A 57,671-nucleotide genomic window follows, 5' to 3' on the forward strand; every position below is an offset into this window, starting at 1 on the left:
GACCCTGCGCGGCCTGCTCCTCGGCACCGAGATCGGCAACAACGGCTGGCTCGCCGTCGCCTGGTGCCTGGGACTCGCCGCACTCGGCTACCTCTGGTCGACCTCGAAGTTCAACGACGACCCGAAGTAACCGCCATGACAAGGCGGGCCACCTCCCGCAACCCGTCCCACCGAGGGCGGCGTACACCGACACCTCGTCGGAGTGCGCCGCCCCGTTCGTACGTCAAGGTGCGCGGCCCCCTTCGTATGCGGGTCGGCTCGACAATGTCCGGACTCGTCCCATGCCCACCCTGCCCCCACACCACGCGATCCACACCCACAACCACGCGGCCTACGCCACAGACCCCACCCACCCCTCCTACAGCCGTGATCGATCCGCAACCAATTCCGGTCTTGACCGAGACCCATCAACCAGCTGCGTGATTACGCTCCCGAACATGGCCGACTCCACAGCGTCCCCGAGCACCCCTGCGGAACCGGGACGTCCGACCCCTACGGACCGCCCCGTCTACGTCATCGGCGGCGGCCCCGGCGGACTCTCCGTCGCGTACGCGCTGCGCGCCCAGGGACTGCGCGCCGTCGTGCTGGAGAAGTCGGACCGGGTCGGCGCCTCCTGGCGGCGCCACTACGACCGACTCCATCTGCACACCACCCGACGGCTGTCGGGCCTGCCCGGGCTGCCGATGCCGCGCCGCTTCGGGCGCTGGGTGTCCCGGGACGACGTCGTGCGCTACCTGGAGAAGTACGCCGAGCACCACGACCTGGAGATCGTCACCGGCGTCGAGGTCTCCCGCGTCGAGCCCTCGCCCGACGGCTCCGGCTGGCTGCTGCACGCCACCGGCGGCCGTGAACTGACCGGCGCCGCGATCGTCGTGGCCACCGGTCACAACCACACCCCGTACCTCCCGGACTGGCCCGGACGGGACACCTACGGCGGCGAGTTCCTGCATGCCGGCGAGTACCGCAACCCCGCTCCCTACGCCGGCCGCGACGTCCTGGTCGTCGGCGTCGGCAACACCGGGGCCGAGATCGCCGTGGACCTGGTGGAGGGCGGGGCGGCACGGGTGCGGCTGGCGGTGCGGACGGTTCCGCACATCGTGCGCCGCTCGACCGCCGGGTGGCCCGCCCAGTTCACGAGCATCCTCGTACGACGGCTGCCGGTCGGGCTCGTCGACCGGCTCGCGCGGCCCGTGGCCAAGGTCAGCGTGCCGGACCTGTCGGCCCAGGGGCTGCCGCGCCCCGACACCGGCCTGTACAGCCGGGTGAAGGAAGGCGCGATCCCGGTGCTCGACGTCGGCCTCGTCGACGCCGTACGCGAGGGCCGGGTCGAGATCGTGGCCGCCGTCGACGGTTTCGAGGACGGGAAGGTCATCCTCGCCGACGGCACCCGCGTCTCGCCGGACGCCGTCATCGCCGCCACCGGCTACGTCCGTGGGCTCGAAGGCCTCGTCGGCCACCTGGACGTGCTCGACGCGCGCGGCAAGCCGGTCGTCCAGGGCGCCCGCGCCCCGAAGCACGCGCAAGGCCTCTACTTCCAGGGCTTCACCAATCCGATCAGCGGCAATCTCCGGGAGATGGCGATCGACGCGGCGAAGATCGCAAAGGCCATCACCCATGACCGCAGCCGAAAGGTCTCCCGACTGCCGGCCTGACCTCCGCCCAGGCCCCCCTCCGCCCGGGCCCCTCCGCCGTAGACACCCTCAACTCTCCTACGTAGATCCGTTGTTACTTGTGGGTCAGAAGTTGCGCAAGAGCTGTACCGCGCCACCGCACGGAGCCAGAATGTGAGCCCTGTTCAACTTTCCGGCTCCACCCCCTCTCGCTACGACGGAGGACGCACGTGGCACGCGAAGGACAGCTCACCCCACTCCCCCGGATCTCCCGGCGCTCACTCCTCGGCGGCGCGGCCGCCGCAGCCGGCGCCGCGACCCTCACCGCGACCACCGCCGGCACGGCCTCGGCGGCCACCCTCCCCCACTCTCGGCTTCGCTCGAGCGGGGGGACCCCCATGGCGGACGTCGCGATCATCGGCGCCGGTCTGGCCGGCCTCACCGCGGCCCGCGACCTGGTGGCGGCCGGCAAGTCGGTCGTCGTCCTGGAGGCCCGCGACCGCGTGGGCGGCCGGGTGGTGGGCCTGAACCTCGCGGGCGGCGGGGTCACCGAGGGCGGCGGCGAGTTCATCGGCCCCACCCAGGACCGCATCAAGGCGCTCGCCGACTCCCTCGGCGTGCAGACCTTCGCCACCTACAACACCGGCAACAACCTCCTCTACAAGGACGGCAAGAAGACCCCCTACGCCACCGACGGCATCCTCGGCTCGGTCCCGCCCGTCGACGCGGCCGGACTCGCCAACGCCGCGATCGTGCAGGCCACGCTCGACGACCTGGCCAAGCAGATCCCCGTCGACGCACCCTGGACCGCCGCCAAGGCCGACGAATGGGACCGGCAGACCTTCGAGACCTGGCTGCGCGCCAACACCGTCGTCCCATCGGCCAAGTTCCTCTTCGACGTGGCCTGCACGTCGATCTTCTCGGCCGAACCCCGTGAACTCTCCTTCCTGTTCGTCCTCTTCTACATCGCCGCCGCCGGCAACGCCTCGAACCCCGGCACCCTGGAACGCCTCACCGAGACCGCGAACGGCGCCCAGGAACTGCGCTTCGTCGGCGGCTCCCAGCTGGTGCCGGTCAAACTCGCCGCCACACTCGGCGACCGGGTGGTGCTGAGCGCCCCGGTGCGCACGATCGCCAAGTCCGGCGGCAGTTACGTCGTGACGGCCGACGGCATCACCGTCACCGCCAAGAGGGTCGTCGTCGCCGCACCCCCGCCGATCGCCGCCCGCATCACCTACGACCCGGTCCTCCCGGCCTCCCGCGACCAGCTCACCCAGCGCCTGCCGATGGCCTCGGTCGGCAAGGCGATCGCGATCTACGACACCCCCTTCTGGCGCGCCGACGGCCTCAACGGCCAGGTCGTCAGCGACACCGGCGTGGTCAGCTCCACCTTCGACAACTCCCCGCCCGACACCTCCTACGGCGCACTGATGGGCTTCATCGAGGCCGACGAGGCCCGCAAGCTGGACGCCGCGAGCGAGGCGGAGGTCCGGGCAGCGGTGCTGAAGGACTACGTCACGTACTTCGGCGAGAAAGCGGCCTCCCCCACCTCCTTCGTCCTGCAACGCTGGAACAACGAGCCCTACACCCGCGGCGGCCCCGTCTCCATCGCCGCACCCGGCGTCCTGACCCAGTACGGCCCGGCCCTGCGCGCGCCCGTCGGCGGCATCCACTGGGCAGGGACGGAGACCTCCACCTACTGGATGGGCTTCATGGACGGGGCGGTGCGGTCGGGGGAGCGGGTGGCGAAGGAGGTGCTGGCGGTGCTGTGAGCGCAGCCCGCGCGGACTCAGCGTGGCCCGCGTGGAGCTTGCCAGGCATGTCGCCGCCCAACTTTGCATGCACAGCCATTCCTGACAGTGCGTCAGTTCCTTTAATCTGACACTGCGTCAGTTAATCGCTGTCACACAGGAGCGGGCGGACCGATGCTTGGATCAACCCACGGCACCCTCACCACCGACTCCCGCCGGGCCCGGGTCATCGCCTGTGGCGAGCAGCCCGGGCCTGCCGTCCACGGCCGGCCGGCCGAGGTCGACGATCTCGACGTCAGCGGCCGACCGCTGTACTCCGACGTGCCCGATCTGGACCGGTTCTTCCGGCCGGAGTCGGTCGCGGTGATCGGCGCCTCGGACGCCGAGGGCCGGCCGAACACCGGTGTCACCCGCCAGCTGATCGCCTGGTCCGAGCGGGTCGGCGCCCGGCTCCATCCGGTGCACCCGAACCGTCCGTCCGTCTTCGGCATCCCCTGCTCTCCTTCCGTCGCCGACCTGCCCGAGCAGGTCGATCTCGCCGTACTGCTGGTCGCCGACCCCCTTTTGGTGATCGAGGAACTGGCCGAGGCCAAGGTGAAGTTCGCCGTCGTCTTCGCCTCCGGGTTCGCGGAGACCGGCGAGGAGGGCGCGGCCGCGCAGGACCGGCTCACCGCCGCCGTCGAACGGTCCGGGATGCGGCTGCTGGGCCCCAACACCAACCTCAACGCCTTCGAGCGGTTCCGCGACGACCTGGACGGTCCCGCGATCGCCCTGATCACCCAGTCCGGCCACCAGGGCCGCCCCGTCTTCGCCCTCCAGGAGCTCGGCATCCGCCTGAGCCACTGGGCGCCGACCGGCAACGAGGCCGACCTGGAGACCGCCGACTTCATCTCCTACTTCGCCGAGCGGCCCGAGGTGGGCGCCATAGCCTGCTACGTCGAGGGGTTGAAGGACGGCCGCTCCTTCCTCCTCGCCGCCGACCGGGCCGCCCGCCGCAAGGTGCCGGTCGTCGCCGTCAAGGTGGGCCGGACCGAGACCGGCGCGCGCACGGCCGCCTCACACACCGGCAAGCTGACCGGCGCGGACGCGGTGGTGGACGCGGCGATGCGGCAGTACGGGGTGATCCGGGTCGACGGCCTGGACGAACTCCAGGACACCGCCACCCTGCTGGCCCGCGCGAAACCGCCGCGCGCCGACGGCGTCGTCGTCTATTCGATCTCGGGCGGCACGGGCGCGCACTTCGCCGACCTGGCGAGCGAGGCGGGACTGAGGCTGCCGGCGCTGTCGGAGGCCAGGCAGGCCGAGCTGCACCAGTGGATACCCGAGTACCTGAGTGTGGCCAACCCGGTCGACAACGGCGGCCATCCCGTCGGCGACTGGCGCGGCCGGAAGATCATCGACGCGATCCTCGACGACCCCGAGGTCGGGGTGCTGATCTGCCCGGTCACCGGCCCCTTCCCACCGCTCAGCGACCGGTTGGTCCAGGACCTGGTGGACGCGGCCGAGCGGACGGACAAGCTGGTGTGCGTGGTGTGGGGGTCGCCGGTCGGCACCGAGCCGGCGTACCGCGAGGTCCTGCTCGGCTCCTCGCGCGTGGCCACCTTCCGCACGGTGGCGAACTGCATCACCGCCGTCCGCGCCTACCTCGACCACCATCGCTTCGTCGCCGGCTACCGCTCCCCGTTCGACGAGGCCCCGCGCACCCCCTCGCCGTCCTTCCGCAAGGCGCAGGCACTGATGCGCCCGGGCCAGCAGTTGAGCGAGCACGCGGCGAAGCAGTTGCTGCGGGCGTACGGAATCCGCGTCCCGCGCGAGCAGCTGGTGACGAGCGCGGCGGCCGCCGTACGGGCCGCGGGCCTGGTGGGCTACCCCGTGGTGATGAAGGCGTCCGGCGCGCAGATCGCCCACAAGACCGAGCTGGGACTGGTCAAGATCGGGCTCACCTCTGCCAGCCAGGTACGGGACTCCTACCGGGAGCTGACGGACATCGCCCGCTACGAGGACGTCTCCCTGGACGGCGTCCTGGTCTGCCAGATGGTCGAGCGGGGCGTCGAGATGGTGGTGGGCGCCGCGCACGACGAGCTGTTTGGCCCGACCGTGACGGTCGGACTCGGCGGAGTGCTGGTGGAGGTACTCGGCGACACCGCCGTACGCGTGCCGCCCTTCGGTGAGGAGCAGGCGCGGGACATGCTCGCCGAACTGCGCGGGCGGGCCCTGCTCGACGGGGTCAGGGGGCGCCCCCCGGCGGACCTCGACGCGCTCGTGGAAGTCGTCCTGCGGGTGCAGCGCATGGCCCTGGAGCTGGAGGACGACCTCGCGGAGCTCGACATCAACCCGCTGATGGTGCTGCCCAGGGGGCAGGGCGCGGTGGCGCTGGACGCGTTGGTGGTGTGCCGCTGAGATGGCTGCCGACGATGAGATGAACATGCCCACTTCCCCCCCTGTGCCCGGAAATCCCGTCGATTCCGTTGATTCATTGGTACTGCACGCCACTGACAATCAGGTCTGCCGCATCACCCTCAACCGCCCCGAATCCCTCAACGCAATCACCCCTGACCAGCGAGAACGCATCATCCAGCTACTCGCCGACGCCTCCGCGGACCCCGGCGTACGGGCCGTCGTACTGACCGGAACGGGCCGCGGTTTCTGCGCCGGGGCCGATCTGCGGGGCGGGTCGGCGGCCGGTGAGCGGATCCCCGGCGATGTCGCCCGCACGATCCGCCTCGGCGCCCAGCGCCTGATCGCCGCCGTCCTCGACTGCGAGAAGCCGGTGATCGCGGCGGTGAACGGCACGGCGGCCGGCCTCGGCGCACACCTCGCCTTCGCCTGCGACCTCGTACTGGCCGCCGAATCCGCGAAGTTCATCGAGGTGTTCGTCCGGCGCGGCCTCGTCCCCGACGGCGGCGGCGCCTATCTCCTCCCCCGCCTGATCGGCCCCCAGCGGACGAAGGAGCTGATGTTCTTCGGCGACGCGCTCACCGCACCGGACGCCGAGCGCCTCGGTCTGGTCAACCGGGTCGTGGTCGACGGCGAGTTGGACAAGACGGCCCGCGAGTGGGCCGAACGCCTCGCCACCGGTCCGACCCGCGCCCTCGCCCTCACCAAACAGCTGGTCAACGCCTCCCTCGACACCGACCGCACCACCGCCTTCGCGGTGGAGGCGGCCGCGCAGGAGATCAACATGACGACGGTGGACGCACGGGAGGGCGTGGCGAGTTTCGTGGAGCGCAGGAGCGCCGAGTACAAGGGGCGGTGAGCCGGCCCCTGCACATCCCTTCCGATCTGACGCTCCGTCAGCTTCAATGGATGGCGTGATGGGACACGCAGGGATGGCGGCGGCCGCCGTCCGCTACCTCAGGTCGGTCAGGGCAGCTCCCGAACGGGAGCCCGTCGAAATGCTGCCGCGCCCGGAGTTGCGGTGCGTCGGCGAGGACGAGCGGGCTCCGGTCGGACAGGCGGAGTTCCGGCGCGTCCTGGGGAACTTCGCGACGGGTGTGGCCGTTGTCACGGCACCGGCCACCGCCGGTGCCCCGCAAGCCCCCGGCTCCACCGACGACCCGCAAGCCGCAGCCCCCGCCGGTTTCGCCTGCCAGTCCTTCTCCTCCCTCTCCCTCGACCCGCCCCTGGTCGCCTTCATGGTCGGCCGTACGTCGACGACATGGCCGCGCATCGCCCGTGCGGGCGTCTTCTGCGTGAACGTCCTGAGCGCCGGCCAGGCCGAGCTGTGCCGCGCCTTCGCGGTGAGCGGCGCGGACAAGTTCGCGGGCGTCAGCTACGACGCGGCTCCCGCGTCCGGCTCCCCGCGCCTCGCCGGCACGCTCGCGTGGATCGACTGCACGATCCACGCGGTGCACACAGGGGGCGACCATCTGATCGTCGTGGGCCGGGTGGAAGCCCTGGGGGCGAGCGACGGGGAGGAGGCGCCGCTGCTGTTCCACAAGGGGCGGTTCCTATGAGCGGAACTCTGTGCTCGGCGGCCTCTGCCATCGTGAGGCCATGGGTGAATTGGTTGAGCGGGTCAACGAGCAGGACGAAGTGCTGGCCGTTGTGGACAGAGGTGATGCGATTCGCCACAGATGGCTGCATCGCATAGCAACGATCGTGTGCCGTGACGCCGACGGACGGGTACTCGTGCACCGCCGTCCGGACGACGTGTCTCTCTTCCCGGGACAGTTCAACTGGATGCTCGGAGGCGCTGTGGGCGTTGCCGAGTCGTATGCAGACGCCGCCGCGCAGGAGTTGACAGAGGAACTCGGTGTCCAGGGTCGCCCACAGTTCGTGTTCAAGTTCATGTGCGCAGGGGCGATCAGTCCGTACTGGCTCGGCTTGCACGAGGTTGTTGTCACGGAACCGGTCCAGCCCGACCCCTCGGAGATCGCTTGGCATGACTGGCTGACGGAATCCGAACTGATCGACCTGGTCCGCCATCAGGCGTTCGTTTCGGATGCCCGTGAGGCATTCAACCGGTATCGCGCCCTGACCCACCAGCCGGAAATGAAGTGAGCTCGGCTTCTGGCTGGTTACGCCAGGAAACGACTCTCAGGCCGGTGCCGCCACAGGAGCCGTACGCCGCCGGATCACCAGTGACATCAGTGCCGCCGCCGCGCACAGCGCACCGGACGCGTACCAGACCATGTCGTACGTACCGAAGACGTCCCGCGCGACCCCGCCGAGGACGGCCACCAGCGCGGCGCCGACCTGGTGGGAGGCGAGGACCCAGCCGAAGACGATCGCGCTGTCGTCGCCGTACTGCTCCCGGCACAGGGCGACGGTGGGCGGGACGGTGGCGACCCAGTCGAGGCCGTAGAAGACGATGAAGAAGATCATCGGCGGGTGGACGCTCGGAGCGAGCAGCATCGGGAGGAAGAGGAGCGAGATGCCGCGCAGGGCGTAGTACACCGCGAGCAGCCGGCGCGGCTCGAAGCGGTCGGTGAGCCAGCCGGAGAACACCGTGCCAACGACGTCGAACACTCCGATGACCGCGAGCAGCGAGGCGGCGGCCGTGACGGGCATGCCGTGGTCGTGGGCGGCGGGCACGAAGTGGGTCTGGACAAGACCGTTGGTGGAGGCGCCGCAGATCGCGAAGGTGCCGGCCAGCAGCCAGAAGGGGCCGGTGCGGGCCGCGGAGAAGAGTACCTTCACCGCCCTGCGCGCGGCGCCCGGCACCGGGGCCGGCTTGGGCACGAACTCCTTCGCGCCGTACGGCTTCAGGTCCACGTCGGCCGGGTGGTCGCGCAGCAGCAGCCAGACCAGGGGGACCACCGCGAGGGCCGCGAGGGAGACCGTGACGGCTGCCGGGCGCCAGTCGTCCAGCCTGGTGATCATCAACGACAGCACGGGCAGGAAGATCAGCTGGCCGGAGGCCGAGGCGGCGGTGAGGATGCCGGTGACCAGGCCGCGCCGCTCGGTGAACCAGCGGTTGGTGACCGTCGCGGCGAAGGCCAGCGCCATCGACCCGGTGCCGAGGCCCACGAGCAGGCCCCAGCACAGCAGCAGCTGCCAGGCCGCCGTCATCCACACCGTCAGGCCCGAGCCGACCGAGATCAGGGTCAGCGCGGCCGCGACCACCCGCCGGATGCCGAAGCGGTCCATCAGAGCGGCGGCGAAGGGGGCGGTGAGGCCGTACAGGGCCAGGTTGATGGAGACGGCGGCCCCGATCGTGCCCCGCGACCAGCCGAACTCCTCGTGCAACGGGTCGATGAGCAGACCCGGCAGGGAGCGGAAGGCGGCGGCGCCCGTGATCGTCACGAAGGCGACGGCGGCGACGAACCACGCCCTGTGCGGCGACATTCTGCGGCTCCGCCGCGGGCGGTGCTTCTCGGTCGGCCGGATGTCCTCTGCGCTGACTGCTGCCTCGGTTGTCTTGGTCACGACATAGAGCTTCGGGCCTGCGACGAGCCGAAACGAGTGGCCCAAAGGACAGCATTCACTAGGATCGGGCCATGGATACGGATCGCGTCACGGGTACGGATCGGGTCATGGATGCCGATCGGGTCATGGATGCGGTCGGCAGCGCGGCGGGCGCCCAGCCGGAGCCGCCCTTCCGTCCGCACCGCGTCGTCGTGCTCGCCCTCGACGGCATCCTCCCCTTCGAACTGGGCATCCCGCACCGCATCTTCGGCCGCCCCAAGGACGCGCAGGGGCGGCACCTCTACGAGGTCGTCACCTGCTCGATCCGGCCGCCCGGCCCGGTCGAGACCGACGCCGACTTCTCCATCCACGTCGGCAACGGCCCTCAGACCCTGGCCACCGCGGACACCGTGATCGTCCCGGCGTCGTACGAGCTCGGCCCGGTCTTCGAGGAGGGCCTGCTGACCGACGAACTGGCCGCCGCGCTCGCCCACATCCGCCCCGGCACCCGGCTCGCCTCCATCTGCACCGGCGTCTACGTCCTCGCCGCCGCCGGCTGGCTCGACGGCCGCCCGGCCACCACGCACTGGGCGGACGCCGAGCACTTCCAGGAGCTCTTCCCGCAGATCGAGGTCGACCCGGACGTCCTGTTCATCGACGACGGCGACATGCTGACCTCCGCCGGCGTGGCGGCCGGTATCGACCTGTGCCTCCACATGGTCCGCCGCGACCACGGCACGGCGATCGCCAACGACGTGGCCCGCCGCACGGTCGTACCGCCGCACCGGGACGGCGGCCAGGCCCAGTACATCCACCGCCCGGTCCCCGACCTCCAGCAGGCCTCCACGACCACGGCCCGCGCCTGGGCCCTGGGCCGCCTCCACGAGCCTATCCAGCTGCGCGACATGGCGGACCAGGTGTCCATGTCCGTACGGACCTTCACGCGCCGCTTCCGCGAGGAGGTTGGCGTCAGCCCCGGCCAGTGGCTCACCCAGCAACGGGTGGAACACGCCCGGCACCTGCTGGAGTCGACCGACCTGTCCGTCGACCAGGTCGCCCGGGACGCCGGCTTCGGCACGGCCCAGTCGATGCGGCAGCACCTACAGGCGGCCCTCGGCGTCACACCCACCAGCTATCGGCGCACCTTCCGCGCCGGCGGCAACGCCGAAGGCCGGGTCACCAGCGGCACGTGAGCCGTCCCGGCGGGCCTCTCCCCACCAGCCGAGCGCCGTCAGCAGCAGGGTCAGCAGCACTCCGGCCACCATCGCCGTGGACGGCGCCACCACCTGGAGCAGGCCGCCGGCGAGGGAACCCGTCGCCGCGTAGCCCGCGCCTGCGGCCGCGTACATCACTGAGTACCCGGCGGACAGAGCACTCGGCGGCACGGCCTCGCGCAGGGACAGGTTGCGGGTGATGAGCGCGCCCGACTGGAGTATGCCCGCCAGGACGAGGGCGGTCGCGATCCCGGCCGCGCCCGGTATCAGCGCGGCGAGGGTCACGAAGACCGACATGCCGCACATCAGCACCGCACTGCGCGAGCGGAGTCGGCCCGGCCACGACCGGAGGCCGTACAGGAACGCCCCGAGCCCCGACCCCACCGCGAGTCCCGCCAGCATCGGCCCGGACCAGCCCACACCGATGCCGCGCTGTTCCAGCAGGGCGGGCAGGGTGAGTTCGGCGAGGCCGAGCAGGGTGATGCTGGCCGCGCCTGTGACGTACACCGGCCAGGCGCGTATCAGCACGCGGGGACCGAGCCGCCGCCCGGCCTTCCCGTCCTGTTCCTCCTTCGCCCAGCCGGCGGGCAGCAGCCAGTGGCCCGCGATCGACGATGCCATCAGGGCGGCCGCGAGGAGCAGCGGCACCCGTGGCGCCACCCCGAGGGCGAGGCCGGCGACGGCGACCGGGGAGACGGCCCACACGCCGGACATCAGCATCGACTCTGTGGACAGCGCCTGCGCCACGGCACGCTCGGGGACCAGCGAGGTCAGCAGCGCCCGCTGTCCGCCGGCGGCCGCGGCCGGTGCCGCGCCGGCCAGGAACGCGAACGCCCCCAGCACCACGGGATGCGCCCCGGCCAGCACCCCGAGCCCCGCGAACCCCACCGCCCCGCCCACGAGTCCGACGGCCAGATGCCGCCGGCCGCGCGCCGGGTCCAGCCGCACCCCGAGGACCGGGGCACCGATGATCTCGCCGAGCACATAGGCCGCGGCGAGCGTCGCACCCAGGGTGTAGCCGCCGGGCCGCTCGCGCACCAGGAACACCAGGGCCAACGGCGCCATGGCGACCGGCATACGAGCGGCGACGGCTGTGCAGGCCCAGATCATGACCTGCTTGGAGGCGACGTCTCGATAGGTCATGGAGATGACGGTAGGCGCCGCCACTGACAACACGGCAGCCGATTTCCGGGCCTGTGGAAAACATCGCCGAGGGCAGCCCTTTGAGCCTCAGAAGGTCAGCACCCCGCGAGCCACCTTCCCCGCCTCCGCATCCGCCGCAGCCCGCTCGAACTCCTCTACCGGATACGTCTGGGTCACCAACTCGTCCAGCAGCAGCCGCCCCTCCCGATACAGCTCGGCGTACAGCGCGATGTCCCGCTGCGGCCTCGACGACCCGTACCGGCAACCCAGGATCGACTTGTCCAGGTACATGGAGGACACGACGAAGGACGCCTCCGCGCCGGCCGGAGGGACCCCCAGCAGAACCGCCTGCCCGTGCCGGTCGAGCAGATCGACGGCCGCCCGGATCAACTCGACGCGCCCCACGCACTCGAAGGCATGGTCCGCCCCCGCAGGCAGCAGTTCCCGCACACCCTCCACCGAGGTCAGGAAGTCGGTCGCCCCGAACCGCCGCGCCACCGCCTCCTTCGCCGGATTGGCGTCGACGGCGACGATCCGCAACGCACCTGCGATCCGTGCCCCTTGAAGGACATTGAGCCCGATGCCCCCCGTACCGATGACGAGCACACTGTCCCCACGGTCCACCTTGGCCCGGTTGAGTACGGCGCCCACCCCGGTCAGCACCCCGCACCCGATGAGCGCGGCCGAAGGCAGAGGTATGTCCTTCGGGATCCGGACCACCTGCACGGCCTTCAACACGGTTCGCTCAGCGAACGCGGAGTTGGACGCGAACTGGAAGACGGGCCGCCCACCTCGGGCGAACGGCTGCCCCGGCCGCCCGATCGCCTGCCGGCACATGGTCGGCCGCCCCCGGTCGCACTCAGCACACGTACCGCAGTTGGCGAGCGTGGACAGGGCCACATGGTCCCCCGGGACCACATGGGTGACCCCCACGCCCACCGCCTCCACCACTCCGGCCCCCTCATGCCCCAACACCACAGGAACGGGAAAAGGTATGGTCCCGTCCACCACAGAAAGATCGCTGTGGCACAGCCCGGCCGCCGAGATCGCCACCAGCACCTCACCCGGCCCCGGATCCCGCACCTCGAGGTCGTACACGACCTCGACCCGCTTGCCGTCGAACACCACGCCGCGCATCACCGGGTTCCTCCGAGGATGCCCCGCCCTTCAGGCAGGGGAGGAATCAGAGCCCTGCGGAGTGGGGCAGGAAAAGCCGAATCGCCGTCAGGGCGATTCGGCGCCTGCCTCGACGGCGGCGCGCTCGACCTCCAGGCGGTAGACGATCTCGGAGTTGAGGGACCTGCGGGCGGATTTGGCTTGAGCGACGAGCCACTCGTGCAGGTCAGCGGGCAGGCGGAGGGTGATGCGCTTCTCTTCATCCATGACCCCAGACTAGTGGTTTCCTGACGGCTTGCGAGTGGTAGAGTGACACCATGACGACACAACGCGAAGCAGGGCAGGGTATCGGGCATGCCCGGTACACCTACCGGCTCCGCGTGTCGTCGACCGCCCGCACCGCCCTGCTCTTCGAGTGGGACCGCTGCCGGTGGATCTGGAACGAATGCGTCGCCAAGTCCCGCGAGGTGCATGCCCACAACCGCGCGCACCCCGCAGACCAGCTGACGTGCGGACCGGCCCAGCTCGACAAGATGCTGACCGACGCCCGCGCCCGCACGCCTTGGCTCCGCGACGGCGCGAGCGTGCCGCAGCAGCAGATCATTCGGGACTTCGCCAAGTCCCGCTCCAAAGCCCTGAAGGACATCGACAACCGGCTGCCCATCAAGCAGCGCGCAGGCATGCCCCGGCACAAGAAGAAGCGCGAAGCCGACCCGACGCTGAACTACACCACCCGGGGCTTCCGCTTGAAGGACGGCCGGCTGCACCTCGCCGGGGGCATCGTCCTGACGGTGGTGTGGTCCCGCGAACTCCCCGCCGCCCCTTCCTCGGTCCGGGTATACCGGGATGCGGTGGGGCACTGGTACGCCTCCTTCGTCATCGCGACCGAGGTGCAGCCGCTGCCTCCCTCGGGAAAGGTGCTCGGCGTGGACTGGGGCGTCAAGGAAACCGCTACCACCACCAGCGACGCCCACGACCTCCCTCACCCGCAGCATGGCCGGAAGGCCCAAGCGGAGCTGACCCGGTACGACCGGATGGTGGCCCGCCGCAAGCCGAAGAAGGGACAGGCGTCGTCCAAGGGCCACCGCGAGGCGAAGAAGTGGCGCGCGAAGACCTACGCCAAGATCGCCCGACAGCGACAGGACACCAGCCGCAAATGGGCCAAGCGCGTCGTGCGCGACCACGACGCCGTCGCCGTGGAGGACTTCCGGCCGAAGTTCCTCGCGAAGACCACCATGGCCCGCAAGGCCGCTGACGCGGCGATCGGCGCCACGAAGCAGGCCCTGATCGAGATGGGCCGTAAGCACGGGCGGGACATTCGCCTCGTGCATCCCGCGCACACCACCATGGACTGCGCGTCGTGCGGAGCGAGAACCAAGCACGCACTTCCTCTTTCTGAACGTACCTACACCTGCACTACGTGCGGAGTGGTGTCCTCGAGGGACAAGAACTCTGCCCGCGTGATGCTCGTCCGGGCTGGTCTCAACCCGGCTGGTGCTGAGGGTGTAAGTCCTCTGGGGGCGCTGCTCCCGGAGGCAGCCTGAGCCAGGAATCCCCTCCTTTCAGGGAGGGGAGGATGTCAAACAACCCCCTTGGGTTCCCTTGGCAGCCCGAGCACCCGCTCGGCGATGATCGTGCGCTGAACCTGGTCCGACCCGCCGTAGATGGTGTCGGCCCGGGAGAACAGGAACAGATGCTGCGCCTCGTCGAGTTCGTACGGCGCCGAAGGCGACCACTCGCCGGGCCCTACCCCCGCCAACGCCCCCCGCACTTGCATCGCCAGCTCCCCGAGCCGCTGATGCCAGCCGCCCCAGAGCAACTTGGCCACGCTGGGCGCCCCCGCGTCCCCGGCCCTCCCCAGCGTGCGCAACGCATTCCAGCGCATCACCCGCAGCTCGGCCCACTGCCGCACGAGCCGCTCCCGCACGACGGGATCGTCCAGGGCGCCGGATCGTACGGCCGCCTGCACGACCCTCCCCAACTCCGCCGCGAAGCCGATCTGCTGGGCGAGTGTGGAGACCCCCCGCTCGAAACCGAGCAGGCTCATCGCCACCCTCCATCCCGCGCCTTCACCGCCGACGACGTGCTCCACGCGCGCGTGCGCACCGTCGAAGAAGACCTCGTTGAAGTCGCTCGTACCGGTCATCTGCCGGATGGGCCGTACTTCGATGCGACCCGGCTGGTTCATGGGGACGAGCAGAAAGCTGAGCCCGTGATGGCGACGGGACTCAGGCTCGGTACGGGCCAGCACGAAGCACCAGTCGGCCTCGTGGGCGAGAGAGGTCCAGATTTTCTGGCCGGTGACACGGTACGTCCCGTCCGAGGCGCGTTCGGCCTTCGTACGGACACCTGCGAGGTCGGAGCCCGCACCGGGTTCGCTGTACCCCTGACACCAGAGCTCGTCCCCGACAGCGATCGGCGGAAGGAACCGGGTCTTCTGCTCGTCGGTCCCGTGGGCGAGGAGGGTGGGGGCCAGCAGATTCTCGCCGATGTGCCCGGAGCGCGGCGGTGCTCCGGACCGGGCGTACTCCTCGGCCCAGACGACCTGCTGGGTGAGGTCGACCGTCCGATTGCCGTACCCATCTTCGGGCCAGCCGAGCCCTATCCAGCCGGCCTTCCCCAGGGTGCGTTCCCATACGCGGCGATCCTGACCACTCTCGGCATGCTCGGAGAGCCACGCCCTGACCTCCGCCCGAAACGCCTCATCTTCAGTGGTGAATCCAAAGTCCACGGCAATCTCCTAAGCGACGGTCAGGTCTCCAACCTCAGGGGCGCGGGGCTGTATCGATATGCGGCTCCGCCGCGTGGGCGCGACAAGCCACAACCAACCCTCGGTCGCCGTACTACCGAACCCCCGAGCTCTCAGGCGTTAGGCCGCGACCCCTCGGCGGCAGCTCGCCGCATCGCCTCCACCCGCTCCAACATCGGCATCGGATCCACCCCCACCGACCCGGGCAAAATCTCCGCGATCTTCTCCGGCGTCCACCCGCCGGAGGCATAAGCAGAGCGCAGCTCCCGCGGCTGAGCCCAAACCGCGATCTTCGCCCCCGCGACCGTGTACACCTGCCCCGTAACTCCCTGCTCCCGAGCAGGATCCGACAACAGGTAGACCACCAACGCGGCCACGTCCTCCGGCTCCCCCATCTCCGCCAGCTCCGTAGGAACCCCGGCCGACATCCGCGTACGGGCAACAGGCGCCACCGCATTGGCAGTCACCCCATACCGGTTCAAGCCCAGCGCAGCGCTCCGCACCAGCGAAATAACCCCACCCTTCGCCGCACTGTAATTCGCCTGCGAAACCGACCCTTGATGATTCCCACTGGTGAACCCGATCAAGGCCCCCGCCCCCTGCTTCCGCATCACCGCCGACGCGGCCCGGAACACCGTGAACGTCCCCTTCAGATGCGTGGCGACGACCGGATCCCACTCCTCCTCGGTCATGTTGAACAGCATCCGCTCCCGCAGAATCCCGGCGACACACACGACCCCGTCGATCCGCCCGTAGGCCGACACCGCCGTATCCACGACCCGCTGCCCACCGGCCATCGTGGACACGTCGTCGGCCACGGCAACGGCCTCCCCGCCCGCCGCCTCGATCTCCTTGACCACGCCCTCGGCGACCTCGCTCGTGGGGGAGACCCCGTCCACGGACACCCCGTAGTCGTTGACGACCACCCGCGCACCCTCGGCCGCGGCCGCCAGCGCCACGGCTCGCCCTATCCCCCGCCCGGCACCCGTCACGGCGACGACCTTGCCTGCCAAGAAGTTCCCCATGCCCCGGCCCCTTCCCGCAGCTTCTGACGGTCCGTTAGATTCGAACTCGATTCTACGACCCGTCAGATACGTGAAGACAAGCCCCGGGGAGGACTCATGTCACTGCCGGACGCGTTCCACGAGATCGCCAAACGCGTGAACAACTGGGGCCGTTGGGGGGCGGACGACGAGATCGGCACCCTCAACCTGATCACCGACGAGGTGGTCCGCGAGGCGGTCACCTGCGTCCGCACCGGCCGCCGCGTCCCCCTCGCCCTGCCCCTGCAACAGGACGGCATACAGACCGGAATGATCCCCGGCCGCGTCAACCCCCTGCACGCCATGGTGCAGATCAACCAGGAGATCTTCGGCCCGGGAACCGTCGCGTGCAGCGACGACGCCGTGACCATGGGGCTGCAGGCCGCGACCCACTGGGACGCGCTCACCCATGTCTCCCACTCGGGCCGGCTCTACAACGGCCGCCCCGCCGGCACCATCACCCCGCACGGCGGCGCCGAGTTCAGCGGCATCGACAAGGCGCGGCACATCGTCTCGCGGGGTGTACTGCTGGACGTGGCACGCGCGCGTGGCGTCACACGGCTCGACGGCGGACACGCGGTCACACCGGAGGACCTGGAGGCAGCGGAGGAACTCGCGGGCACACGCGTGCGCGCCGGCGACATCGTGCTCGTACGGACGGGACAGATCCAGGTCTTTCTCGCCGGCGACAAGCACGGGTACGGCTACCCCTCGCCCGGTCTGTCGATCCGTACGCCGGAGTGGTTCCACGCGCGCGATGTGGCGGCCGTGGCGAACGACACCCTCACATTTGAGATCTTTCCACCCGAGGTGGAGGATCTGTGGCTGCCCGTGCATGCGCTCGATTTGGTGGAAATGGGGATGCTTCAGGGCCAGAACTGGAATCTCGAAGAGTTGTCCACAGCCTGTGGACAAGAGGGTCGCTATACGTTCCTGCTGTCGGCGATGCCCGAGCCCTTCGTCGGCGGTACGGGATCCCCCGTGGCACCCGTGGCCGTGCTCTGACGAGGTCGGCTGGCGGCGCGGCAGTGATCGCCCCGAGCACGGCACCACGCGCCGCCATCCGACTCCGGCGTACCCGCCCCGGCTCTCCGGGCCCTGAAGAGAACCGACGCCGAATCACGACCCACACTCGGCGAGGGCCTCCGTCACCGAAGCCCTCGTCGTCCCCTCGCGGCGAATCGCTGACCACAAGCGTGATCAACCGGACACTCGGCGTCAACACCCACTCGGGGATTTGTTACTTACGCCCTATTTACAGAAGGCGCGCACAGAAGCATGCCCGGGCGCACTGACGCTCACCGGGACAAGGGCGACAGCGCTTTCTGCAACCATGCACCGAACCCGGCGCACTTGGCATGCCGTGCGCCCGTCACACCGCTTCGTACGCGAGCCCCTCGTACGCCGACGCCCCGCTCCCGTAGGCGGAGGCGGAACCCTCCGACTCCGCGTCGCGGTCCAGTTCGCACCAGATCCGCTTGCCGGCACCCTCGCAGCTCCATCCCCACCGGTCCGCGAGGCCGTCGACCAGCGCGAGGCCGCGGCCGCCGGTCGCGTCGCCGTCGACACACCGGGGAACGGGGGCGCGGTCACTGCGGTCGGCGACCTCCAGCCGTACGGTGGCGGACTCCTCGGCCACGCCCGGCAGGGACAGTCGCAGCACGGCCGGACAACCGGTGTGCACCACGGCGTTGGTGACCAGTTCGGAGACGAGCAGGATCAGTGTCTCGGCGAGCGGTTCGTCGACCTCTATCCCGGACCCGGCAAGCCGCGAGCGGGCCCACCGCCGGGCTCGCCCCACCTCAGCGGGGTCGGGCCGGATCTCCAGCTGCACTTGAAGCACCTGCACCGCTCACACCATCCGAACCGGCGGACAATTGACCCCGCGCCTCACGAGGGCCACGATCCTAGCCATTCTTTTCATGGCCAGAACAATGGCCAAAGCCAGGGTCACGGAACGTGAATCCCTTAGCTGACAGCATGGTTGACGTACAGTCACCCCAACAAGCGCTTCGGGCATATTCCAGCGCGAAGGAGTACCCCTGCGGCATACTGTGCGACGCTTGTTGCGGGGAGTCGAACAGGCGGGGACAGAGGGCCTTCCCGCCCTGCGAGCACTGGCGCGCACCGCCGGATCCGGTGCCGCCTCAAGGGCAACTCCGGCATGGCTCGTGCTCGGAACCACTCGCATCTCACACAAGGTACCGGAGCGGGCAGTCGACTCCAGGCCGTGACGAGTCACGCGTAGGACACAACCCGATATCAACGCTCCGTAATTCCGGTATGCCACAATCCGCGACATCCGCGCGGGCGCCGCCGGCGACGCCGCAGACCAGGCGGTCTTAGATCGGCTGTGCGAGAAGTTCGGCGGCCAGATTCTCCTCACTCTCTGTAGCATCGCCCGCACGGTGGGTCCGCACCCATGCGCGCTTCAGATGCAGGTGGACCTCGAACTCCCAGGTGAATCCCATGCCGCCGTGCACCTGAAGACAGTCGCGGGCCCCGCGCACGGCGGCCTCGTCGGCGAGCAGCCGGGCGGTGTCGATGTCCGCCGGGTCGGCGGTGACGGCCGCGGCGTAGACGGCGGCGCGGGCGGTCTCCGTCCGCACCAGCATCTCCGCGCACAGGTGTTTCACCGCCTGGAAGCCCCCGATCGGCTGCCCGAACTGCTCGCGGGCCCGGGCGTGTTGCACGGCCAGCTCGCACGCGCGCGTGGCGCTGCCGAGTTGCTCGGCGGCGGTGAGGAGTACGGCGACGGGGTCCACGCCACGGGCCACGGGAACCCGGTGCAGGGGCGTCAGGGGATCGACCGACCGCAGCGGTACGGCCCCCGCCGCGTCCCCCCGTACGACGTCCGCCGCCGCGAGCCACTCCACCAGCCCGCACGCGCCGACGTCCGCCACGACCGTCTCCCCGGTGGCCGCGCCCGGCACCTCCGCCGCCGCGAGATGCGTGGCCATCAAGGGCCCGGGCAGCAGCGTCCGCCCCGCCTCCTCGAAGGCCAACACCGCCTCGGGCAGCCCGAGTCCGACCCCGCCCTGCACCTCCGGGAGCCGTAGCGCGAAGAATCCGACCGCGCCGAGTTCCCGCCACAGCGCCCGGTCCAGGCAGCCGGGCGCGTCGACGGCGGCCCGCAGCTCCTCCCGGCCGAAGCGCCGCGCCAGCAGCTCCCGCACACCGCCTTGCAACGCCCGCTGGTCCTCGGTCAGTTGGAACCGCATCCGTCACCGCCCCTTCGGCAGCCCGAGGATCCGCTCGGCCACGATGTTCCGCTGGATCTGCGAGGTGCCGGCCGCGATGGTGTACGACAGCGAGGACAGCCGGTCGAGCACCCACGGCCGGTCCAGGTCCAGCGAGTCGGGGCCCCATACGTCGGCGGCGGCGTCGTAGAGCTCCTGCCGGGCATGCGAATACCTCAGTTTGAAAACCGAACCCCCGACCCCGGGCACCCCACCGGTCCGTTCGGCCTCACTCACGTTCCATTGCGTCAGCCGCCACAGCGCCCGGAACTCCGCGTTCAGCCGCCCCAGCCTCCGCCGCAGCACCGGATCGTCCCAGCGCCCGTTCTTGCGCGCCTCACCGGCGAGTTCGCGCAGTACGCGACGGCATGCGACGACCTCGCCCACGAAGGCCGTGCCGCGCTCGAAGGACAGGGTCACCATCGTCACGCGCCAGCCGTCGTTCTCGTCCCCGACCCGGTTGGCGACCGGCACCCGCACCTCGTCGAGGAACACCTCGGCGAACTCGGCCGACCCGGCAAGGGTCTTCAGCGGCCGTACGGTGATGCCCGGCGCGTCCATGGGCATGGCCAGCCAGCTGATGCCGCGGTGCTTGGGTGCCTCGGGGTCGGTGCGCACCAACAGCTCGCACCAGTCGGCCACTTCGGCATGGGAGGTCCAGATCTTGGAGCCGCTCACCACGTAGTCGTCGCCGTCCCTACGCGCGCGTGTGCGCAGCGCCGCGAGGTCGGATCCGGCGTCCGGTTCGCTGAAGCCCTGGCACCAGACCTCCTCCCCGCGCAGGATCGGCGGCAGCCAGCGCGCCCGCTGTTCGGGGGTTCCCTCGGCGGCGATGGTCGGCCCCGCGTGAAGCAGCCCGACGAAGCCCGCCCCCACATAGGGCGCGCCGGCCTTCTCGGTCTCCTCCAGGAAGATCAGCCGCATGGTCGGGGACGCGTCCCAGTGGACGTCGGCGTACCCGGCGTCATGCAGCCTGCGCTGCCAGCCGAGGTCGTAGGCGCGGCGCCCGGGCCAGTCGTCGGGGGAGGGCTTCGGCGGGAGCACCGGAAGGACCTTGCCCAGCCACTCTCGCAACCGCGCCCGGAACTCCTGCTCCTCGGGCGTGTACGTGAGGTCCATCCATCACCTGCCTGACGATCCGTCAGATTCACCAGCAGGCTAGCCCCCGCACCCCTGGACCGACAAGGCGCCGAGCCCTACGCTCTCCGCACGATCTGACGTTCCGTCAGCCGAAGGGGTCGCCGTGAACGACACCGCACACGCCCTGAGTTCCTCGCCCACACTCTGGGAACTGGTCACCCGCCGCGCCGAGCTGACCCCCGACCGCCCCGTCCTCCTCCAGGACGAGCGCTCCCTGTCCTTCGGCGGCCTACGCGCGCGTGCCGAGCGCGTGGCGGCCGGCCTGTACGGCATGGGCGTGCGCCCCGGCACGGTCGTCGCCTGGCAGCTGCCCACCCGCATCGAGACGGCCCTGCTCTCCTTCGCGCTGGCCCGCCTGGGCGCCGTACAGTCGCCGGTCATCCCGTTCTACCGGGACCGCGAAGTCGGCTTCGCGCTGCGGGAGTCGAAGGCGGAGTTCTTCGCGGTGCCGGGTGAGTGGCGAGGCTTCGACCACACGGAGATGGCGCGGAGGCTGGGCGCGAAGGGGGTCTTCGAGGCGTACGACAGCCTGCCCGACGGCGATCCGTCGGTGCTGCCCCCGCCGCCCGCCGAGGGCACCTCGGTGCGCTGGATCTACTGGACCTCGGGGACGACCTCCGACCCCAAGGGCGTCCTGCACACCGACCGTTCACTGATCGCGGGCGGCTCGTGCCTGGCGCATGCGCTGCGTCCGACCGCCGACGACGTGGGGTCGATCGCCTTCCCGTACGCGCACATAGGCGGGCCGGACTACATGGTGATGCTGCTGGTGTACGGCTTCCCCGCGGTGATGTTCGAGCAGTTCGCGCTGCCGGACGCGCTGGCGGCGTACCGCGGGCACGGCGTGACGATCGCCGGCGGGTCGACGGCCTTCTACTCGATGTTCCTGGCCGAGCACCGCAAGGAGCCGGACGGCCAGAAGGTCGTCCCCTCGCTGCGGCTGCTGGCGGGCGGCGGGGCGCCGAAGCCGCCGGAGCTGTATCACGCCGTGGTCCGCGAGATGGGGGTGCAGCTCACACACGGATACGGCATGACCGAGGTGCCGATGATCACGATGGGGGCGCCGGACGACACGGCGGAGAACCTGGCGACCACGGAGGGGCGGCCGCCGCGGGAGATGGAGATCCGGATCGTTCAGGGGGAGGTGCGACTGCGCGGGGAGGCGGTGTGCCGGGGATATCTGGATCCCGCGCAGACGGCGGCGGCCTTCGACGAGGAGGGGTTCCTGCGGACCGGTGACCTCGGGTATCTGACGGACAGCGGGCATCTGGTGCTGACCGGCCGCCTCAAGGACGTGATCATCCGCAAGGGCGAGAACGTCTCGGCGAAGGAGATCGAGGACCTGCTGCACCGGCATCCGGCGGTCGGGGACGTGGCGGTGATCGGGCTGCCGGACGCGGAGCGCGGGGAACGGGTCTGCGCGGTCGTGGAACAGCCGGCCGGCGCCAGGAAACCGACTCTGGAGGAGCTGACGTCGTATCTGCGCGGGGAAGGGCTGTCGACGCACAAGCTGCCGGAGCAGCTGGAGGTGGTGGACGCCCTTCCGCGCAACGAGACCCTGCGGAAGGTGCTCAAGTACAAGCTCAGGGAGCGCTTCTCGGGGACGTAGGGACCAGCGGTGCCCATCTCACTCGGGCACGGTGAAGTAGCGGGCGAACGCGGTCACGACCTCGCCCTCGGCCACCTTGCCGTCGCTGTCCGCGTCGAGCGTGGCGGCGGCCGCCCGGGCGATGTCCTGCTGCACGCCGAGGCAGACGAGCACGCGCGCGGTGTCGGCGACGGTGGCGGATCCGTCGCCGTCGGAGTCGGCCACGGCGAGGGCGGCGTGCAGGAAGGGGCGGGCGATCTCGGCGAACCGGTCCGGGTTGTCCCGCAGCCGCTTGACCGCGCCGTTCACGAACTCCTCGCGCGTGATGCGCTGGTCGCCGTCCCGGTCCGCGATCCCGGCCATGCCCTGCCAGAACGCCTCCGCACCGATGTACAGGGCCTGGCCCTTGTCGGACCGGGCAGTGGTACCGAACTCCGCGAGCAGCGCCTTGGCCGCCGCGCTGAAGTCCTCCCGGTCGATGTAGCCGTTGCCGTCCTGGTCGAAGGTGGCGAACCGGCCGGCAATCCTGCGCTCGTACTCGCTGCTGACCATGTCTTATCGGGCCGCCTTACGTCACGTGGGGTGCATCTCGCACGGAGCGTACGACGCCGGGGGCCGTCCGGGCGCGGGAAAGCGGCGGTTGTGCCAAGACCGGGGGAATTTTGGGACAACGGTGTGGCACTTCGAGGGCTGGGTCGCCGCGGCCGTGAACGGTCAGGCGGACAGTGGCCGGGCGTCGGCCGCGACCGCCGCCGCGACGTCCGGGTAGACCTCGAAGAGCCGACGTACGCCCAGCGCGCCCAGGACCCGGTTGACGTGCGACCCGTCCGCCGCGCCCTGCGCCGGGAGTATCAGCCGCAGGCTGCCCTGGCAGGAGCGGATGAGGCGGCGGGCGGCGATGAGCACGCCGACGCCGCTGGAGTCGCAGAACAAGACCTCGGAGAGGTCGAGGACGAGGCTGTGGCGCCCCTCGGCCACCACGTCATGGATGTGCTGACGCATCACCGGCGAGGTCACCAGATCCAGCTCGCCGGACACCTGGAGCACAGCCCAGTCGCCTCGCTCGCCGCCGGTCACTTTCAACGTCACCACCACGCCCCTCGCAAGCCGAAACGGAAGCGATTCCTACGCTTCCTTGCAGCGCGGCTGCCCAGCGGCTGTTCCCTGAAACACCTTCCTGAAAACGGTGACCGATCAGAAGAGGCTTGTTTCAATCGCATTCGATCCTGTTCGATCGGTTCCGATCGCACGGTGCCCGGGTAACCGAGCGACTGCAAGGCCGCATGCAAGTCGAGTCAAGGAAGTACAAGATAGAACTAGCTCCACTACCACCCACTGCTCGTCGAGGGGCGCACATTGCGACAAAGGGGCGTGCGCTGTCAGACGTGCCGACTACATTCGGGGAGAAGGTGGACGCACGCTGGACAGGGACGGACCGGTGAGGGGGGCCGTATGGCGAAGAAGGACGCACCGCCCCGCTGGGACCGCAAGATGCAGCAGCGGCTCGCCCGCGGCGAGGCGGCCGCCCTCGGCGAGCTCTACGACCGTTTCGCCTCGCTGGTGCACGGCCTCGCCCACACCGTGCTGGGCGACGAGCGCGCCGCCGACCGCATCACCCGCGACGTCTTCGCACATGTCTGGGAGCACCCGGACACCTACGACCCCAGGCAGGGCCCGCTGCGTTCCTGGGTCGCCACGCTGACCCACCGCCTCGCCGTGCAGCGGCTGCGCGACACCGAGACCGCCGCCCTCGTCCGGGCCGGCCAGGGCTCCACCGAGGAGCTGGAGCGCAAGGTGCGCCACGCCTCGGTCGCCGCCCGCGCCGACTACATCGTCCAGTCCATGCCCGTCCCGCTGCGCGCCGCCCTGGAACTGGCCTACTTCCAGCGCCGTGACTACCGCCAGACCGCCGCCGACCTCGACGTCACCGAGGACGAGGCCCGCCGCCGCCTCCGCCTGGGCCTGCAGCTGCTGTCCACGGCCCACGACGCGGGAGCCGCCCCGGGGGCGCCGCCGGGATACGGGGGTGCGGTGTGAACGAGGCGGAGCGGTTCCCCGAAAAGGACCATGACCAGGACCAGCACGCCCAGGACAGCCACGACCAGGACAAGTACGACCCGAACAAGGACAAGGAGGAGTACGGCTCCGAGGACGCCACCCGCGGAGCCGGCGGTATGAGCGGCGGCAACAGTGACGACCAGCACCCCACCCCGGAGCCGAGCCCGGACCAGCCGCCCCGCATACCGCTCCCCCGCGCCTCCGTCGAGGACACCGGACGCCCCCTGCCCGCCCTGGAGAACCTCGGCGACCCGGCACCGCAGCCTGCCCCGCTCGTCCTCGAACACCGTGTCCTGAAATCGCTCCTCGGAGCGTGGGCGCTGGCCGCCTGCTCGGCGGAGGAGACGGCGGCCGTCGAGGAGCACCTCGGCGACTGCGGTGCCTGCGCGGACGAGGCACGACGGCTGCGCGAGGCCGTGGGCCTGCTGCATCCCGCCGAGACCCTCGACCTGGACCCCTCCCTGCGCGCCCGCGTCCTGGAGGGCTGCCTGGAGCGGCGCCCGCCGCGCATCCCGGTGCCCGAGTGGGCGACGCCGTACGACGCCGAGACGGCCCGCCTCGACGCCCTGCTGCAGGACTTCGGGGACGCCGAGTGGCACGCGCCCGTGCGGCTGCGGTGGTTCCGCAAGGACGAGCCGACGAGCCGCCGTACGACCGTCGCCGGGGTCATCGCACATCTGCTGACGGTCGACGGGATGGTGGCGATCGCGCTGGGCCTTCAGGACCCGCTGGGCGACGTGGCCGCGGACCGGCCGACCCCGTCCGCGCGCACCGAGGCATACTGGCGCGCCTCGCACTTCCCGCCGACGCGGGCCGTACGGGCACCCTGGCGGGAGCAGACCCACGACCTGGTCCGCACGGTGTCCTTCACCGGCGGCGGCACGGGCAAACTGTCCGTTGCGTACGGCGACTTCGAACTGCCGCTGCGCGACGCGATGCTGGACCGCGCCTTCGAGTGCTGGGTGCACGCGGAGGACATCGCCGAGGCGGTGGACTACCCGTACGAGGCGCCGTCCGGCCGCGATCTGCACCACATGGTCGACCTGGCGGCCCGTATGCTCCCCACGGTCCTGGCGGCCCGCCGCCGCGCGGGCCTCGCGGCGCCGTCACCCGGCCCGCACCGCCACCTCGTCCCTGCGGGCGAGCCCGGCCGCAGTCTCCGCCTGGAGATCGAGGGCTCGGGTGGTGGGCAGTGGCTGATCCCCCTGGACTCCCCGGCGGCGGTGGGCTCCGCCGAGTTCGAGGTGGCCCACGTCGCCCTGGACGGCGCGGAGTTCTGCCGGTTGGCCGCGGGCCACGTGTCTCCTGCGGAAGCTGCGGCCGGGCAGGTGGGTGACCGGGAGGCGATCAGGGATGTGCTGTTCGCGGCGGCGAGCCTTAGCCGGATGTAGGGGTAGGTTGCGGATTCGCGGGCGACTGCGGGTGGTTCGTGGTCGCTCGCGCCCACGCGGCGGAGCCGCAAATCGATACAGCCCCGCGCCCCTTGAGTACGTGCACTGGGCGTACCTCTAGGGCGCGGGGAACTGCGCGACCAGCCCACGATTACCCGCAGTCGCCCTACGACAAATACACCCGAGCTCTTAGGCGAAAACGACAGTCCGCCGCCCGTTCAGCAAAATCCGCCGCTCGGCATGCCACTTGACCGCCCGAGCCAGCGCCTGACACTCCACGTCCCGCCCGATCGCGACCAGCTGGTCGGGCGTGACGTCATGCCCGACCCGCTCGACCTCCTGCTCGATGATCGGCCCTTCATCGAGGTCGGCGGTCACGTAGTGCGCCGTCGCCCCGATGAGCTTCACACCGCGCGTATGCGCCTGGTGATACGGCTTCGCACCCTTGAAGCTCGGCAGGAACGAGTGGTGGATGTTGATGATCCGCCCGCTGAGCGCCTTGCACAGATCGTCGGAGAGCACCTGCATGTACCGGGCGAGCACGACCAGCTCCACGCCCTGCTCCCGCACGATCTCCAGCAGCCGCGCCTCCGCCTCGGCCTTGTTGTCCTTGGTCACCGGAATGTGGTGGAAGGGGATGTCGTACGACCCCACGAGCTCGGCGAAGTCGGTGTGGTTGGACACCACGGCGGCGATCTCCACAGGCAGCGCCCCGATCCGGGCCCGGAACAGCAGGTCGTTCAGGCAGTGCCCGAACTTGCTGACCATCAGCACGACCCGCATCTTCTCCTCGGCCCGATGGATCTGCCAGTCCATCTGGAAGGAGTCCCCGATCGCCGCGAAGCTCGCCCGCAGCTTGTCCACCGTCACCGGCGACTCCGCCGAGAAGTGGACGCGCATGAAGAACAGTCCCGTGTCGCGGTCGCCGAACTGCTGGCTGTCCTCGATGTTGCAACCGGTCATGAAGAGGTAGCTCGACACGGCGTGCACGATGCCCTGCTTGTCGGGGCAGGACAGGATGAGGACGTACTGGTCGGAGGGGACCGCGGCTCGGTCGGACTGCTCGTTCATGCAGCACAGGGTCCCATATCCGGGCCCCGCACCGGAGCGCCGTCCCGCTACGCGGACCGCGTCATGATCCGCAGCACCTCGAGGGTGCGCGGCGGAGCGTCCGGGTCCTCGCCGTCGGCCATGGCCATCCGGACGTGCGCGTCCCGCGCCGCCCGCACCGCCTCCGGCCACCCCTGGTTCTCGAGGTACGCGGAGACGGGCGCGTCCGGGCCGACCTGGTGCATGATCCGCAGCACGCGCAGCACGGCGGTGTCGACGAGCGCCGCCTCCTGCGAGTCCCGGAAGATCGTGCCGACGTACTTCTCGGCGGACCAGTTGTCCAGCCAGGTGTCCTCGACCAGGCGGTACACAGCGTCGGTGACGTCGCCGTATCCGTCGACGCCGGCCAGCCAGGCGTCCCGTTGGAACACCGGATCGGAGAGCATGTGCAGCGCGGAGCGCACATTGCTGCGCCAGCGCCACCACGGCATGTCGTTTACGGGCATGCCGCCCATGGTGGATGAGCGACGGCCGCGACGGGAAGAGTTCTCCGAACCTTGCACGGTCATCGATCGTACGTTCCCCGTCACACCCGCCCGACCGACCCCCGTAATTCACCTTCCCGTCACCACGTGATAACCAAAGGTCACGCCGGGGTTAGTGGTGTGGCGGAATCGTGCGTGACCATGACTGGCAGGCGACGCACCCGCAGCACCGTCCTCCCCACGATCACCAACCGGCCCGTCCGAGCCTCCGCACGTACCGCGGCGGCACTGGTGGCGTGTGCGTCGTTCGCCGTCGGATGCGGGGTCGTCCCCGGTACCACGGGGGGTTCCGGGGACGACACGATCACCGTCATGACCTGGGCTCCGGAGAACACCAACGCGACCAACAAGCCCGGCGTGCCGGCCTTCGCGCAGGCGTACGCCCGCTGGGTCAACGCCCACGGCGGCCTCGGCGGCCGCAAGCTCGAGGTCCTCACCTGCAACGACCACAACGACAGCGTGTCCGCGGCCAGGTGCGCCGACCGCGCGGTCGAGGAGAACGTCGTCGCGGTCATCGGCTCCTACAGCCAGTACGGCGACACCTTCCTGCCCTCGCTGGAGGGCGCCGGCATCCCGTACATCGGCGGCTACGGCGTCACCAACGCCGAGTTCACCAGCCCCCTCTCCTACCCCGTCAACGGCGGCCAGCCCACCCTCCTGGCGGGCCTCGGCAAGGAGCTGGCCCGCTCCTGCGGCCCCGTCGCGCTGGTGCGCCCGGACAGCATCGCGGGCGATGAACTGCCGCCCCTGCTCAACTCGGGCCTCAGGGCGGGCGGCCATTCGCCCTCGGCCGACCAGCTGGCCGAGGAGGACGCCACCGAGTACGGCAGCCAGTCGGCGCGGGCGCTGCAGTACTCCACCGACGACCCGACGGAGACGGGCTGTGTGGTGCCGGCCCTCGGCGACCGCAGCACCACCTTCATGGACTCCTTCCGGCGCTCCCGCGAGGAGTACCCCGACGTGCGCACCGCCACCGTCCTCGGCAGCGTCGACCAGACCGTGATCAACGCGAGCGGCGGGGCGTCGGGGCCGTACGAGGGGTCGTACATCACCGGCTGGTACCCGGTCGCGAGCGATCCGCGGTGGGACGGGATGAAGAAGGTGATCAGCGAGCAGGCCTTCGGCGACAACCGCATCGACCCCGCGGACGCCGGCGTGCAGACCACATGGATCGCGTACACGGTGTTCAAGAAGGTCGTCGAGTCGCTGGGCGACGGCGAGGTGACCGCGTCTTCTGTGCGGGAGGCTCTGAACAGGGGCCTGAAGGTCTCCACGGGCGGGCTCACGCCGCCTCTCCGGTGGAAGTTCCAGGACGTCCTGGCCACCGTCGGCTTCCCCCGTCTGGTCAACCGTGACGTGACCCTCCAGGTCGTACGGGACGGGCGGCTGGTGGCGGCCCGCAAGGGCTTCACCGACGTGACGAAGACGCTGCAGAACGCCGACCTGAACTGACCGCCCGGCCCTTACTACAGCTGGATCGGCCGGCGCTCCGTCAGGCCGTACTTCTTGGCGATCGTGTTCCACAGCTGCGCGGCCGTCTGCTTCTGCGCGCTGGCGGTGCCGCTGGCCCGGTCGCCGGCCTGGGTCTGGTTGGTGGACTGGGCCTGGCCCTTCTTGCAGAGCTGCTTCTTCTTGGCGGCGACCTGGTCCGCCCACGCCGCGTAGTGGTTGTCGGCGGACGCCGACGCCTGCCACGCCTTGGTCAGCGCGGTGGTCAGCGCGGTGTGGTTCGGTAGCTGGTCGACGGTGAGCTTGGACAGGTCGGTGACCAGCTGGTTGCGCTGCTTGGCCGCGCCGCGCAGGTCCGTGGCGGCCTGAGCGAGGTTGCGGCAGGACTTCACGGCGCCCACCGCGTTGATCACGGCGGTACGGCTGTCACCGCTGTCGGCCAGCAGCTTGTCCAGGGCGATCGCCTGCTGCTCGGCCGGATCGGCCGACGGGGAGGGGGAGCCCTCGCTCGCCGGGGCCGTGGCGGAGACGGGAGCGTTGTCCTCGCCGCCGTCGTCGTCCTTGCCCCCGCCGGCGAGCAGCGCGCCCGCGCCGATGCCGAGCACGGCGATACCGACGCCGACGGCTATGAGCGGCAGCCGAGAGCGCGTACGACCACCACCGCGGCCTTCCCGGCCGCCGTCGTCGCCGCTCGAGCCGGGCGGGAAGTACGCCGCCTGGTGCCCGCCGTGCGCCTGCGGTTGCGGCTGCTGGAAGCGCGGCATCTGCTGGGTGGCCGCGGCCGGGGGCTCGCCGCCCGGCTCGCTGCGGAAGAGGTTGTCGAAGTCGGCGAGCGGCTGCCGCTCGGCCCCTGCGTGCGGCGCGCCGAACGGCTGGCCGGGCACGGGCGGGATGTACTGCGTGGCCTCCGCGTCGGCGCCGGAAGCCGACGGCATCGGTCCGGCAGCGCCCTGCGGACCGGCGCCGCCTCCCTGCCGGACGCGCCCCAGGATCTGCGTGCTCTCACTGGGGGCCTCGGGCGGCAACGCCCCCGGCCCCACCGGCGGTATGTACTGCGTCGCCCCCTCGTCGGCTGCGGAAGCGGGGGATGCGGAGACGGGCGGTATGTACTGAGTGGCGCCCTCGTCCGCCGGAGGCAACGGGGCCCCGAAGCCACCGGCACCGGCGTGCGGGAGGGGCGCGGCGGCGGCGTGGTGCGCGGCGGGCGGCAGTGGCGCGCCGGAGCCCGGGGCGCCGTACGTCATCCCACCGGCGGGCGGCAAGGCACCACCCGGGCCAGGAGCGCCGTAGGTCTCTCCGCCCGCAGGCGGCAGCGGCGTCGACGAGGGGCCGCCCTGCCCGTACGGCCGCTGCGGCGCGGGCATCGGTGACCCGGCCGGGGCGTCATGGCCGTACGACACGCCCTCCGGCGGCAGCGCTTGGGACGGCGCGCCTCCGGCGGCATCCGGCGCCGCGCCCCACTGGGCGGGCGGCGGCGACTGGTACGGCTGTTCCTGCCCGCCCCAGGACTGGCCGGGCGGTGTCCCCCAGGACTGGCCCGGCGCGGCAGGCGGCGGGGTCGGCTGCTGGTGTTGCTGGTCGGGTCCCCAGGGGGTGCCCCAGGCCTGGCCGCCGGGCGGCGCCGAAGGCGGGGGTGCGGTCGGCGGCGTGGCCGGTACCGCCGTCGGCCGGCCGCCCTGCCCGCCCGTCATACCCGGCAGCAGCGGCTCACCACCGTCGGAGGGCAGCACGATGCCTTCGTGCGCGGGCCGCGCCGAGGGCTCCTCGCCCTGTCCACTCTGCGTCACCGGGACTCCTACTAATGGGGGACCTTGTGAATCGTCGGCTCACGCTACCGGCTCCTCCGATCCGCGTGCTACGCAGCCCAGGACGTGACCTGCATCGCTGTGACCGCCGTAACAGTCCGGTCCCCCATCCCCTACATACGCCCTCCTTCCGGGACCGGCGCCTTCATTTCCCTGCCGTTCACGCCCTCGTACCCCGTCGTTTCACGCCGCCGCCTGCAGGTCCAGCCGCGCCCCGAACTCCCTGACCACCGGCTCGTCCCGGAACGGCTCCAGCCGCTGCTGGAAGTCCTCCAGATACTCGGCACCCCGGTTGGAGCGCAGGGTCTCCAGGAGCTCCACGGCCTTCAGCCCGGTGTGGCAGGCCTGTTCGACCTCACGCTGCTGCAGCTGTGCTGTGGCGAGCAGCACATGACCGATCGCACGGCGCCGCGCCTTCGCCTCGGGGAGCCCTGCAAGGGACTCCTCCGCGCGTCGCGCCGCCGCCTCGGCCTGGCCGAGGTCGCGGTGGCAGTGCGCCAACTCGTCGGCGAGATAGGCCTCGTCGAAGTGCGCGATCCACGCCGGGTCGTCCCCGGACTCCGGATCCGCCGTCTCCAGCGCGGTCACCGCCCGCCCGGACGCCACCTGCGCGGCCCGCGCGTCGCTCATCAACGCATGCCCTCGCGCCTCGGCCGCATAGAACATCGCCTCCACGCGCGGGGGCACGCGCCCACGCGCCCCCTCCTGCGCCGCCCGCGCCAACTGCGCGATCTCACGCGGGTTCCCGAGTTGCGCGGCGAGGTGGCTCATGGACGCGGCCAGCACATATCCGCCGTAGCCCCGGTCTCCCGCCGCCTGCGCGAGCCGCAGCGCCTGGATGTAGTACCGCTGGGCGAGCCCCGGCTGCCCGGTGTCGATGGCCATGTACCCGGCGAGCTCGGTCAACCGCGCGACGGCCGCGAAGAGTTCCCGTCCCACCGCTTCCCGGTACGACCCGGCCAGCAGCCCGGAGACGACACTGTTCAGGTAGTGCACGACGACCGGCCGCACATGCCCGCTGCCGTACTGGTGATCAAGGTCTACGAGCGCCTGCGTCATCGCCCGCACGGCCGCCACGTCGGACTGCCCCACGCGCGGCCCCGCCGAGCGCGCCACCTGCGAGTCGGGCGACGAGATCAGCCAGTCGCGGCTGGGCTCGACCAGCGCGGACGCGGCGACGGACGAGCCGGACAGGAAGTCCCGCCGCCCGACGTCGCTGCGCCACAGCTCGCAGACCTGCTCGATGGCCCCCAGTACCGTCGGCGAGAACTGGAGACCGACGCCGGACGCGAGGTTCTTGCCGTTGGCCATGCCGATCTCGTCGATCGTGACCGTACGGCCCAGCTTGCGGCCGAGCGCCTCCGCGATGATCGCCGGCGCCCGTCCCCGCGGCTGCTGCCCGCGCAGCCAACGGGCCACGGACGTCTTGTCGTAGCGCAGATCGAGGCCGTGCTCCGCGCCGCACATGTTGACGCGGCGGGCCAGCCCTGCGTTCGAGCAGCCCGCTTCCTGGATGAGTGCCTGCAGCCGTTCGTTCGGCTGTCGCGCGACGAGAGGCCTTGCGGCCATGGCGTACCCCCTGTGGCTGCGGTGCCTGCCCACGCACCGAGTTGACGTGTCTTCCACCACCGAATCCGGCTCGGGGCACTGGCTGTGCACCGCAAGGTTCCGGCCGTGAAGATCAATGCCCCGTCGGCATACCGAAAATGCGAGGCTTGCGAGGATTGCCGGGGTAACGGCGGAAGCCGACCCCACAGGTGGTTACCCAGCTCGCGCCACGGTTCCTCCCACGCGCCCCCACACGTGCACCCATGCGCCCCAGATGAGGAATCGATGCTCCTCCCCCGCGCGCGCTACCCCCGTAACCCGAGGTGGGTGCGGGAGTTGTGTTCAGCGTGGAAGAGACGATCCCGGCCACCGAAGCCGCACAGATTCCGAAGCAGCGCGGCGAAACGCTGCTGGAGACCGCCGTTCGCTATGCCGAGGAGCGCCACTGGGACGTGTTCCCGGGGACCTGGTTGGAAGCCGTCGACGGCGCGCAGCTGTGCTCCTGCGGCGACACCGCGTGCCCCGCGCCCGGCGCGCACGCCGCACGCCCCGACTGGGCGACGCAGGCGACGGGGAGCGCGACGGTCGCGCGACGGATGTGGCAGAAGCAGCCCAACGCGTCGATCCTGCTGCCCACGGGGCGGACCTTCGATGCGATTTCCGTCCCGGAGACCGCCGGGTTTCTCGCCCTTGCCCGTATGGAGCGGATGGAGTTGACGCTGGGGCCGGTGACGTTGACGCCGGATCGTCGGATGCACTTCTTCGTGTTGCCGGGTGCGTCGGTGAAGCTTCCTGAGCTGGTGCGCAAGCTGGGGTGGTCGGTCGGGTCGCTGGATCTGGTCGCGCTCGGGGAGGGGGCGTATGTCGCCGGGCCTCCTACCCGGTTCGGGTCTCGGGGGGCTGTGCAGTGGGCCTGCCGGCCTACGCCGGCGAATCGGTGGCTGCCGGATGCGGAGGAGTTGATCTCGCCGCTTGCGTATGCCTGCGGTAGGGATCGTTAAGAGCGCCTTCTCATCTGCCTGGTTGCTGATTGACGGCGACTGCGGGTTGTTTGTGGCTTGTCGCGCCCACGCGGCGGAGCCGCATATTGAACACAGCCCCGCGCCCCTTAGGTTGGCTCCATGACGTCGGCCGTTAGCGTGCGTGGGCTCTGGAAGCGGTTCGGGCAGCAAGTTGCCGTAGCCGGGATTGATCTGGAGTTGCCCGCGGGGAAGTTCATCGGGCTTGTCGGGCCTAATGGAGCGGGGAAGACCACGACCCTTTCCATGGTGACCGGGTTGCTGCGGCCCGATCAGGGGGCCGTCTCGGTCGTCGGGCATGACGTGTGGCGGGATCCCGTCGAGGTGAAGGCGCGGATCGGGGTGTTGCCGGAGGGGCTTCGGCTCTTCGAGCGGCTCTCCGGGCGGGAACTGCTCGCGTACTCGGGGCGATTGCGCGGGCTTCCCGGGGCCGAGGTCGACAAGCGGGCCACCCAGCTGCTCGACGTACTCGATCTGGCGGGGGCCCAGCACAAGCTGGTCGTCGACTACTCGACCGGCATGCGCAAGAAGATCGGGCTCGCGGCAGCGCTCCTCCACAACCCCGAAGTGCTGTTCCTGGACGAGCCGTTCGAGGGCGTCGACCCCGTCTCCGCGCAGACCATCCGGGGCGTGCTGGAGCGCTACACCGCCTCCGGCGCGACCGTCGTCTTCTCCTCCCATGTCATGGAGCTCGTCGAGTCGTTGTGCGACTGGGTCGCCGTCATGGCCGCCGGCCGCATCCGTGCCCACGGCCCCCTGGCCGAGGTCCGTGGGGAGGCGGCCTCGTTGCAGCAGGCGTTCCTCGAACTCGTCGGCGCGAACGGCCGCGACGCCGTATCCGACCTCGACTGGCTGGGCGGCGGGGCCCGATGAGCACCGACGTCACGGGAGTCGTCGTACGGCTGAAGCTGTCCCTGCTCCGCAACGGGCTGCGGCAGTCCGGTGGGCGCCGGGCCGCCTACGTCGCCTCGGCCGTCCTCGTCCTCCTCTTCGCCGCGCTGCAACTCCTCGGGCTGATCGCGCTGCGCGGCAACGCGCACGCCGACTCCGTGGTCGTCCTGCTCGTCGCGGTGCTCGCGCTCGGCTGGACCGTGATGCCGCTGTTCTTCCCCGGTGGGGACGAGACCCTGGACCCGACGCGGCTCGTGATGCTGCCGTTGCGACCCCGGCCCCTGGTGCGGGCACTGCTCGCGGCCTCGCTGGTGGGAATAGGGCCGCTGTTCACCCTGTGCCTCTTCACCGGTTCGGTGATCGCGGTCGCGCGGGGCGGAGTGGCGTACGTCGCCGGAGTCGTCGCCGTCGTCCTCGCCCTGTTGGTGTGCGTGGCGCTCGCGCGGGCCGTCGCCGCGGCCAACATCCGGCTGCTGACCAGCCGTAAGGGGCGCGATCTGGCGGTGCTGAGCGGGCTCGTCATCGCGATCGGGGCGCAGGTCGTGAACTTCGGGGTGCAGCGGCTGGGTTCGGCGGGGCTCGGCCAGCTCGACCCGGCTGCGGATGTGCTGCGGTGGGTGCCGCCGGCGTCCGCGATCGGGGCGGTGGAGTCGGTGAGTGCGGGAGCGTACGGCGTCGGTGTCCTCCAGCTCGCCTTGAGCGCGGGCGCGTTGGTGGCGCTGATCGCCGTGTGGTCACGGCATCTGACGCGGCTGATGACCTCGCCCGACGGCTCCACGCTCCAGGCGGTCACCAAGGCCGCCGTACGGGAACGGACCTCGACGGGCCTCGCCCGCCTCCTGCCGGCCGGCCGCACCGGCACCGTCATGGAGCGCAGCCTGCGCTACATCTGGCGCGACCCCAAGACCAAGGCGGCCTGGGTGACCTCGCTCGCCATCGGCCTGATCGTGCCGCTGTTCAACGCCCTGCAGGGCACCGGCTCGATCTACTTCGCCTGCTTCGCCGCCGGAATGCTCGGCATCCAGATGTACAACCAGTTCGGGCAGGACACGTCCGCGTTCTGGATGGTCGCGATGACGATCTCGTCCCCGCGGGACGCCTGCGTCGAGCTGCGCGGCCGGGCGCTGGCGCTGCTGCTGATCACCCTTCCCTACGCCACCCTCGTCACCGTCCTGACGACAGCGCTCCTCGGCGACTGGAGCGAGCTCCCCGAGGTGCTGGGCCTGTCCTTCGCCCTCCTCGGCGCGATGCTGGCGACGGGCGCCTGGACGTCGGCCCGCTTCCCGTACTCCATCCCTCAGGAGGGCTACAAGAACGTCGCTCCCGGTCAGGCGGGCCTGGCCTGGATCTCGGTCTTCGGCGGCATGATCGCGGCGGCCCTGCTGTGCGCGCCCGTGATCGCGGTGACGATCTGGCTGAACGTGAGCGAGGACGGGGAGGCATGGACCTGGCTGCTGCTGCCGGTGGGCGCGGGGTACGGGGCGACGGTCACGTGGCTGGGTCTCCGGCTGGCGGCTCCGCGCACGGCGGCCCGCCTACCGGAGATCCTTACGGCGGTGAGCAAGGGCTGACGGTGGCCTCTTGGCGCGCAGTCCCTGCAAATGCCGCTTTCTTGGGGGCGCGGGGCTGTATCGATGGGCGGGCTCCGCCGCGTGGGCGCGACCAGCCACAAACAACCCGCAGCCGCCATCAATCAGAAGCCCCCGAGCTCATAGGGCGCCCTGCCTCACTCCGCACCGCCTCAAGAAACGGCTCGATCGCAGCGCGCCACCCCTCCGGCTGGTCGTAATGCACAAGGTGACCCGCGTCGGCCACCTCCGCATACTCCCCCCGAGGCAACACCCGCACCATCTCCTGAGCCTCAGCCCGCCCGAGCTCCCCGTCCAGCCCGCGCACGACCAACGCAGGGCACTGAACCTGCGCCAACTCCTCCCAGTGCGCGTCGAACACCCACGTCTCCCGGGACTTGAGCATCTGGTCCAGCTCGAAAACCGGCCGCCACCCGTCCTCGCACTCGTGCATCACCTCGGCGTAGAACTCCCCGCGCGCAGGGTTCGGCCGCTCGACCCACGGGTCGTCCTCGCCGAACCACTTGCGTACGTCGGCGAGCGTGGCGAAGGGAACGGGCCAGGACTTGAACCAGTCCGCCCACTCCCGCTGCGAGGCCGAGCCGAGCGCGGAGGCCCGCATGTCGCAGATGACCACGCCGCGCACCAGGTCGGGCCGCTTGGCGGCGAGCTGCCAGGCGGTCAGCGCGCCCATGGCGTGGCCGATGAGGACGGCCGGAGCGAGGCCGAGCTGTTCGAGGGCGGCCTCGGCGTCGTCGACGTACGCCTCGCGCGTGAAGGAGGCCTGCGTGTGCTTGTCGCTACGGCCGTGGCCGCGCTGGTCGAGGGCGACAGCGCGGTACCGCCCGGAGAGCCAGCGGGCGGTGGAGGCCCAGTGTGACGCGCGGCCCATCAGGCCGTGCAGTAACAGGACGCCGGGCGTGCGGTCGTGCTCCTTGGCGGGGTCGGTCTTGAGAGGGTCGCCGAACTCCCAGGCCGCGAGACGTACGCCGCCTGTACCGGTCACGTCGATGCGTCGCGCCATTGGTCCTGGCACCCCCCTAGCTCCGCTCGGACCGCTCGCTCCCGCTCGAGCCGGCCGATCCTGTGAACCGCGTCCTGCTTGCCGTGCCTGCTGTGCCTGCCGTATCTGCCGTATCCGGCGTCGTTCACGCGAACACCGCGGGCCACCCTCGCCGCACGCAGCGTAGACGCCCTCGCACGCGATGTGCATGTCCTGTGTGTCCGACGTGATCTTATGCGCACATCCATGAAGCGCACGTTCCGCGTGACCCGTCACCCGACCATCCGCAGACTATCGAACCTTTATTCGAGAATGCGGTCTCTGCGGGCAACACCCCTCATTCGAGTGACCCCCCGCAAGGATTGATCGCCATCGCCGAGGGGAGACCTTCACCGGGAGGCGGACCGCTCGGGGAAAACGGTCCGAGGGGAATGACCCTGGGAGCTCGGGGCTCCGGGTCAGCACAGGGGAGGACAGGCCCCGGCGCCATACGGCGCCGGGGCCCTCTCCACGGTCACGGCACATCCTCCCGCCCCCTCCCCGGCCGGACGCATCGCTGTCCGTCACGGCCAAGAGCCTTCAGGCCATATGCCTCACGACAGCCTGGCACGCGAAACGGCCGAGCGCTGCGATTCAGCGCACTGAATCTTGGAATCGCCGAGATCGACAGATCGCCACAACTCCCGCTCCTGCACCGGGAGTTACACGGGTGAGAATCCGAAGGCGACGGGTGCCGTCGGCTCAGCGCTTCGCGACGAAAACATGGGAGGCGACGTCCGCCTCCAGCTCGGCCGCCTCACCGCCGCTGCCCACCAGAACACCGCCCGCCGACTCGGTCACGCTCACCACCGAGCCGGGCTGCACGCCCGCCCGGCGCAGCGTGTACATCAGCTGCGCGTCGGTCTGGATCGGCTCGCCGATACGGCGCACGACGACCGTCTTGCCCTCGACGCCCGGGTCGAGGTCGGCCAGCGAGACCATGCCCTCGTCCAGGAACGGATCGGCGCCGTCCTTCTCGCCGAGCTCCTCCAGGCCGGGGATGGGGTTGCCGTACGGCGACTCGGTCGGGTGCCGCAACAGCTCCAGCACCCGCCGCTCCACGGCCTCACTCATCACGTGCTCCCAGCGACACGCCTCGGCGTGCACCTGCTCCCACTCCAGCCCGATCACGTCGACGAGCAGGCACTCGGCGAGGCGGTGCTTGCGCATGACACGGGTGGCCAGCCGCCGCCCCTCGTCCGTGAGCTCCAGATGCCGGTCGGTCGCCACGGACACCAGCCCGTCACGCTCCATCCGCGCCACCGTCTGGCTGACGGTCGGCCCGCTCTGGTCCAGCCGCTCGGCGATCCGGGCGCGCATGGGGACCACACCTTCCTCCTCCAGCTCGAGGATGGTGCGGAGATACATCTCCGTGGTGTCGATCAGTCCGGACATACGTGCCCCTCGATTAGCTCTGCGATTAGCTCAGCCGGAAGCGAGACAGCTCCACGGCGCGTGCGCTGGCCCTGCACTCAATTCTGCCGGATACCACGGACAACCGTGCCGCGCCGTGGAAACCACGGGGGTTACACGGGGTTATATGGCCGCACCCCCGCCTACAGCGGCACGGGGACGTGGCGCGGCCCCGACCCACCCATCGACCGTATTGACACCGCACTGGTCCAGACCGCACGGTGATCCGCGACACACTCCACGCGACCACCCGACCCGACCGCCACCCCCGGAGGGCCCCGCATGAGCGACAGCAAGCCGGCCGACCAGTTCTTCGACGCCGCGATCGGCCTGCTCCAGCGGGTCCGTGACGAGGAGGCCGAGAGCATCGAGGCAGCCGGCACCCTGCTCGCCGACACCGTCACCGCCGACGGCCGGCTCTTCGCCTTCGGCGCGGGGCACTCCTCCCTCGCCGCCCAGGACATCGTCTACCGCGCGGGCGGCCTCGCCCTGATGAACCTGCTCACGGTCCCCGGCGTCGTAGGCGTCGATGTCATGCCCGCCACCCTCGGCTCCGCACTGGAACGCGTGGACGGCCTCGCAAGCGCCGTCCTGGACAGCTCACCCCTCCGCGACGGCGACGCCCTCGTGATCATCTCCCTGTCCGGCCGCAACGCCCTCCCCGTCGAGATGGCCATGCACGCCCGCGCCCTGTGCGTCAGGGTCATCGGCGTGACCTCAGTGGCGTACGCCTCGGAGACGAAGTCCCGCCACGTCTCCGGCACCTACCTCAAGGACCACTGCGACATCGTCCTCGACTCGAAGATCGCGACCGGCGACGCGGAACTCACCCTCGACACGATCCCGGCCCCCTTCGCCCCCGCCTCCACGGTCGTCACCAGTGCGCTCCTCCAGGCCGTCATGGCCACCGCAGCCGCCACCCTGGCCGCCCGCGGCATCGAGCCCCCGCTCCTGCGTTCCGGCAACGTGGACGGCGGCCTCGACTGGAACAGCCGAGTGTTCGAGAAGTACGGCGACCGGATCTTCTACCGGCACTGACGCGGCATCGCTACTGCAAGCCCTCCACGTCCAGAGCCGCAGCCAGATCCAACGCGGAGGCGATCCGCACCGCCACACCCTCCGCATACACCGCATCGGCCCGCTCGAACGCATTCCGCCCGGCGCCCCGCAGAAACGTCACGACCCCCCACGTCCGCCCCCGGCTCCGCAACACCGCACACAGCGCGTGCACCGCATCAGCCGGCCACTGCCGGCCCACCGCCCACTCACGCGCCTGCTCCGCCGACACCTCACCCGCATCGGCCCGCACGGACCCCGCCCGCGCCACACACCGCAACGCCGGATGCCCCTCCGCGTACCGCACCGGCAACCCGGCCTCCCCACCGAGCAGACTCGGCCCCGGCGCACCGGAGGGCGTCACCGCGATCCGAACCAGCCGCACCGGCCCCGCCGTATCCGCGTCCATGACCGCCCCACCCGCGACCCGGTCGATCAGCGCGTGATCGGCGAACCCGGCCAGCGCGAAGTCCAGATGAACGGCCGCCGCCTCCACAGGGTCCTCGCACTCCGCGGCGGCCCGAGCGGCACGGTGCAGCTGATTCGTCCGGAACCGCAGCTGCGCCGCCTCCTGCTCCGCCTGCTTGCCCTCGGTCACGTCCTGGAAGAGCCAGCCCACCCCCAACGGCACCGGCTCCTCCGCGAGCGGCGAGGCCAGCCGCACGAAGCCACACCGCCAGCAACGACGACGCTCACCCTCCGGCGTGCGCACACTCACCCAGATCTCGGCGGGCGCCGGCGGCGCACCCTCCGCCAGCACATGCGTGAGCGCGCTCTCCACCTCCTCGACCCCCTGGGCGAGCAACTCCCCGAGCGGCCGCCCGAGCACGGACGTACGCCCGATACCCAGCGCCCGAGCCGCATGCGCGTTGACGACAGCGGGCCGCAGATCGGCGTCGACGAGCACCACACCCCACGACGCGTCCTCGAACAACGCCTCGCTCAACGCGATCGACCGCTCGAGATCGATCTGCGCGTGCACCTCACTGAAGGCGCAGTACAACCCGGCGGGCTTTCCGTCCGGCCCCCGCACGGCCGCCGACTGCGTCCGTACGAGCACCCGCCCGCCGTCCTTGGTCAGCAGGGCGAACTCGTGCACCTGACGCCCGGGAGACTGCATGGCGGACATCAGCCGCCCCTCGACCTCCTCGGCATCGGCCTCGCGCACGGCCCACCCGGCAAATCCGTGCCGCCCCACGGCCTCGGCCGCACTCCACCCCAGGATCCGCTCCGCCTCACGGTTCCAATGGGTGACGACCCCGTCCGCATCGAAGGCGCACAGAGCCGCGTCCATCCCGTCCAGCAGCGCGGCCAGCAGATCGGACCCGCCTGCCGAACCCTCCGAACCACCCGAACTGCCCGACGAACCCTCCGGACCGTCCCGCTCGGGTTCATCCGGGCCCAGCTCGTCGGTGGTCCCACTACGCCGGGAAGCACTCACCTGGACCCCCTGCCAAGCTGCGTCCGCACGTACGACGCGTCGGTTCGCTCACTTGCAATCATCTAACTCGAACGTGATGCAGCACACACCGTGTTCCCCAAGATTGAAGGAATCGTTGTACGAGCCGGCACGAGCCGTTCGTGCCTACTCCAGCCGCAGGTCGAGCCATTCATCGGTCTCGCCGTCCAGCACATACCGATCGATCTCCACGAACCCACGCGCCCCGGCAAACCGCAGCCCCTCCTCATTGACGGCCAGCACACAGGTCTCGATCGCCCTGGCGCCCAGCACACGCGCGTGGGCGAGCCCGTCCTCGTACAGCTTCGTGCCGTACCCGCGCCGCCGGTACTCGGGCAGCACGCGCGCGATGACCGTCGCCACCGCGTCCTCACCCTCCGGCGGCCGTACGGTCGAACAGCCGACGAGGACGTCACCGACGTACGCGTTCCGCAGGCGGTACCGGCCGCTGCGCTCCCGCACCTCGTCGAGATCCATGGCCGCGGGCGGAACGATCACGTTGTGCACGTGCCGCCACTCCTGAAGCATGACCTCGCCGTCGACCGGCGCGATGCGAAGTCCGGGACGGTCAGACACGAGCGCCACTCCCCCGCCGGGCACAAACCTCGATCTCGATCTTCATACGAGGGTCGGCGAGCCCGCACATCATCATCGTCGCCGCCGGCCGCACGTCCCCGAAGTACCGCCGCAGCACCGGCCAGCACGGCTCGAAGTCCGCCCGATCCGGCAACAGGTACCGCACCCGCACCACATCGGCGAACGAACACCCCGCCTCCTCCAGCGCGGCTCCCACGTTCCGCAGACACTGCTCGGCCTGCTCCACCACGTCCTCGGAAATCGCCATCGTCGCGTAGTCGAACCCGGTCGTCCCCGACACATGCACCCAGTCCCCGTCGACCACGGCACGCGCGTACCCGATCTGCTCCTCGAAGGTCGAGCCGCTGAGTATCGCCTGCCGGACCGCCTGCTGTTCTGTCATGTACGGAACGCTAGATGACCAGCATGCATTTAGCAGCTAGATCGACTACCCGTTCGGAGAATTCAGCTGATTCGCACGAATGGGCGACATCTGGCGACTGCAACCCAATGCGCGGATCTTGGCCACTAGCGTCAGCTGCACATACGAGAAGGGAGGCCACTCGCTCCCCGACCACAAGGTCGTCGAGTGACCAGCCCCAGTCATCACGATCCACAGGATCAGGGAGGTGCCCCGATGACTACGTTTCCCGCAGGCGAGCAGACCCACCAGGCTGTGCTTCCTCAGCAGCCTGCTCTGGAATCCGTGGGAGCAGACACCCCTGGGAGCAGGGACGAAACGGCTCACGGACACCCCGCCGCCGCGCGGGGCGCCGGCAGGGAACATGGGCGAGGGGAGACCGACGGGCAGGGCACCGGAGCCTGTCGGCGTCACGCCAAGCGCGCTGCCACGGCAGCGAAGGCGGCAGAGAACGGGAGCGGTGACGCTCCCCCACATGAGCAGTCGTACGACGGTGGCGTGGGCGAAAGCAGAGTCTTCGTACTCTCCAAGGAAGGGCAACCGCTCATGCCCTGCCACCCCGCCCGCGCCCGCGAACTCCTCGGCAAAGGACGGGCCGTCGTCGCCCGACAAGTGCCCTTCACCATCCGCCTCAAAGACCGCACGCTGGCCGACTCGGAAGTCGACGGCGTTCAGTTACGCATCGACCCCGGCTCCAAAGGCACCGGCCTCGCCCTCACCGACGAGAAGAAAGAAACCAGCGGACAAGGCACCACAGTCAGCATCCGGCGCGGACTGGTCTCAGTCGAACTCCAACATCGCGGCGACCAGATCCACAAGTGCATGCAACAGCGCGCCGGCTACCGACACCGACGACGCTCCGCCAACTGCCGCTACCGAGCCCGCAGATCGAACAACCGGACCCACCCCGAAAGGTGGCTACCACCCTCCCAGCGCCACCGCGTCGACACCACCTTCTCCATGGCCAGCCGCCTCTGCCGCTACGCACCCGTCACCGAGATACACGTGGAATTCGTCGCCTTCGACACCCACAGCATGAGCGCAGGCAGACCCCTCAACGGCGTCGAGTACGGGCAGGGACCACTCGCCGGAACCAACACTCGCGCCTACCTGCAAGCCCAATGGAACAACGCCTGCGCCTACTGCGACGCCACCGGCGTCCCCCTCAACATCGAGCACCTCACACCCCGCAGCCGAGGAGGCTCGAACCGCATCTCCAACCTCGTCCTCGCCTGCGTCCCCTGCAACCGGGCCAAGGGCAGCCAACCCATCGAGGTCTTCCTCGCCCACAGACCCGACCGCCTCACGAAAATCCTTCAGCAGGTCAAGGCACCCCTCCATGACGCCGCCGCCATGAACGCGACCCGATGGCAGCTCATCGAGGCACTGGGCACCCTCGGCAGACCGGTGCACACCTGGACAGGCGAAGGCACCAAGGAAAACCGCAATGCCATGGGGCTGACCAAGACGCACACCCTGGACGCTCTGTGCGTCGGGCCTCTCGATCACGAGAGCGGCGACGCGATCGTACGGTTCCCCGAGCAGGTCCTCGTCGCCAAAGCCACCGGACGCGGCTCCTACACCCGCACCACCCCGGACCGCTACGGGTTTCCCAGGCTGCGGCGCGCCCGAACCAAGCAGCACTTCGGGTATGTCACTGGAGATCTCGTACGTGCTGTCATGCCCATCGGCAAGTGGGCAGGGACCTGGACCGGCCGCATCTCGGTGCGAGCCAGCGGACAGCACAGCCTCACGACGCCGATGGGCAGATTCAATGTCTCCCACTGGAATCTGCGGCTTCTGCAACGGGGCGATGGCTACGGCTACAGCACGCGATCGGAATCGCCACAGTCAACATCTCGAAAAACCCGTTGATCGGTGGCCGAGAGGTTCCTAGTGTGTGGCTCACGCCGAGAGAGGAGGTGATCCGGTACATGTATGAATCCCGGACGAGCGAGGTGGCTGCGGGCTAGCGGCTCGCCACCACACGCAGTGCGGTGCCGGACCAGCACGTGAGAAAAGCGTGCAGCCGGCCCAATCCAACGCAGTCACCCGACCCGCGAGCTCGCCGGTAACGTCCGGCCGGCTCCCCCGCCACCGGCGGAGGGACCCGAGCTCGCGGGTCGTCTGCGTTTTGGAGGGCCGCCCGTCAGTCGTCCTCGCCGCCCTCGCCGCTGCCGTCGTCGTCCTGTCCTTCCTGGCCAGCGCTCGTCTCCACCGCCAGGCTCGGGGAGGCGGTAGCGGGCGGGCTCGTGGCCAGGGGGGAGGTGGATGCGGAGGCGCTCGGGCTGGACGGTGCCTCGGACTTCGTACCGTCCGAGGTGGTGTTGTCGGGGGAGAACCACAGCATGCCGAGGAGCATCGCGGCCACGAAGAGCACCGCTCCGGCCACCATGGCGGCCACGCGCCGGGTCCCGGCCCGGGGTCTGGGGCTGGGTCTCGGCCGGGCTCCGGGCCGGGAGCGGGACCGGCCGACGGACGCCGTTCCTTGGGCCGACGGCAGCATGTACGTGGTCGGCGTGCTGGCCTCACCCACCTGCTGTGCCCCACTCACCTGCTGTGCCCGGGCGGCGGACGCCGGGGCGGCCGCCCGATGCCGGGACGGTGACGTCGCGTCGGGCAACGGCTCGGGACGTCCCTGCCAGGCGCCGCCGACGAACCAGTCGGCGGCCTGCTGTGCTGCGGGCCGGTGTTCGGGGTCCTTGGCGAGCAGGCCGAGGAGGTAGTTCTCGAAGGCGGGCGGCAGGCCCCGGACGCCCAGCTCGCGGGGCGGTACGGGGGCGGCGTCGAGGTGCTGGTGCAGGATGGCGACCGCGGTGTCGGCGTGGAACGGCGGGCGGCCGGTGAGGAGCTGGTAGAGGACACAGCCCAGCGCGTAGACGTCGGAGGCCGGGCCCGCCGGCTTTCCCAGGGCGCGCTCGGGGGCGAGGTAGAGGCTCGTGCCGACGATCTGTCCGGTGGCGGTCAGCGCGGCGCCGGGGTCGTCCAGGAAGCGGGCGATGCCGAAGTCACCGATCTTGAGGGTGCCGTCGGCGTCCAGGAGCAGGTTGCCGGGCTTGATGTCGCGGTGGACGATGCCCTCTCGGTGCGCGGCGGCAAGACCGGCGGCGGCCTGGGCGGCGATACGTGCCACGCGTTCGGCGGGCAGGGCGCCGAACTGCGACGCCACCCGGGCGAGGCTGTCGCCCTCGACCAGCTCCATCACCAGGAAGAGCCGGTTGTCGTGCTCGCCGAAGTCCCGGACGCCGACCACGTTGGGATGGTCGATCCGTGCTGCGGTCTGCGCCTCCAGCCGGAACCGGGAGGTGGCGGTGGGGTCGGAGTCCTGGGGCAGCAGAAGCTTGACGGCGACCTGCCGGGCGAGCGTCTCGTCGTATGCCCGCCAGACCTCCCCCATCCCACCGCGCCCGATCGACTCGCTCAGCCGGTAGCGGCCCGCTATCAGCACCTGTTCTCATCCTCATGCCGTGGGACGTCTCGGTCGCCGCAGGCCGTAACTCACCGCGTGGGGACGGATGATGGAGTAAGGGCGCCGCAGCCGACCCAGCATACTGGCGGAGTGGATCAGTCACGTTCCGTAGGGCGTCTTCGGCGGCACGGGCCGGCCACCGAGCGGCATCACGCGGGGCTGGTCCGCCCAGCGTGATGCCGGCCCGCCGGAGGGGTCGGGGGTCCCGGAGGGGTCGGGGATTCCGGTGCGCTCGGGATCAGTGCGCGATGTCCGCGTAGCCCTCGACCTCGCGCGGGTCGCGCGGGCCCGGGCCCATGTAGCGCGCGGAGGGGCGGACGAGGCGGCCGGTGCGCTTCTGCTCCAGGATGTGCGCCGACCAGCCCGCCGTACGGGCGCAGGTGAACATCGACGTGAACATGTGCGCCGGGACCTCAGCGAAGTCCAGCACGATGGCGGCCCAGAACTCGACGTTCGTGGCCAGGACCCGGTCCGGACGGCGGGCGTGGAGCTCCGCGAGGGCCGCCTTCTCCAGGGCTTCGGCGACCTCGAAGCGGGGGGCGCCCAGATCCCGGGCGGTGCGGCGCAGGACCCGGGCGCGGGGGTCCTCGGCGCGGTAGACGCGGTGGCCGAAGCCCATGAGGCGCTCGCCGTTGTCGAGGGTCTGCTTCACATACGCCTCGGCGTCGCCGGTGCGCTCGATCTCCTCGATCATGTGCAGGACACGGGAGGGGGCACCGCCGTGCAGCGGGCCGGACATGGCTCCTACGGCGCCGGAGAGGGCGGCGGCCACATCGGCGCCGGTGGAGGCGATGACGCGGGCGGTGAAGGTGGACGCGTTCATGCCGTGTTCGGCGGCGGACGTCCAATAGGCGTCGACGGCGGCCACGTGCTTGGGGTCGGGCTCGCCCCGCCAGCGGATCATGAAGCGCTCGACGACGGACTGGGCCTTGTCGATCTCGCGCTGCGGAACCATCGGCAGGCCCTGACCGCGCGCGGACTGGGCGACGTAGGAGAGGGCCATGACGGCGGCGCGCGCCAGGTCCTCCCGCGCCTGCTCCTCGTCGATGTCCAGAAGCGGTTTCAGTCCCCACACGGGGGCCAGCATGGCGAGCGCGGACTGGACGTCGACGCGGATGTCGCCGGAGTGCACGGGGATCGGGAAGGGCTCGGCGGGCGGCAGACCGGGCCGGAACGCGCCGTCGACGAGCAGCCCCCAGACGTTGCCGAACGAGACGTGGCCGACCAGATCCTCGATGTCGACGCCCCGGTACCGGAGTGCGCCGCCCTCCTTATCCGGTTCGGCGATCTCCGTCTCGAACGCGACGACTCCCTCGAGTCCGGGTACGAAGTCGGACATCAGGCGGCTCCTCGTGATGTGTGCGACGGATGGTTTGTGGGTGGGACGTGGGTGGGACGACCACATGTCGGTCAGCAGAGATCGGGACTCGCGCCCGGTGGATCCACGGTCAAGAACGCGGGGACTCGCGGTCCGGGGCGTACCCCTGTGATGCCCCGTGCGGCCGACGGTCATCCAACCGCGACGACATCAGAACGATATCCCCCAGTGCCACCTTTGGGGAGGCCCTGCGGCACTCAGTGCCATGCCATGGTGACCGGCACCATGCCGGACGGCGCCCGCGGCATACGGCAAGATGACCGAGTGACCGACCGAGACGCCGTCCCCCTCGATCCTGCCGAGCCCGTCCCCGACCCCGCCGCCATGCGCAAGCACTACCGGGCCGAGGGCCTCGCCGAGACCGACCTGGCAGCCACTCCGGTGGAACAGTTCGCGCGCTGGTTCAAGCAGGCCGCGGCACAGGCCCACCTCTTCGAGCCGAACGCGATGATCGTCTCCACCGCGGACGCCGAGGGGCGGCCCAGCTCCCGCACGGTGCTGCTGAAGCAATTCGACGAGCAGGGCTTCGTCTTCTACACCAACTACGACTCCCGCAAGGCCCGAGATCTCGCCGAGAACCCGTACGTCTGCCTCCTCTTCCCCTGGCATCCGATGGCTCGCCAGGTCATCGTCACGGGCGTGGCGCGGCGCACCGGGCGCGACGAGACGGCCGCGTACTTCCGCACCCGCCCGCACGGCTCCCAGCTCGGCGCCTGGGCCAGCGCCCAGTCCTCGGTCATCGCCACCCGAGCCGACCTCGACGGCTCGTACGCCGAGCTGGCGGCGCGCTATCCCGAGGGCGAGCAGGTACCCGTGCCGCCGAACTGGGGCGGTTTCCGGGTGGCGCCGCAGGCGGTGGAGTTCTGGCAGGGGCGGGAGAACCGGCTGCACGACCGGCTGCGGTATGTGGCGGAGCAGGACGGGAGCTGGCGGGTGGAGCGGCTGAGTCCGTGAGCGGCGGCCTCGTCAGAGCTTGCCCCACACATACGCCGTACGGTGGCCGTCCAGGAGCTCGGATATTCGGGTGCGGAACTTCTCGGTGAACGGGGGCCAGTTCCAGAACTCGAAGCCGAGGTGGCCGAAGGCGAAGTAGTCGTCGGCCCAGGTCCAGTCGGTCAGGGGGACGGACTCGGCGCAGGCGGGGCAGTCGACGTGGGCCGCGCCCGTCTTGTACCAGACGTCGATGGCCTTGCTGAACGGCACCCAGGCGTCGTCGATCAACTCCCACTCGTCGGTGATCAGCCGGGTGGTGACCCCGCAGCGCGGACAGCACACTGCCTCCGGCTCGCCCTGCCCGCCATGGAAGACAGTGCGCCCGGTGTGCACGGCGAGGCCGTCCCAGGGATCCCAGTCGGCGTCGTCCGGCCCCACAGCCTGCTGCCAGTTCGGGCCCGGGGGATGGCCGAGCGGCTGCCCGAGAACACAGTCCGTGCGCTCGGCGAGCACGATTCCCTCGGCCACCAGCCACTCGACCACGCGCTCGGCGAGGTGCGGCGCCCGCTGCGGGCTCGCCCCGAGGTCGACGATCGTTTGGAAGTGATCACCCATGCCGAAACCGTAGCCCTCGCCACTGACAACGCCCTCAGCCCAACGCCTCCTCCAGCAACACCGCCCACTGCGCCACCACCCTCTCCCGGCGGGCGGCGTCGTCCGTGAGCAGGTTCGCCAGGCCCAGCCCGCGGGCCATGTCCAGCAGGCCCTGGACCGTCTCCCGCACGCCCGGCCCGGACTCGTCGGCGCCGAGCAGGTCCACCGCGATGTGGTGGGTTTCCCGGCCGACCCGGGCCTCCAGTTCGGTGACCCTGGGGCGCAGCTGCTCCTCGTTCGATGCCGCCACCCACAGGTGGAGGGCTGCGCGGAAGAGTGGGCCGGTGTAGAGGTCGACGAGGGCGGACACGACTGCGCGCCGGTCGCCTGCGGCGCCTTGCGGGAACAGGGCGCGCAGGGCGAGGGAGCGTTCTTCGGCGACGTACTCGACCGCGGCGGTGAAGAGGTCCTCGCGGGTCGGGAAGTGGTGCTGGGCGGCGCCTCGGGAGACTCCGGCGCGTTCGGCGACGACGGAGACCGTGGAGCCGGCCCAGCCGTGCTCGGCGAGGCAGGCCACGGCGGCTTCCAGGAGCCGTTGCCGGGTGGCGCGGCTGCGGTCCTGTTTGGGCACGCGGTCCGCCCGGTCCACGCGGTCGCTGACTGTGCTCACACCACCCATTCGGGATCCCGTCTTTCGAGGAAGGCCGTCATCCCCTCGCGGGCCTGTGCGGAGGAGAACAGCCGGGCCGAGAGCGCGGTCAGGTCGGCCGCGTCCCGGTGGAAGGTTTCCAGCACCTTAGTCGTGAGCAGTGCTTTCGTCTCGGCCAGGGCCTGGGGGGAGGCGCGACGCAGGCCGTCCAGGACGGGGGCCAGTGTCTCGTCGACGTCCTCGCCCTCCGTCGTGAGCAGGCCGATGCGGGCGGCCTCCGGGGCGGTGAAGCGTTCGCCGGTGAGGTAGTAGCGGGCCAGGGCGCGGGGGTCGGTGCGGGGCAGGAGCGGGAGGGAGATGACCGCGGGGGCCACTCCGATGCGGACCTCTGTGAAGGCGAAGGTGGCCTCCCGTGATGCCGCCGATATGTCGCAGGCCGCGAGCAGGCCGAGGCCGCCCGCGCGGACGTGGCCGGTGACGCGGGCCACCACCGGTTTGGGCAGTTCCACGATCTGCCGGAGCAGCGCCACCAGTCCGTCCGGGGGCGGGGGGTCGCGCAGGTCGGCGCCTGCGCAGAACGTGGTGCCTGTGTGGGTGAGGACGATCGCGCGTACGTCGGCGTCCTTGGCGCAGTCCGTCAGCGCGTCGGTCAGTTCGCCCACCAGCGCCGCGGAGAGCGCGTTGCGGTTGGCCGGGGAGTCCAGGGTGAGGGTTTCCACGGCACGCGCGCGTGTACGGCCGATCAGTGTCATGTGGCCTCCCTGAGTGTCCGCAGTTCGCGGCGGAGGATCTTCCCGGAGGCGGCTCGCGGGACGCCGTCGATGAAGGTGACCTGGCGGACGCGTTTGTAGGGGGCGACACGTTCGGCGACGTACATCATGACCTCTCCTTCGGAGAGGTCGGTGACGGACGGCTGGCGGACCACGTACGCGTGCGGGACTTCGTTGCCGTCGTCGTTGTAGACGCCGATCACCGCGGCGTCCGCGATGCCGGGGTGGGTGAGCAGGAGTGCTTCCAGTTCGGCGGGTGCCACTTGGAAGCCCTTGTACTTGATGAGTTCCTTGACGCGGTCGACGACGAACAGCCAGCCGTCGGCGTCGACGTGGCCGACGTCGCCGGTGTGCAGCCAGCCGTCGGGGTCGATCATCGCGGCGGTGGCGTCGGGGCGGCCGAGGTAGCCCTTCATGACCTGGGGGCCGCGGATGAGGATCTCGCCGGACTCGCCGACGCCGAGGTCCTTGTCAGGGTCGTCGAGGGAGACGATGCGCATCTCGGTGCCGGCGATGAGCCGGCCGACGGTTCCGGGGGGCGCGTCGTTCATGGCGTCGAGGGGGACGACGTGGGTGCCGGGGGACAGTTCGGTCATGCCGTACGCCTGGCCGACCGGCGGCAGGCCGAGGCGCTGCGAGCAGGCGGCGGCGAGCTTTGCGTCCAGGGGTGCGGCGGCGCTGACGATGTACTTCAGGGACGACAGGTCGTACTGCGCGACCAGCGGGTGCTTGGCGAGGGCGAGGACGATCGGCGGGGCCACGTACAGGCCGGTGATGCGGTGGTTCTGGATCGCCGCGAGGAAGGTCTCCAGCTCGAAGCGGGGCAGGACGACGACCGTCGCGCCCAGCCTCAGGGGCGCGTTCATCAGGGCGGTCAGGCCGTAGATGTGGAAGAAGGGCAGCACGGCGAGGATGCGGTCGCCGGGGCCGGTCGGGATGACGGGTTCGAGCTGGGCGAGGTTGGTGGCGATCTGGCGGTGGGTGAGCATCACGCCCTTGGGTATGCCGGTGGTGCCCGACGAGTACGGCAGGGCGGCGACGTCCGTCGCGGGGTCGATGTCGGTCTGCGGTTCGGGGGCCGCGGACGCCAGCATGTCGATGAGTGAGCGGTGTCCGGGTGCGCTGTCGCAGACGAAGATCTCCTGGACCCCGCCGGCGAGTTCGGCGGCCCGGCGTGCCGCCTCCAGCAGCGGCGAGACGGTGACGATCCAGCGTGCCGCCGAGTCCTTCAGCTGCTTGGCGAACTCCTCGGGCGTGGCGAGCGGGTGCACGGTCGTGACGGAGGCACCCGCGCGCGTGGCCGCGTAGAAGGCGGTGGGGAAGGCGACGGTGTTGGGGCTGTGCAGGGCGAGGACATCGCCCTTGCGGACGCCCGCCTCGGCGAGGCCGGCGGCGATGCGCCGGTGGAAGCGGTCGAGCTGTTCGTACGTGAGGGTGGTGCCGTCCGTGCCGTCGATGAGCGCGGGTGCGTCACCGAATGCGGCGGCGGGGCCCAGTACGGCCTCGTGGATGGGGAGTTCTACGGCCGGGACGTCTGCGTACTCGCTGCGGAACACGGTTCCTCCTCGCGACACGGTGCCGTACGGATGCCGGTCAGTACGACTTGGGCAGGCCAAGAGTCTGGTGGGAGACGTAGTTGAGAATCATCTCCCGGCTCACCGGAGCAATACGAGACACGCGCGCGGCGGTTATCAACGAGGCCAGGCCGAACTCGCGGGTGAGGCCGTTTCCGCCGAGGGTGTGCACGGCCTGGTCGACGGCTTTGACGCAGGCCTCCCCCGCCGCGTATTTCGCCATGTTGGCGGCCTCGCCCGCGCCCACGTCGTCTCCGGCGTCGTACAGGTACGCCGCCTTCTGCATCATCAGGCGGGCCAGTTCGAGGTCGATGTGCGCCTGGGCGAGGGGGTGGGCGATGGCCTGGTGGGCGCCGATGGGGGTCTTCCACACGGTGCGGTCGCGCGCGTACTCGACGGCACGCGCGAGGGCGTACCGGCCCATGCCGATCGCGAAGGCGGCCGTCATGATGCGTTCGGGGTTGAGGCCGGCGAAGAGCTGGAGGAGGCCCGCGTCCTCGTCGCCGACCAGGGCGTCGGCGGGGAGCCGTACGTCGTCGAGGGTCAGCTCGAACTGCTTCTCGGGAGCTTGGAGTTCCATGTCGATCCGGCGGCGCTGGAACCCTTCGACGTCCCTCGGGACGATGAAGAGGCAGGGCTTGAGACGGCCGGTGCGGGCGTCTTCCGTGCGGCCGACTATGAGGGTCGCGTCCGCTATGTCGACGCCGGAGATGAAGACCTTGCGGCCGTTGAGTACCCAGTCGGCGCCGTCTTTGCGTGCCGTTGTCATGATGCGGTGGCTGTTGGAGCCGGCGTCTGGCTCTGTGATGCCGAAGGCCATGGTGCGGGTGCCGTCGGCGAGGCCCGGGAGCCACTCGCGCTTCTGTTCCTCGGTGCCGAAGCGGGCGATGACTGTGCCGCAGATGGCCGGGGACACGATCATCATGAGGAGGGGGCAGCCTGCGGCTCCCAACTCCTCCAAGACGATGGAGAGTTCGGCGATTCCGCCGCCTCCACCGCCGTATGCCTCCGGCAGGTTGACGCCGAGGTAGCCGAGTTTGGCGGCCTCGGACCAGAGTTGCTCTCGGTCGAAGGTGCGGCCGTGGCGTTTGCCGAGGGCGGCTACTGCGGACCGTAGGGCCTTGTGTTCTTCGGATTCGAGGGTGGGGGGCATGGGGCTCCTTCCCGGGTGCGGGTCGTGTGTGGTTGCTCGCGCTCACGCGGCGGTAGCCGCATATCGATACAGTCCCGCGCCCCTTTAGGCCAACTGCACTACTGCAAGCAATGAGCCGACCGTCACCTGTTGGCCAGGTACGGCGTGAAGGGCGCTCAGCGTTCCCGTGAGCGGCGCTGAGATCTTGTGCTGCATCTTCATTGCCTCCAGCCATAGGAGGGGTTGTCCGGCCTGTACAGCGGCCCCGACGGCCAGTCCCTCGGCGATCCGTACGACCGTGCCGGGTATGGGGGCCACCAGGGACCCCGGCGCCAGCTGTGCCGTCGGGTCCGGGAAGCGGGGTAGTGCCGTGAGGCGCGTGGCGTTCACGTGGATCTCGTCGCCGTACCTCGCGACCTCGAAGTTCCTTCGTACGCCGTCCACCTCGAGTACGACCAGGGCGGCATCGGCTCGTACCACCCGCACCCCGTCGGCCTCCAGGCCCGCGCGCGTGTGGCGGTAGCGGACCTCGATCTCCTCGCCCGCCCTCGCGTAGCGCTTGGTCTGCGACTGCGACGGCACGTTACGCCAGCCGCCGAAGCGGGAGCGGCCGTGGGCGTCGGACAGGGCCGCGGCCAGGGGGGCGTACGGGTCCGGCGTGGGCCGTGTCAGGTCGGTGAGGTGGCGGTCGTAGAAGCCGGTGTCCATGCGGGCGGACGTGAACTCCTCGTGGCGCAGGGAGCGGACGAGGAGGTCGCGGTTGGTGAGCGGGCCGTGGAGCGTCGTCCGTTCCAGGGCGCCGGCGAGCTTGCGGATCGCGGCCGCGCGCGTGGGGGCGTGGGCGACGAGCTTGGCGAGCATCGGATCGTAGTGGACGCCGATCTCGTCGCCGTCGGTGAAGCCGGTGTCCAGCCGGACGCCCTCGGGTACGGCGAAACGGTGCAGGGTGCCGGTCTGCGGGGCCCAGTCGTGGGCCGGGTCCTCGGCGTAGAGGCGGGCCTCGACGGCGTGGCCACACGCGTGTGGCGGGTCGGCGGCGAGGGCGTGGCCTTCGGCGACGCGGATCTGTTCCGCGACCAGGTCGATGCCGAAGACCGCTTCCGTCACGGGGTGTTCGACCTGGAGGCGGGTGTTCATCTCCAGGAAGTGCGCCTTGTCGCCGGCGACCAGGAACTCGACGGTGCCGGCGCCGGCGTAGTCGACGGCACGGGAGGCGCGTACGGCCAGTGCGTGCAGCTCGTTCGTGAGCCGTTCGGTGAGGCCGGGTGCCGGGGACTCCTCGATCACCTTCTGGTGGCGGCGCTGCAGGGAGCAGTCCCGGGTGCCGAGGGCCCAGACGGTGCCGTGGGTGTCGGCGAGGATCTGCACCTCGACGTGGCGGCCGTTCTCGATGTACGGCTCGACGAACACCTCGCCGTCGCCGAAGGCGCTCGCGGCCTCAGCGCGCGCGCTCTGCAACGCACTGTCGAGCTCCTCCAGGCGGCGCACGATCCTCATTCCGCGCCCTCCGCCGCCCGCGGCCGCCTTCACCAGCACGGGCAGGTCGCTCTCGGTGACCTCGCCCAGGGGGGCAAGCCCCATCAGCTGTTTCGCCCGTGTCTTGGACGCCATCGCCTCGATCGCTTCCGGGGGCGGGCCGATCCAGACGAGCCCCGCGTCGAGGACGGCGCGTGCGAAGTCGGCGTTCTCGGAGAGGAAGCCGTAGCCGGGGTGTACGGCGTCCGCGCCGCAGGCCACGGCCGCCTTCACGATCAGGCCGCCGTCGAGATACGTGTCGGAGGGGGCCGCTCCCGGCAGCCGTACCGCCGTGTCGGCCACGCGCGTGTGGAGGGCGTTGTCGTCGGCGTCCGAGTACACGGCGACCGTCCGGATTCCCCACTCACGGCACGTGCGGAAGATGCGGCAGGCGATCTCGCCCCGGTTGGCGACGAGCACAGAAGTGATCACTGGAAGGTCCCTCACATCCGGAAGACGCCGAAGCCGCCACGCGCGCCCTCGTACGGGGCGGTGTGGATGGCGGACAGGCACATACCGAGGGCGGTGCGTGTGTCGCGCGGATCTATGACGCCGTCGTCGTACAGCCGCCCCGACAGGAACATGGGCAGCGACTCCGACTCGATCTGCTGCTCCACCATGGCGCGCAGCGCGGCGTCCCCCTCCTCGTCGTACGGCTGCCCCTTCGCGGCCGCCGACTGGCGGGCCACGATCGAGAGCACGCCGGCGAGCTGCTGGGGGCCCATGACGGCGGACTTGGCGCTGGGCCAGGCGAAGAGGAAGCGGGGGTCGTAGGCGCGGCCGCACATGCCGTAGTGCCCGGCGCCGTACGACGCACCCATGAGGACGGACAGATGCGGCACCCGGCTGTTGCTGACCGCGTTGATCATCATGGCGCCGTGCTTGATGATGCCGCCCTGCTCGTACTGGCTGCCCACCATGTAGCCGGTGGTGTTGTGCAGGAAGAGCAGCGGGATGTCGCGCTGGTTGGCGAGCTGGATGAACTGGGCGGCCTTCTGGGACTCCTCGCTGAAGAGGACCCCTTGGGCGTTCGCCAGCACGCCGATCGGGTAGCCGTGCAGGGCTGCCCAGCCGGTGGTCAGGCTCGTTCCGTACATCGGCTTGAACTCGTCGAAGTCGGAGGCGTCGACGATGCGGGCGATGACCTCGCGCGGGTCGAAGGGGGTCTTGAGGTCGCCGGGGACGATGCCGAGGAGTTCGTCGGCGGAGTACTTGGGGGGCTCGGCGGGGCCCGGATCGCCGTAGGCCTTACGGTGGTTGAGGCGGGCAACCACCCGGCGTGCCTGGCGCAGGGCGTCCGGCTCGTCGGCCGCGAAGTAGTCGGCGAGGCCCGACACGCGCGCATGCATCTCCGCACCGCCCAGCGACTCGTCGTCGCTCTCCTCACCGGTCGCCATCTTCACCAGGGGCGGACCGCCGAGGAACACCTTGGCGCGCTCCTTGACCATGATCACGTGGTCGGACATGCCGGGGACGTACGCACCGCCGGCCGTCGAGTTGCCGAAGACGACCGCGATCGTGGGAATGCCGGCCGCGGACAGCCGCGTCAGTTCCCGGAAGATGGCGCCCCCGGGGATGAAGATCTCCTTCTGCGACGGCAGGTCGGCGCCGCCCGACTCGACGAGGTTGATGCAGGGCAGCCGGTTGGCGAGGGCGATGTCGTTCGCGCGCAGCGCCTTCTTCAGCGACCAGGGGTTGCTCGCTCCCCCGCGCACGGTCGGGTCGTTGGCGGTGATCAGGCACTCCACGCCCTCGACGACCCCGATACCGGTGACGAGGGACGCGCCGACCGTGTAGTCACTGCCCCAGGCGGCCAGCGGCGACAGCTCCAGGAACGGCGTGTCGGGGTCGAGGAGCAGCTCGATGCGCTCACGGGCGAGGAGCTTGCCGCGCTTCCTGTGCCTGGCCACGTACTTCTCGCCGCCGCCCGCGAGGGCTTTGGCGTGTTCGGCGTCGAGGTCGGTGAGCTTGGCGAGCATGGCCTCGCGGTTGGCCCGGTAGTCGGGGCCGGTGGTGTCCAGGGTGGAGGGCAGGACGGTCACAGCAGGGTCTCCGGGATGTCCAGGTGGCGGGAGCGCAGCCATTCGCCGAGCGCCTTGGCCTGCGGGTCGAAACGGTGCTGCGCGGCGACGCCCTCGCCGAGGATGCCCTCGACGACGAAGTTGAGGGCGCGGAGGTTGGGCAGCAGGTGCCGGGTGACTTTCAGCCGACCGCTTTCCGGGATCAGCTGCTGGAACCTGGCGGCTGTGAGCTCGTGCGCGAGCCAGCGCCAGGCGTCGTCCGTCCGCACCCAGACACCGACGTTGGCGTTCCCGCCCTTGTCGCCGCTGCGGGCGCCTGCGATGAGGCCGAGGGGGACGCGCTTCGTGGGCGCGGGTGGCAGTGGCTTCGGTAGGGGTGGTGGCTCCAGTACATCGTCGAGTACGGCCGTGTCGTGGGCCGGCGGCACGTGGGCCGGCAGCACGTGGGCCGGCGGCACAGGAACCCGGCGTCCGTCGTGGAGGACGGCCACATGGTCGACCGCACCATGGGGGACGTACACATCCTCGAAGACCCCATAGGGCGAGCCCTTTCCGGGTGGTGCCAGCACATGGAAGCCGGGGTAACTGGCGAGCGCCAACTCCACGGCGGCCCCGCTCAGCGCCCGCCCGACGACCGCTTGGTCCGCATCGCGTACGACGAGCCGCAGCAGCGCGCTCGCCATCTCCTCCGTCGGCGCGTCGGGCCGTTCGGTGCGGACCAGGCCCCAACGGACCTCTGCGGGCGGCGACTTGGCCAGCGCGTCCGTCATCTGCTCCCGCACGAGGGCGGCCTTGGCCTCGATGTCGAGGCCGGTGAGCACGAAGGCGACCTCGTTGCGGAAACCGCCGAGGCGGTTGACGCCGACCTTGAGGGTCGGGGGCGGGGCCTCGCCACGTACGCCCTCGACACGGACGCGATCCGGGCCGTCCTGCGTCAGCCATACGGTGTCCAGGCGGGCGGTGACGTCCGGCCCCGCGTACCGGGCACCCGCCGTCTCGTACAGCAGCTGAGCCGTCACCGTGCCGACGTCGACGAAGCCGCCGGTGCCGGGGTGCTTGGTGATGACGCAGGTGCCGTCCTCGTGGAGCTCGGCGAGCGGGAAGCCGGGGCGCCGGACGTCGCCCTCCTCGAAGAAGGCGTAGTTGCCGCCGGTCGCCTGCGCCCCGCACTCCAGCACATGCCCGGCGACGACCGCGCCCGCGAGCCGGTCGTACTCCCCCGGCCCCCACCCGAAGTGGGCGGCGGCTGGCCCCGTGACCAGGGCGGCGTCCGTCACCCGCCCGGTGACCACGATGTCCGCGCCCTTCCGCAGACAGGCGGCGATGCCGAAGCCGCCGAGGTAGGCGTGGGCGGCGAGGCTGCCCGGGTGGGCGGCGGTGAGATCGTCACCCTCGACGTGGGCGACCCGGACGGGGACGCCCAGGCGATCGGCCAACTGCCGTACGGCGTCCGCCAGTCCGACCGGATTGAGGCCGCCCGCGTTGGCGACGATCCTGACGTCCCGCTCGTGCGCGAGCCGTAGGCACTCCTCCAGCTGCCGCAAGAAGGTGCGCGCGTATCCGGCGCCGGGGTCCTTCAGCCGGTCCCGGCCGAGGATCAGCATGGTCAGCTCGGCGAGGTAGTCGCCGGTGAGGACGTCCAGTTCGCCGCCGGTGAGCATCTCGCGCATGGCGTCGAAGCGGTCGCCGTAGAAGCCGGAGGCGTTGCCGATCCGCAGCGGACGGGGCGCGGGCGTCACTGCGCGGGCCCCTTCGGCGCGCGACCCTTGCCCGGCGGGCCCGCGAAGACCTGGGCGATGTCGAACCAGCGGTCGGCGTCCGGGCCCTCGGCGTGCAGGGCAAGGTCGGAGCGGTGGGCTCGCTGGGTGACCAGGAGGCAGAAGTCGAGGGCGGGGCCGGTCA

50 protein-coding genes and 1 pseudogene (1 of these 51 running past the window's edge) are annotated in these 57,671 nt (G+C 70.7%); 20 read left to right on the forward strand and 31 right to left on the reverse strand.

All coding sequences use genetic code 11. The features are described from left to right. The 7 genes and pseudogenes from ADL12_RS56475 to ADL12_RS17590 all read left to right on the forward strand — a co-directional run. Positions 1-130 (forward strand): annotated as a pseudogene (locus ADL12_RS56475) (ABC transporter permease); the annotation flags it as partial. 307 nt (positions 131-437) lie between these two features. Further along, entirely contained in the window at positions 438-1,652 is a 1,215-nt protein-coding gene (locus ADL12_RS17565; protein WP_062703516.1) for a flavin-containing monooxygenase, read from the forward strand. Positions 1,653-1,840: 188 nt separating this feature from the next. Continuing rightward, complete coding sequence (locus tag ADL12_RS17570) at positions 1,841-3,382, forward strand: flavin monoamine oxidase family protein (protein WP_062703517.1); 1,542 nt, start codon at positions 1,841-1,843, stop codon at positions 3,380-3,382. 153 nt (positions 3,383-3,535) lie between these two features. Then, positions 3,536-5,761: an acetate--CoA ligase family protein gene (locus ADL12_RS17575; RefSeq protein ID WP_062703518.1), complete on the forward strand. Its 2,226-nt coding sequence runs from the start codon at positions 3,536-3,538 to the stop codon at positions 5,759-5,761. A gap of 25 nt (positions 5,762-5,786) precedes the next feature. Beyond that, positions 5,787-6,617: an enoyl-CoA hydratase/isomerase family protein gene (locus ADL12_RS17580; RefSeq protein WP_062703647.1), complete on the forward strand. Its 831-nt coding sequence runs from the start codon at positions 5,787-5,789 to the stop codon at positions 6,615-6,617. 58 nt (positions 6,618-6,675) lie between these two features. Continuing rightward, complete coding sequence (locus ADL12_RS17585) at positions 6,676-7,317, forward strand: flavin reductase family protein (RefSeq protein ID WP_244187927.1); 642 nt, start codon at positions 6,676-6,678, stop codon at positions 7,315-7,317. Between the two features lie 40 nt (positions 7,318-7,357). Continuing rightward, positions 7,358-7,864, forward strand: coding sequence for an NUDIX hydrolase (locus ADL12_RS17590; RefSeq protein ID WP_062703649.1), 507 nt, complete (start codon positions 7,358-7,360; stop codon positions 7,862-7,864). A gap of 36 nt (positions 7,865-7,900) precedes the next feature. Here ADL12_RS17590 and ADL12_RS17595 read toward each other — a convergent pair whose 3' ends face one another. Beyond that, positions 7,901-9,232, reverse strand: coding sequence for an MFS transporter (locus tag ADL12_RS17595; RefSeq protein ID WP_062703651.1), 1,332 nt, complete (start codon positions 9,230-9,232; stop codon positions 7,901-7,903). A 125-nt stretch (positions 9,233-9,357) separates the two neighbouring features. Between ADL12_RS17595 and ADL12_RS17600 the strand changes: the two genes are divergently transcribed. Beyond that, on the forward strand, positions 9,358-10,404 hold the full coding sequence (locus ADL12_RS17600) for a GlxA family transcriptional regulator (protein WP_062703653.1): 1,047 nt from the start codon (positions 9,358-9,360) through the stop codon (positions 10,402-10,404). Here ADL12_RS17600 and ADL12_RS17605 read toward each other — a convergent pair. The 3 genes from ADL12_RS17605 to ADL12_RS50465 form a co-directional block, all read right to left on the reverse strand. Continuing rightward, positions 10,312-11,568 carry an MFS transporter gene (locus tag ADL12_RS17605; protein ID WP_062703655.1) on the reverse strand — a complete coding sequence of 419 codons (1,257 nt, stop codon included), beginning with the start codon at positions 11,566-11,568 and terminating at the stop codon, positions 10,312-10,314. The genes ADL12_RS17600 and ADL12_RS17605 overlap by 93 nt on opposite strands. A gap of 87 nt (positions 11,569-11,655) precedes the next feature. Then, complete coding sequence (locus tag ADL12_RS17610; protein ID WP_062703525.1) at positions 11,656-12,705, reverse strand: alcohol dehydrogenase catalytic domain-containing protein; 1,050 nt, start codon at positions 12,703-12,705, stop codon at positions 11,656-11,658. 87 nt (positions 12,706-12,792) lie between these two features. Next, on the reverse strand, positions 12,793-12,951 hold the full coding sequence (locus tag ADL12_RS50465; protein WP_079052100.1) for an Arc family DNA-binding protein: 159 nt from the start codon (positions 12,949-12,951) through the stop codon (positions 12,793-12,795). Between the two features lie 50 nt (positions 12,952-13,001). Between ADL12_RS50465 and ADL12_RS17615 the strand changes: the two genes are divergently transcribed. After that, the gene (locus ADL12_RS17615) at positions 13,002-14,228 is read left to right on the forward strand and encodes an RNA-guided endonuclease InsQ/TnpB family protein (protein WP_062703526.1); all 1,227 of its coding nucleotides are present in this window, start codon (positions 13,002-13,004) and stop codon (positions 14,226-14,228) included. Positions 14,229-14,263: 35 nt separating this feature from the next. Here the strand turns inward: ADL12_RS17615 and ADL12_RS17620 are convergent, their stop codons facing one another. Both ADL12_RS17620 and ADL12_RS17625 read right to left on the reverse strand, forming a co-directional pair. After that, positions 14,264-15,415, reverse strand: coding sequence for an acyl-CoA dehydrogenase family protein (locus ADL12_RS17620; RefSeq protein WP_062703527.1), 1,152 nt, complete (start codon positions 15,413-15,415; stop codon positions 14,264-14,266). 131 nt (positions 15,416-15,546) lie between these two features. Then, positions 15,547-16,458: an SDR family oxidoreductase gene (locus ADL12_RS17625; protein WP_062703528.1), complete on the reverse strand. Its 912-nt coding sequence runs from the start codon at positions 16,456-16,458 to the stop codon at positions 15,547-15,549. A 96-nt stretch (positions 16,459-16,554) separates the two neighbouring features. On the opposite strand from ADL12_RS17625, the gene ADL12_RS17630 reads away from it, so the two are divergent. After that, positions 16,555-17,481 (forward strand): cyclase family protein, encoded by a 927-nt coding sequence (locus ADL12_RS17630; RefSeq protein WP_062703531.1) that lies wholly within the window; start codon positions 16,555-16,557, stop codon positions 17,479-17,481. Between the two features lie 367 nt (positions 17,482-17,848). Here the strand turns inward: ADL12_RS17630 and ADL12_RS17635 are convergent, their stop codons facing one another. The 3 genes from ADL12_RS17635 to ADL12_RS17645 form a co-directional block, all read right to left on the reverse strand. Beyond that, positions 17,849-18,325: an ATP-binding protein gene (locus ADL12_RS17635; RefSeq protein ID WP_107119943.1), complete on the reverse strand. Its 477-nt coding sequence runs from the start codon at positions 18,323-18,325 to the stop codon at positions 17,849-17,851. Positions 18,326-18,818: 493 nt separating this feature from the next. Next, complete coding sequence (locus ADL12_RS17640) at positions 18,819-19,697, reverse strand: acyl-CoA dehydrogenase family protein (RefSeq protein WP_062703535.1); 879 nt, start codon at positions 19,695-19,697, stop codon at positions 18,819-18,821. Positions 19,698-19,700: 3 nt separating this feature from the next. Further along, positions 19,701-20,834 carry an acyl-CoA dehydrogenase family protein gene (locus ADL12_RS17645; protein ID WP_062703537.1) on the reverse strand — a complete coding sequence of 378 codons (1,134 nt, stop codon included), beginning with the start codon at positions 20,832-20,834 and terminating at the stop codon, positions 19,701-19,703. 124 nt (positions 20,835-20,958) lie between these two features. On the opposite strand from ADL12_RS17645, the gene ADL12_RS17650 reads away from it, so the two are divergent. Next, a complete protein-coding gene (locus ADL12_RS17650) occupies positions 20,959-22,464 on the forward strand; it encodes a class I adenylate-forming enzyme family protein (protein ID WP_062703539.1) in 1,506 nt (501 codons plus the stop codon). A gap of 18 nt (positions 22,465-22,482) precedes the next feature. Here the strand turns inward: ADL12_RS17650 and ADL12_RS17655 are convergent, their stop codons facing one another. Both ADL12_RS17655 and ADL12_RS17660 read right to left on the reverse strand, forming a co-directional pair. Further along, positions 22,483-22,995, reverse strand: coding sequence for an EF-hand domain-containing protein (locus tag ADL12_RS17655; RefSeq protein ID WP_062703540.1), 513 nt, complete (start codon positions 22,993-22,995; stop codon positions 22,483-22,485). A gap of 162 nt (positions 22,996-23,157) precedes the next feature. Further along, the gene (locus tag ADL12_RS17660) at positions 23,158-23,538 is read right to left on the reverse strand and encodes an STAS domain-containing protein (protein ID WP_062703541.1); all 381 of its coding nucleotides are present in this window, start codon (positions 23,536-23,538) and stop codon (positions 23,158-23,160) included. 357 nt (positions 23,539-23,895) lie between these two features. Between ADL12_RS17660 and ADL12_RS17665 the strand changes: the two genes are divergently transcribed. Together ADL12_RS17665 and ADL12_RS17670 are read left to right on the forward strand one after the other, a co-directional pair. Further along, positions 23,896-24,480, forward strand: coding sequence for a sigma-70 family RNA polymerase sigma factor (locus ADL12_RS17665; protein ID WP_062703542.1), 585 nt, complete (start codon positions 23,896-23,898; stop codon positions 24,478-24,480). Positions 24,481-24,617: 137 nt separating this feature from the next. Then, positions 24,618-25,892, forward strand: coding sequence for a maleylpyruvate isomerase N-terminal domain-containing protein (locus tag ADL12_RS17670; protein ID WP_062703657.1), 1,275 nt, complete (start codon positions 24,618-24,620; stop codon positions 25,890-25,892). Positions 25,893-26,081: 189 nt separating this feature from the next. Here the strand turns inward: ADL12_RS17670 and purU are convergent, their stop codons facing one another. Further along, positions 26,082-26,963: a formyltetrahydrofolate deformylase gene (gene purU, locus ADL12_RS17675; RefSeq protein ID WP_062703543.1), complete on the reverse strand. Its 882-nt coding sequence runs from the start codon at positions 26,961-26,963 to the stop codon at positions 26,082-26,084. A 47-nt stretch (positions 26,964-27,010) separates the two neighbouring features. Then, entirely contained in the window at positions 27,011-27,511 is a 501-nt protein-coding gene (locus tag ADL12_RS17680) for an SCO4402 family protein (protein WP_062703544.1), read from the reverse strand. A gap of 117 nt (positions 27,512-27,628) precedes the next feature. Here ADL12_RS17680 and ADL12_RS17685 point away from each other — a divergent pair, with 117 nt between their 5' ends. Further along, entirely contained in the window at positions 27,629-28,939 is a 1,311-nt protein-coding gene (locus ADL12_RS17685; RefSeq protein ID WP_062703659.1) for an ABC transporter substrate-binding protein, read from the forward strand. A 14-nt stretch (positions 28,940-28,953) separates the two neighbouring features. Here ADL12_RS17685 and ADL12_RS17690 read toward each other — a convergent pair whose 3' ends face one another. Further along, complete coding sequence (locus ADL12_RS17690) at positions 28,954-30,723, reverse strand: hypothetical protein (RefSeq protein ID WP_079052102.1); 1,770 nt, start codon at positions 30,721-30,723, stop codon at positions 28,954-28,956. Positions 30,724-30,924: 201 nt separating this feature from the next. After that, positions 30,925-32,310 carry an NsdA family TPR-like regulatory protein gene (locus tag ADL12_RS17695; protein ID WP_062703546.1) on the reverse strand — a complete coding sequence of 462 codons (1,386 nt, stop codon included), beginning with the start codon at positions 32,308-32,310 and terminating at the stop codon, positions 30,925-30,927. A 317-nt stretch (positions 32,311-32,627) separates the two neighbouring features. On the opposite strand from ADL12_RS17695, the gene ADL12_RS17700 reads away from it, so the two are divergent. The 3 genes from ADL12_RS17700 to ADL12_RS17710 all read left to right on the forward strand — a co-directional run bounded on the left by ADL12_RS17700 (position 32,628) and on the right by ADL12_RS17710 (position 35,770). Beyond that, positions 32,628-33,290, forward strand: a complete 663-nt coding sequence (locus tag ADL12_RS17700; RefSeq protein ID WP_107119944.1) for a bifunctional DNA primase/polymerase — start codon at positions 32,628-32,630, stop codon at positions 33,288-33,290. A gap of 120 nt (positions 33,291-33,410) precedes the next feature. Continuing rightward, positions 33,411-34,181 carry an ABC transporter ATP-binding protein gene (locus tag ADL12_RS17705; protein ID WP_062703551.1) on the forward strand — a complete coding sequence of 257 codons (771 nt, stop codon included), beginning with the start codon at positions 33,411-33,413 and terminating at the stop codon, positions 34,179-34,181. Beyond that, positions 34,178-35,770: a transporter gene (locus ADL12_RS17710; protein WP_107119945.1), complete on the forward strand. Its 1,593-nt coding sequence runs from the start codon at positions 34,178-34,180 to the stop codon at positions 35,768-35,770. The genes ADL12_RS17705 and ADL12_RS17710 overlap by 4 nt, the downstream gene beginning before the upstream one ends. A gap of 118 nt (positions 35,771-35,888) precedes the next feature. Here ADL12_RS17710 and ADL12_RS17715 read toward each other — a convergent pair whose 3' ends face one another. After that, positions 35,889-36,791, reverse strand: coding sequence for an alpha/beta fold hydrolase (locus tag ADL12_RS17715; protein WP_062703553.1), 903 nt, complete (start codon positions 36,789-36,791; stop codon positions 35,889-35,891). 720 nt (positions 36,792-37,511) lie between these two features. After that, complete coding sequence (locus ADL12_RS17720; protein ID WP_062703554.1) at positions 37,512-38,204, reverse strand: iron-dependent transcriptional repressor DtxR; 693 nt, start codon at positions 38,202-38,204, stop codon at positions 37,512-37,514. Between the two features lie 300 nt (positions 38,205-38,504). On the opposite strand from ADL12_RS17720, the gene ADL12_RS17725 reads away from it, so the two are divergent. Then, positions 38,505-39,260 (forward strand): SIS domain-containing protein, encoded by a 756-nt coding sequence (locus ADL12_RS17725; protein WP_062703555.1) that lies wholly within the window; start codon positions 38,505-38,507, stop codon positions 39,258-39,260. 10 nt (positions 39,261-39,270) lie between these two features. On the opposite strand, the gene ADL12_RS17730 is transcribed toward ADL12_RS17725, so the two are convergent. The 3 genes from ADL12_RS17730 to ADL12_RS17740 form a co-directional block, all read right to left on the reverse strand. Further along, positions 39,271-40,719: a PAS domain-containing protein gene (locus tag ADL12_RS17730; RefSeq protein ID WP_062703556.1), complete on the reverse strand. Its 1,449-nt coding sequence runs from the start codon at positions 40,717-40,719 to the stop codon at positions 39,271-39,273. Positions 40,720-40,863: 144 nt separating this feature from the next. Further along, complete coding sequence (locus ADL12_RS17735) at positions 40,864-41,265, reverse strand: GNAT family N-acetyltransferase (RefSeq protein WP_079052106.1); 402 nt, start codon at positions 41,263-41,265, stop codon at positions 40,864-40,866. Between the two features lie 40 nt (positions 41,266-41,305). After that, positions 41,306-41,716, reverse strand: coding sequence for a RidA family protein (locus tag ADL12_RS17740; RefSeq protein WP_062703557.1), 411 nt, complete (start codon positions 41,714-41,716; stop codon positions 41,306-41,308). Positions 41,717-42,232: 516 nt separating this feature from the next. On the opposite strand from ADL12_RS17740, the gene iscB reads away from it, so the two are divergent. Beyond that, the gene (gene iscB, locus ADL12_RS17745; protein ID WP_244187928.1) at positions 42,233-43,609 is read left to right on the forward strand and encodes an RNA-guided endonuclease IscB; all 1,377 of its coding nucleotides are present in this window, start codon (positions 42,233-42,235) and stop codon (positions 43,607-43,609) included. A 274-nt stretch (positions 43,610-43,883) separates the two neighbouring features. Here iscB and ADL12_RS17750 read toward each other — a convergent pair whose 3' ends face one another. Both ADL12_RS17750 and ADL12_RS17755 read right to left on the reverse strand, forming a co-directional pair. Continuing rightward, positions 43,884-45,182, reverse strand: coding sequence for a serine/threonine-protein kinase (locus tag ADL12_RS17750; RefSeq protein WP_062703562.1), 1,299 nt, complete (start codon positions 45,180-45,182; stop codon positions 43,884-43,886). Positions 45,183-45,441: 259 nt separating this feature from the next. Further along, positions 45,442-46,542, reverse strand: coding sequence for a citrate synthase 2 (locus ADL12_RS17755; protein WP_062703564.1), 1,101 nt, complete (start codon positions 46,540-46,542; stop codon positions 45,442-45,444). A gap of 303 nt (positions 46,543-46,845) precedes the next feature. Between ADL12_RS17755 and pdxH the strand changes: the two genes are divergently transcribed. Further along, a complete protein-coding gene (gene pdxH, locus ADL12_RS17760; RefSeq protein ID WP_062703668.1) occupies positions 46,846-47,535 on the forward strand; it encodes a pyridoxamine 5'-phosphate oxidase in 690 nt (229 codons plus the stop codon). Positions 47,536-47,547: 12 nt separating this feature from the next. Here the strand turns inward: pdxH and ADL12_RS17765 are convergent, their stop codons facing one another. The 9 genes from ADL12_RS17765 to ADL12_RS17805 form a co-directional block, all read right to left on the reverse strand. Beyond that, positions 47,548-48,129 (reverse strand): hypothetical protein, encoded by a 582-nt coding sequence (locus ADL12_RS17765; protein WP_062703566.1) that lies wholly within the window; start codon positions 48,127-48,129, stop codon positions 47,548-47,550. Between the two features lie 34 nt (positions 48,130-48,163). Continuing rightward, a complete protein-coding gene (locus tag ADL12_RS17770; protein ID WP_062703568.1) occupies positions 48,164-48,787 on the reverse strand; it encodes a TetR/AcrR family transcriptional regulator in 624 nt (207 codons plus the stop codon). Then, on the reverse strand, positions 48,775-49,509 hold the full coding sequence (locus tag ADL12_RS17775; protein WP_062703570.1) for an enoyl-CoA hydratase family protein: 735 nt from the start codon (positions 49,507-49,509) through the stop codon (positions 48,775-48,777). The genes ADL12_RS17770 and ADL12_RS17775 overlap by 13 nt, the downstream gene beginning before the upstream one ends. After that, complete coding sequence (locus ADL12_RS17780) at positions 49,506-51,083, reverse strand: 4-coumarate--CoA ligase family protein (protein ID WP_062703572.1); 1,578 nt, start codon at positions 51,081-51,083, stop codon at positions 49,506-49,508. Before ADL12_RS17780 ends, ADL12_RS17775 begins: the two co-directional genes overlap by 4 nt. A gap of 37 nt (positions 51,084-51,120) precedes the next feature. Continuing rightward, on the reverse strand, positions 51,121-52,254 hold the full coding sequence (locus ADL12_RS17785) for an acyl-CoA dehydrogenase family protein (RefSeq protein WP_062703574.1): 1,134 nt from the start codon (positions 52,252-52,254) through the stop codon (positions 51,121-51,123). 84 nt (positions 52,255-52,338) lie between these two features. Then, positions 52,339-54,180, reverse strand: a complete 1,842-nt coding sequence (locus ADL12_RS17790; protein WP_062703576.1) for an acetyl/propionyl/methylcrotonyl-CoA carboxylase subunit alpha — start codon at positions 54,178-54,180, stop codon at positions 52,339-52,341. 11 nt (positions 54,181-54,191) lie between these two features. Continuing rightward, positions 54,192-55,790, reverse strand: a complete 1,599-nt coding sequence (locus ADL12_RS17795) for an acyl-CoA carboxylase subunit beta (protein ID WP_062703579.1) — start codon at positions 55,788-55,790, stop codon at positions 54,192-54,194. Continuing rightward, a complete protein-coding gene (locus ADL12_RS17800; protein ID WP_079052104.1) occupies positions 55,787-57,508 on the reverse strand; it encodes an acyclic terpene utilization AtuA family protein in 1,722 nt (573 codons plus the stop codon). The genes ADL12_RS17795 and ADL12_RS17800 overlap by 4 nt, the downstream gene beginning before the upstream one ends. Then, positions 57,505-57,671: the final stretch of a TIGR03084 family metal-binding protein gene (locus tag ADL12_RS17805; protein ID WP_062703581.1), read on the reverse strand. 628 nt of this gene lie beyond the right edge of the window; the window shows 167 of its 795 coding nt (coding positions 629-795); the start codon falls outside the window, past its right edge; its stop codon occupies positions 57,505-57,507. The genes ADL12_RS17800 and ADL12_RS17805 overlap by 4 nt, the downstream gene beginning before the upstream one ends.

The sequence above is a fragment of the Streptomyces regalis genome (assembly GCF_001509475.1).
Lineage (GTDB): Bacteria > Actinomycetota > Actinomycetes > Streptomycetales > Streptomycetaceae > Streptomyces > Streptomyces regalis.

Bases quoted from the DNA above. Each gene is read 5' to 3' on its own strand.
- ADL12_RS17565 (WP_062703516.1), top strand. From the start codon at position 438: ATGGCCGACTCCACAGCGTCCCCGAGCACCCCTGCGGAACCGGGACGT.
- ADL12_RS17575 (WP_062703518.1), top strand. From the start codon at position 3,536: ATGCTTGGATCAACCCACGGCACCCTCACCACCGACTCCCGCCGGGCC.
- ADL12_RS17580 (WP_062703647.1), top strand. From the start codon at position 5,787: ATGCCCACTTCCCCCCCTGTGCCCGGAAATCCCGTCGATTCCGTTGAT.
- ADL12_RS17585 (WP_244187927.1), top strand. From the start codon at position 6,676: ATGGGACACGCAGGGATGGCGGCGGCCGCCGTCCGCTACCTCAGGTCG.
- ADL12_RS17590 (WP_062703649.1), top strand. From the start codon at position 7,358: ATGGGTGAATTGGTTGAGCGGGTCAACGAGCAGGACGAAGTGCTGGCC.
- ADL12_RS17600 (WP_062703653.1), top strand. From the start codon at position 9,358: ATGGATGCGGTCGGCAGCGCGGCGGGCGCCCAGCCGGAGCCGCCCTTC.
- ADL12_RS17605 (WP_062703655.1), bottom strand. From the start codon at position 11,568: ATGACCTATCGAGACGTCGCCTCCAAGCAGGTCATGATCTGGGCCTGC.
- ADL12_RS17610 (WP_062703525.1), bottom strand. From the start codon at position 12,705: ATGCGCGGCGTGGTGTTCGACGGCAAGCGGGTCGAGGTCGTGTACGAC.
- ADL12_RS50465 (WP_079052100.1), bottom strand. From the start codon at position 12,951: ATGGATGAAGAGAAGCGCATCACCCTCCGCCTGCCCGCTGACCTGCAC.
- ADL12_RS17615 (WP_062703526.1), top strand. From the start codon at position 13,002: ATGACGACACAACGCGAAGCAGGGCAGGGTATCGGGCATGCCCGGTAC.
- ADL12_RS17625 (WP_062703528.1), bottom strand. From the start codon at position 16,458: ATGGGGAACTTCTTGGCAGGCAAGGTCGTCGCCGTGACGGGTGCCGGG.
- ADL12_RS17630 (WP_062703531.1), top strand. From the start codon at position 16,555: ATGTCACTGCCGGACGCGTTCCACGAGATCGCCAAACGCGTGAACAAC.
- ADL12_RS17640 (WP_062703535.1), bottom strand. From the start codon at position 19,697: ATGCGGTTCCAACTGACCGAGGACCAGCGGGCGTTGCAAGGCGGTGTG.
- ADL12_RS17645 (WP_062703537.1), bottom strand. From the start codon at position 20,834: ATGGACCTCACGTACACGCCCGAGGAGCAGGAGTTCCGGGCGCGGTTG.
- ADL12_RS17655 (WP_062703540.1), bottom strand. From the start codon at position 22,995: ATGGTCAGCAGCGAGTACGAGCGCAGGATTGCCGGCCGGTTCGCCACC.
- ADL12_RS17665 (WP_062703542.1), top strand. From the start codon at position 23,896: ATGGCGAAGAAGGACGCACCGCCCCGCTGGGACCGCAAGATGCAGCAG.
- ADL12_RS17670 (WP_062703657.1), top strand. From the start codon at position 24,618: ATGAGCGGCGGCAACAGTGACGACCAGCACCCCACCCCGGAGCCGAGC.
- purU (WP_062703543.1), bottom strand. From the start codon at position 26,963: ATGAACGAGCAGTCCGACCGAGCCGCGGTCCCCTCCGACCAGTACGTC.
- ADL12_RS17680 (WP_062703544.1), bottom strand. From the start codon at position 27,511: ATGACCGTGCAAGGTTCGGAGAACTCTTCCCGTCGCGGCCGTCGCTCA.
- ADL12_RS17685 (WP_062703659.1), top strand. From the start codon at position 27,629: ATGACTGGCAGGCGACGCACCCGCAGCACCGTCCTCCCCACGATCACC.
- ADL12_RS17695 (WP_062703546.1), bottom strand. From the start codon at position 32,310: ATGGCCGCAAGGCCTCTCGTCGCGCGACAGCCGAACGAACGGCTGCAG.
- ADL12_RS17705 (WP_062703551.1), top strand. From the start codon at position 33,411: ATGACGTCGGCCGTTAGCGTGCGTGGGCTCTGGAAGCGGTTCGGGCAG.
- ADL12_RS17710 (WP_107119945.1), top strand. From the start codon at position 34,178: ATGAGCACCGACGTCACGGGAGTCGTCGTACGGCTGAAGCTGTCCCTG.
- ADL12_RS17715 (WP_062703553.1), bottom strand. From the start codon at position 36,791: ATGGCGCGACGCATCGACGTGACCGGTACAGGCGGCGTACGTCTCGCG.
- ADL12_RS17720 (WP_062703554.1), bottom strand. From the start codon at position 38,204: ATGTCCGGACTGATCGACACCACGGAGATGTATCTCCGCACCATCCTC.
- ADL12_RS17725 (WP_062703555.1), top strand. From the start codon at position 38,505: ATGAGCGACAGCAAGCCGGCCGACCAGTTCTTCGACGCCGCGATCGGC.
- ADL12_RS17735 (WP_079052106.1), bottom strand. From the start codon at position 41,265: ATGCTTCAGGAGTGGCGGCACGTGCACAACGTGATCGTTCCGCCCGCG.
- ADL12_RS17740 (WP_062703557.1), bottom strand. From the start codon at position 41,716: ATGACAGAACAGCAGGCGGTCCGGCAGGCGATACTCAGCGGCTCGACC.
- ADL12_RS17755 (WP_062703564.1), bottom strand. From the start codon at position 46,542: ATGTCCGACTTCGTACCCGGACTCGAGGGAGTCGTCGCGTTCGAGACG.
- ADL12_RS17765 (WP_062703566.1), bottom strand. From the start codon at position 48,129: ATGGGTGATCACTTCCAAACGATCGTCGACCTCGGGGCGAGCCCGCAG.
- ADL12_RS17770 (WP_062703568.1), bottom strand. From the start codon at position 48,787: ATGGGTGGTGTGAGCACAGTCAGCGACCGCGTGGACCGGGCGGACCGC.
- ADL12_RS17775 (WP_062703570.1), bottom strand. From the start codon at position 49,509: ATGACACTGATCGGCCGTACACGCGCGCGTGCCGTGGAAACCCTCACC.
- ADL12_RS17785 (WP_062703574.1), bottom strand. From the start codon at position 52,254: ATGCCCCCCACCCTCGAATCCGAAGAACACAAGGCCCTACGGTCCGCA.